Genomic DNA, 54,481 nt, shown 5'->3' with positions numbered 1-54,481 from the left:
AATGCCTCGGCGGGGTCAGCGTTGCTCAGGAACAGCAGCGCGCGATCCTCGAAGCACTTGATTTCTCGGTCAGCGACGACTGGACGGTTACCTGCCCGCCGCGCCGCCATGACATTGAAGGCCCTGCCGATCTGGTCGAGGAAGTGGTCCGCATCCACGGGCTGGACAAGGTGGCAAGCGTCGCCCTGCCGCGTGCGCGCGGCGTCGCCAGGCCGACCGCAACCCCGCAGCAGCAGCGCGAACGCAGATTGCGCCGCGCCGCTGCGGCGCGCGGGCTGAACGAAGCCATCACCTGGTCCTTCCTCCCCGCTGACGCCGCCGGGCATTTCGCCGACGGCGCCGATCTGTGGGCGCTCGACAACCCGATCAGCGAAGACATGAAGGTCATGCGGCCATCGCTGCTCCCCGGCCTGATCACCGCCGCCAAACGCAATGCCGATCGCGGTGCGGCGGGATCGCGGCTGTTCGAAATCGGCCGCCGCTATTTTCGCGGAGCGCAGGGGGGGAGCGACGAAAAACCGACGCTGGGCGTGATCCTGGCTGGCGAGAAGACCCCGCGCGGCTGGGCCAGTGGCAAGGCCGAACAATTCGGCGCCTTCGATGCCAAAGCGGAGGCACTGGCGCTGCTTGAGTCGGCTGGTGCACCTGCCGCCAATCTGATGGTGATGGGTGAGGCGGGAAGTCAGTTCCATCCCGGCCAGTCGGCCACATTGCGGCTTGGCCCGAAGAATGTGCTGGCCCGGTTCGGCGCGCTGCATCCGGCCACCTTGAAGGCCTTCGATGTCGATGGCCCGGTCATGGCGGTGGAGATATTCCTCGACGCCATTCCCGCCCGCAAGGGCGCGGTCGGCTTTGCCCGCCCCCCCTACGCGCCGCCCGCGCTGCAAGCCATCACCCGCGATTTCGCCTTTCTGGTGCCGTCCGAACTGGCCGCTGGCGATCTGGTGAAAGCCGTGCGCGGCGCGGACAAACAGGCCATCGTCGATGCCCGCGTGTTTGACGTTTTTGCCGGACAGGGCGTGCCTGAGGGCAAGCAATCGATGGCTGTCGAAGTGGTTCTGCAGCCGGGCGATAAAAGCTTCACCGATGACGAGATCAAGACCATTTCCGACAATGTGATCGCCGCCGCCGCCAAACACGGCGCGGAGCTGCGCGGATGAGCCGCACTGCCCTGATCACCGGAGCGACCGCCGGAATTGGCGAGGCCTGCGTGCGCAATATGGTTGCTCATGGCTGGCGCTGTATTGCCACCGGACGCCGCGCGGAACGGCTGACAGCGCTGGTCGCGGAGCTGGGTGCTGACAAGGTCCATGCGGCCTGTTTCGACGTGACCGACGAAGCCGCGCGCGATGCGGCGCTGGCCGATTTGCCCGCCAGCTTTGCCGGGATTGATCTGCTGGTGAACAATGCCGGGCTGGCGCTGGGCACTGCGCCTGCGCAGGGTAGCGATCTGGACCAGTGGAAGACCATGATCGACACCAATGTCACCGCTCTGGTGTCGTTGACGCACAAGCTTCTGCCGGCACTGATCGAACGCAATGGTGCGGTGATCAATCTGTCCTCGGTCGCGGCGAATTACCCCTATCCCGGTGGCAATGTTTACGGCGGGACCAAGGCGTTTGTGCGCCAGTTCACGCTCGGCCTGCGCAGCGATCTGCACGGCACCGGCGTGCGTGTCACCTCGATCGAGCCGGGCATGGTGGAAACGGAATTCACAATGGTGCGCACCGGCGGCAATGCCGAAGCGCATCAGAAGCTGTATGGCGGGGCTGATCCCATGACCGCCGACGATATCGCGGAAACCGTCCGCTGGGTGGCGCAGCTGCCCCCGCACCTCAATATCAACACGCTCGAACTGATGCCGGTGAGCCAGAGCTATGCCGGTTTCCAGATCGCGCGCGAAAGCTGATTGCCCCTTATCCGATGACCTCCAATCGCCGCACCTTCGCGATCATCTCGCATCCCGACGCGGGTAAGACCACGCTGACTGAAAAGCTGTTGCTGCAGGGCGGCGCGATCCATCTTGCTGGCGAGGTTAAGGCGCGCGGGGCCGCGCGGCGGGCGCGTTCGGACTGGATGAAGATCGAACAGCAGCGCGGGATTTCGGTTACCAGCTCGGTCATGACGTTCGAGCGCGAAGGCATTACCTTCAACCTGCTCGACACGCCGGGGCATGAAGACTTTTCCGAAGACACCTATCGCACGCTGACGGCGGTCGATTCGGCAATCATGGTGATCGATGCGGCCAAAGGTATCGAGCCGCAGACGCGCAAATTGTTCGAGGTCTGCCGCCTGCGCAATGTCCCGATTATCACCTTCGTCAACAAGGTCGACCGCGAAGGCCGCCCGATTTTCGAGCTGCTGGACGAGATCGCGGATATGCTGGCGCTGGATGTCAGTCCGCAGATGTTCCCGGTGGGCATGGGCGGACAGTTCGAAGGCATCCTCGATTACGCAACCGGCGCCATCGCGCGCCCGGAAGGCCCCTCAAAGGAATTCCTGGGCACGCGCGACGCCGATGCGGTGCTGCCCGAACAATTCGCCGAAGAGGCCGAGCTGGCGCAGATCGGCTATCCCGAATTCGATCTGGAAGCTTACCGGAATGGCGATTTGACGCCGGTGTATTTCGGATCAGCGCTGAAGAATTTCGGTGTTACCGAGCTGATCGAAGCGATTGCCAAATACGCCCCCCCGCCGCGCCCTCAGCCCGCTGGCGAGGAGGTGATCAGCCCTGACCGTGACGAGGTCACCGGCTTCATCTTCAAGGTGCAGGCCAATATGGACCCCAACCACCGCGACCGGATTGCCTTTATGCGGCAGGTTTCGGGCACCTTCAAACGCGGCATGAAACTGACGCCCAGCGGTCTGGGCAAGCCGATCGCGATCCACTCTCCAATCCTGTTCTTCGCGCAGGACCGCGAGCTGGCAGACACTGCCGAGGCGGGCGATATCATCGGCATTCCCAACCACGGCACGCTGCGGGTGGGCGATACGCTGAGCGAGAAAAACCAGATCCGTTTCACCGGCCTGCCCAATTTCGCGCCGGAAATCCTGCGCCGCGTGGTGCTGGCCGATCCGACCAAGACCAAGCAATTGCGCAAGGCGCTCGACGATCTGAGCGAAGAGGGCGTGATCCAGGTGTTCTATCCCGAGATCGGCGGACAGTGGATCATCGGCGTGGTCGGCCAGTTGCAGCTTGAAGTGCTCGTGTCGCGGCTGGAGGCAGAATATAAGGTTGCCGCGCATCTCGAAGCCTCGCCTTACGCGACCGCCCGCTGGCTCAAGGGCGAGGAAAAGGCGCTCGACGAATTCGAGAAGTTCAACCGCGCCACACTGGCACGCGACCGCGATGGCGATCTGGTGTTTCTGGCCAAGAGCCCGTGGGATGTGACCTACCAGCAGGAAAAGAACCCCGAGCTGGCCTTCTCCGCCACCAAGGAGCGGTAGGCTTGCGGGCGGGCGCGGATTTGCGCATGGGGGCGCCATGATGCGCGCCGGACCGACTTCGCAGACCTTTATCTCGCAGCGGCTGAGGCTGCATTATCTCGATTGGGGCCAATTCGATGCAGAGGGGCGCGAGAAACCGCCGCTGGTTCTGGTCCACGGCGGGCGCGATCATGCGCGCAGCTGGGATTGGGTGGCAGAGCAGCTGCGCGAAGACTGGCATGTGGTGGCGATGGATCACCGCGGGCACGGTGACAGCGACTGGGTTAGCGATGGCAATTATCAGTCGAACGACATGGTCTATGATCTGGCGCAGCTGGTGCATCAGCTGGGCGTGGGGCCGGTCACGATTGTCAGCCATTCGATGGGCGGCAATGTGTCGCTGCGCTATGCCGGGACGTTTCCCGAGACGGTGCGCAAGATCGTGGCGATCGAAGGGCTTGGCCCCAGCCCGTCGCGGCAGGCGGAAGAACGCGCAGTACCCTATCCCCAGCGGCTGAACGAATGGATCGGCAAGAAACGCGCCGCATCGGGCCGCACTCCGCGCAAATATGCCAGCATCGAGGATGCCTTTGCGCGGATGATCGAGGAGAACAGTTACCTCACGCAGGCGCAGGCGCGGCATCTGACCATTCACGGCGTCAACCGCAATGAAGACGGCACCTTCAGCTGGAAATTTGACCCGCATCTCAACGTCTGGCCGGTCGAGGATATTGCGGATGAATTCCTTCATCAGACCTGGGGTGCGATTACGGCGCCGACGCTGCTGCTGTATGGCGCGGACAGCTGGGCATCGAACCCCGAGGGTGACGGGCGGCTGGATCATTTCGCCAACGCCCGCGTGGTGGAATTCGCCAGGGCCGGTCACTGGCTGCATCACGACCAGTTTGACCTGTTTATGAAAACGATTGGGGAATTTCTCTGATGGCCGACTTTTCCGATCAGCTCGATGCCAGGCACGTAGAGATGATCGGGAAGCAGCCGGTGTTTTTCGTGGCCACGGCGGCGGCGGATGCGCGGATCAACCTCAGCCCCAAGGGCTATGACGCTTTCCGCGTGCTTGCACCGGACAGGGTGGCGTATCTCGACCTTGGCGGATCGGGGAATGAAACCCATGCGCATCTGGCTGCCGATGGGCGGATCACGCTGATGTTCTGCAATTTTGACCGCCCGGCGCTGATTCTACGCATTTATGGCAAGGGGCGCGCGGTGTTGCCGCAGGATGCCGAATGGGCCGGCCTTGCAGAGCATTTCACGCTGCTACCGGGCACCAGGCAGATTTTCGATATCGCGGTTGAAAGCGTCCAGACCAGCTGCGGCTGGGGTGTGCCGTTCATGGAATATCGTGACGAGCGCGCGACTCTCAAGAAAGCCCATGCGCAATCCGATCCCGATGAGTGGGTCACAAAGATGGAAACGCGCGTCACCAGCATTGACGGTTTGCCAACCCGGCCCACCGACCGCTTCATTGGCGGCGATTGACACGGGTGCAACTCACATTCGCCAGTTACAATATTCACAAGGCCGTGGGCATGGACCGCCGCCGCGATCCCGAACGGATCATGGCAGTGCTGCACGAAATCGATGCCGATGTGATTGCTCTACAGGAAGCTGACCGGCGGATTGGCGAGCGGGCCAGCGTGCTTCCGCGCTCCGAGATTGATGATTCGCCCTGGCGTGTGGCGCAGCTGGCGAAGCGCCCGCGCAGTATCGGCTGGCATGGCAATGCGATTCTGGTGCGGCGGGAGTTTTTGGTGGGGGACTGCCATGCGGTCGATTTGCCCACGCTGGAGCCGCGCGGTGCCGCCTGCGCCGACATTGTCTGTCATGGCCAGCCGATCCGGGTGCTGGGCACGCATCTTGATCTGTCGGGACTGCGCCGGCGCGAGCAGATCCGCTCGCTGCTGGGGTTTGTCGATGGCTGCGACGGGGATTGCCCGACAATCATTATGGGCGATTTCAACCAATGGGGCCGCACCACCGGCGCGATGCGTGAATTTGCCGATGGCTGGCAATTGATCACACCGGGCAAAAGCTATCCCAGCCGCCAACCTGTGGCGCATCTCGACCGCATTGTCGCCTCGCCGCACTGGCATTGCCACGGCGCGCATGTGCACCACACGCGGCTGTCCGCGACCGCATCGGATCATCTTCCGGTCGTTGCTGAACTGGAAATGCGCACAAAATAAGCACGCGCCCAATTTTTGGGCAATATTCTTGCCTGACAGTGCGCTTGCACCGCTGACACCCCTCCTCTCGCACTTGGCACGGAAATTGCTGCAGGTGCGAAGGTCAGCATTCGGGACTGGCGCAGGAATAGGGGGCGTGCGTGAAATTCATCATCGCAGTCATCAAACCGTTCAAGCTCGACGAAGTGCGCGAAGCGCTCGGCGTCATTGGCGTGGCGGGCATGACCGTGTCCGAAGTCAAAGGCTTCGGCCGACAAAAAGGCCAGACAGAAATTTATCGCGGGGCTGAATATTCGACCAACATGCTGCCCAAGGTGAAGCTGGAAGTGGCGGTGCCTGATGATCTGGCGGCGCAGGCGGTCGAAACGATCCAGCAAGCCGCCAGCACGTCGGCCATCGGCGACGGCAAGATATTCGTGCTCGAACTGGCCGAAGTGACGCGCATCCGCACCGGTGAAACCGGCGACACCGCGCTGTGAGGCGCGCTTCGATGGACAAGAGGGATTCCACAATGTTTCGAACTTTCACACGCGTCGGCACCCGCGCAGGCGCCGCCAGCCTTGCGCTTTTCGCGCCCGCCGTAGCCTTGGCTCAGGATGCCGTCCCGGCTGCTGCCGATGCGGTGGTAGCCACTGTCGACAAGGGCGACACTGCATGGATGATGGTGGCAACCGTCTTGGTCATGGCCATGATCGTGCCCGGACTTGCGCTGTTTTACGGCGGTCTGGTCCGCACCAAGAATATGCTCTCGGTGCTCACCCAGATCATCGCGGTGGCCAGCCTGGCCATGATCATCTGGGTCACTTACGGCTACACGATGGCCTTTGGTGATGGCGGCAATGCTTTCATCTCCGGCTTCGGCAAAGCCTTCCTCAGCGGTGTGACCGCTGACAGCACCGTGGCAACCTTCACCGATGGGGTGGAGATCCCGGAATATGTCTTCATCGCTTTTCAGATGACCTTTGCCGCGATCACCGTGAGCCTGGTGGTCGGCGGACTGGTCGAGCGGCTGAAATTCAGCGCGCTGATGATCTTTGCAGCCGTGTGGCTGACCATCGTCTATTTCCCGGTCGCGCATATGGTGTGGGCGGGCAATGGCCTGTTGTTCAATTGGGAACCTGCCGCGCTGGACTTTGCGGGCGGCACGGTGGTCCACATCAATGCGGGTGTGTCCGCGCTGGTCGGGGCCATGCTGCTGGGGCCGCGTCTTGGTTATAAAAAGGACGTGATGGCCCCGCATTCGCTGGTCATGACGCTAATCGGCACCGGGCTGCTGTGGGTGGGCTGGTTCGGCTTTAATGCAGGCAGCGCGCTGGAGGCCAATGGTTCGGCCGGACTGGCGCTGATCAACACCTTTGTCGCCACCGCATCAGGCGTGCTGTTCTGGATGCTGACCGAGCGGGCACTGGGCCATAAGGGATCGCTGCTGGGGGCCTGTTCGGGTGCCATCGCCGGTCTGGTCGCAGTCACTCCGGCGGCGGGCAATGCGGGTCCGTTCGGCGCGATTGTGCTGGGCGCGGCTGCGGCGGTCATCTGCGCGCTGTTCGTGGTGTCGGTGAAGCCGAGACTGAAGCTGGACGATTCGCTGGATGCCTTTGGCATTCACGGGATCGGCGGTATCGTCGGCTCGATCGGCACGGCCTTCACTTATGCCCAGATTGCCGGTGATGATTACGATCTTGGCGCGCAGTTGCTGACGCAGGTGATCGCGGTCGCGATTGTAATTGTCTGGGCCGCCGCCGGTTCGTTCATCGCCTTCACCATCGCCCGGCTGGCCACTGGCCTGCGGGTTTCCGAAGAAGTTGAGCGCGAAGGTCTCGATCTGGGAGAGCATGGCGAGCGCGCTTACAATTATTGACCCAACCAGTTTGGCGGGGCCGCCAATTTTACTCTCTCCTCGGCGGCCCCGCCTCCCCATGTTCCACCTGCGAACACACCTTTTAAGGGCCGGATTCCATAGCGGGTCCGGCCCCTTTTTTGGCAAAGTGCGGTGTGGCAGGCAGGTGACACACTATATGAAATGACACAGTTCTTTCTGGTTCATGGATTGCCAGCCGCGTGATGAGGATTCACAATCGCGTTCCCTTGGCCGCACGGTCAGGGTGATCGAGGAGGAAACTATGACAAACGCTCCGACACTTTGCCGCTTTACCATCCGCGCCGCCCTGTTGGGTGCCAGCGCGATGGCGGTGACTGCAACCCCTGTCTTGGCACAGGAGGCCGATGCCGAAAGAGTCGACGAAAATGTCATTATCGTGACCGCGACCAAGCGCGATTCGACGATCCAGGACGTGCCTTTCTCGATCAATGCGCAGACTCAGGAAGACATTCAGAAATCGGGTGCCGGAACGCTAGAAGATCTGTCGCGCAATGTGGCGGGCCTGTCGGTACAGAACCTCGGCCCCGGCCAGAGCCAGGTGTCGGTACGCGGTGTGTCGGCGGGCCAGGTTGTGCGTGACCAGCCGGGCGTGAAGGAACAGGTTGGCGTCTATCTCGACGAATCTGTGATCTCGCTGTCGCTATTCACACCCGATCTTGACCTGTTCGATCTCAACCGGGTTGAGACGCTGCGCGGTCCGCAGGGCACGCTGTTCGGTTCAGGCTCTGTCGGCGGCACGATCCGTTACATCACCAATCAGCCGATCATGGGTGTGACCGAGGGTCTGGTCGAGGCCAATGTCAATCTCGTGGATGGCGATGATTTTGGCTATCACCTCAAAGGGGCAGTCAATGTCCCGCTCACCGGAAACGCGGCGATCCGCGCGGTTGGGTATTACACACAATATGGCGGCTTCATCAACGCGATCGGCCCGGCTGGCGGTGAAGATGTCAATGATGGCGAGCGTTATGGCGGCCGTATCGCGGTGCGGTTCGAGGCCAGCCCCGATGTCAGCATCACGCCGCGAATCATTTATCAGAAGGTCCGCAGCAACGGCTTCAATCGGCAGGACATCTACAATCTTTACGCCAACGATTTCACCACTACTCGCCCGCAGGTGAACTTCGACGAGCGCGAGCAATATCTGTTGTTGCGCGAAGGGTTCGAGGACGAAACCTGGATCGCCGATCTGGTGGTTGAGGCGGCGCTCGACAATATCGTCATTACCTCAGTAACATCCTATACCGACCGCGAAATCCTGGTGAGCCGCGATGCCAGCGCACTGACCGGTTCAGTCTCGGTCGATCTAGGCTATCCGAATGCGGGCGTGCTGTTGCCTTCCAATTTGCGCGATACCACCGATGTTCAATCATTGACGCAGGAACTGCGGTTCTCTTCGGACTATGACGGTCCGTTCCAATGGGTTCTCGGCGGATTTTATTCGGCCACCGACCGTTTCTATCGCCAGCGCCTGCCCACGCCGGGCTATGCGGCGGTGACAGATGCGACGTTGGGGGCCGGAACCTCGGCAGCGGTCGCTAATGGCTTTGACAACCTCAATTCGCCATACAACGCCGACTTGCCCTACAACATCAAGCAGATCGCAATTTTTGGCGAGGGCACTTACGCGCTCACCGATGCCTTCGATGTGACCGTGGGCCTGCGCTATTACGACTTCGTCGAAGAGCGCCGGTTTATTTCGGGCGGGTTGTTTGCCAATGGCGATAACCGCCGGGACAAGACGACATCAGACGGGTTCAGCCCGCGCGTTCTGCTCAGTTATGATATCAACGATTCTGTCACCCTCAATGCGCAGGCGTCGAAGGGCTTCCGGCTTGGCGGCGTGAACGATCCGCTTAACATTCGTCTCTGCGATGGCGGTGTTCCAGGTGGCCCCGATGCGGCGCTGTTTGGCTCGTTCCAGTCATATGATGACGAAACGCTGTGGAATTACGAAGTCGGCGCCAAGGCTAGTGGTCGCGGTTTCTACGCCAACGTCGCAGGCTTCTATAACGACATCAGCAATCTGCAGGTCACCTTGGATGCGGGCAGCTGTTCCTCGCGGATCGTCTTTAACGTGCCCGATGCGCATACGATGGGTTTGGAGGCCGAGTTTGGTTTCACTCCTGTTACCGGGCTTGATCTCAGCGTATCGGGAAGCCTGATTGAGGCCGAGTTTGACACCACGCTGCCCGGCGCGCTGACTACCGCCACGGGTATTCGTGAAGGCAATCGCCTGCCGTCGGTACCCAAGTTCCAGGTCTCGGCTTCGGGCAGCTATGAATTCCCCGTCGGCGATAGTGCGGATGCCTATATCTCGGCGACGTATAGCCATATCGGCACGCGCTATACGCAGCCTGCGGATCAGGAAAACAACCCGCGTACTTTCGTGCATGGCCTGCCGTTTGGCGGGGCTCCGGCCACGGCGGCGACTACGGTCGATCTGCTGCTGCCGTCCTATGATCTGGTCAATATGAGCGTGGGCGTAGACTTTGACAGCGGGCTGTCGCTGGTCGGCTATGTTAACAATCTGTTCGACGAGAACGCTCTGCTTAGTTTTGACCGTGAACGCGGCGGACGGGCGCGGCTGGCCTATAGCGTCAACACGCCGCGCACTTACGGGATCACTGTGCGCCAGAGCTTCTGACACGCCCTGGACGGGTCTGGAGGGGGGCGGGGCACGAGCTTCGGCCCCCTTCCTTTATCGCAGGAACACCAGCCCTAAAATCGCGGCAGACAGCAGCCACAACGCAATTACGAACACCGCGCCTGCGGTCGAGGTCGGGCGGTCGGCAAAGCGTGCTGCCTGCTCGCGGTAGGAGGCCATAAGTTCGGCAGGGATCAGTTTGATCACCAGCCAGATACCCAGCGGCACAATGATCAGATCGTCGAGCAAGCCCAGCACGGGAATGAAATCGGGGATCAGGTCGATCGGGCTGAGCGCATAGGCCGCCGTGGCCGCCGCCAGCAGCCGCGCCGCCATTGGCGTGCGCCGGTCGCGCGCAGCGATATACAGCGCGATCGCGTCGCGTTTGAGGGCTAGTGCCCACAGTTTCAGCTTATCCAGCAAGCGCCTCGGTCACAAAGCCCGCACAGCGTTCGCCGATCATGATGCTGGGGGCGTTGGTATTGCCCGAAACCAGCCGCGGCATGATGCTGGCATCAGCTACCCACAAACCGTCCACGCCGCGCACCTTGAGCCGGGGATCGACCACGCTGGCATCGTCGCTGCCCATGCGGCAGGTGCCGACCGGGTGGTAAATCGTGTCCGAAACCTCGCGAATGCGGGCCTCCAGCGCGGCATCGTCATCATAGTCGACAGGCGTCCGGTCGCGCGCGCCAAGATCGGACAGCGGCGGGGTCTGCGCAATCCGGTTCATCAGCCGCGCGCCTTCCTTCAGCAAGTCCATATCGCGCTGGTCGGACAGGAAATTGGGATTGATGGCAGGCGCAGCGGCGGGGTCCGCGCTGGCCAGTTTGACCCAGCCGCGACTTTCAGGCCGCAGCACGCATGCATGGAGCGAGAACCCACGTTCCGCCACCTTGTCGCGGCCGTGGTTCTGGATGATCGCGCGGATGAAGTGATATTGGATATCGGGCGCGGGGGCATTCTTGCCCAGTGTCACAAAGCCGCCGCTTTCGGCATAATTGGTGGTCAGCATCCCGGTGCGGTGACGGCGATGCTCGACAAAGGCTTGCGCAACACGGAGCACGGTTTTCAGCGAGCCGCCAAACAGCGATGGATCATCCAGATCATAGCCGACGATATAATCGCAATGGTCCTGCAGGTCGTCGCCCACGGCAGGCTTATCGATCAGGCATTCGATGCCGTGTTCCTGCAATTGCCCGCGGGGGCCGATGCCCGACAGCATCAGGATTTGCGGCGATCCGAAGGCTCCCGCTGACAGCACCACGCCGCCGCGCGCGCGCAGCGTCTCCACCTTTTTGCCGCGCCGTACCTGCACACCCACCGCGCGCCCGGCCTCGATGATGATCTTTTCCACCAGCGCATCGGTCCGCAGGTGCAAATTCTCGCGCCCTTCATTGGGATGCACGAAAGCGCGCGCGGAAGACCAGCGCTCGCCATTGTTCTGGGTTACCTGATACAGGCCGAAGCCCTCTTGGCGCGGGCCGTTGAAGTCATCGTTCAGCGGCAGCTGGAGCCGTCCTGCCGCCTCGACAAAAGCTTCGCCCACTGCGCTTGGCGACACTTGCTCGCGCACATGCAGCGGCCCGCCGACACCATGAAAGGCATCGGCCCCGCGCTGGTTATCTTCTGCCCGTTTGAACACCGGCAGCACATCGTCCCAAGCCCAGCCCGTGCAGCCCAGCGCAGCCCAATTGTCATAATCCCAGGAATTGCCGCGAATATAGACCATGCCATTGGTTGCGCTCGATCCGCCCAATCCGCGCCCCCGCGGCTGGAAGCCGACACGCCCGCCAAGTCCCTCCATCGGTTCGGTATCGAATTCATAGAGGCTTTTCTTCGGCATCATCGCCAGCAGGCCCGGTGTGCGGGTGAACATATGTTCGTTGCGCCCGCCAGCCTCCAGCAAACACACGCTCTTGCCCGCTTCCGCCAGCCGTCCTGCAGCCGCGCTGCCCGCGCTGCCGCTGCCGACCACGATTACGTCGAACTCATCCATTGCAATTCCTCTCCGCGCGAGAGGTTTAGGCAGACCTGCGGGATGCTGCAATCGCGTTCTTGTTTGCAACTGGATCTGGGGAGGGCGACTCCCCGCCTTGCCGGGCCAGCCATTTGGCGCGGATCTGGTCGCTGGTTTCACGGCTGCCATCGTGGGTCCAGCCCGGCGCGCGCAGCAGATAGGACAGCTTGTGCCGCCACGGCGCGCGCCGCATGTCCTGTGCAATACCGACCCATTCGTGGAACACCGCCCACACCAGATTGAAGCTGCCCAGCTGCTTGACGATGCCATAACGGATCGTCTCGTCATCTCTCTCAGGCTCGAACGTGCCGAACACTCTGTCCCAGACGATGAAAACCCCGGCGTAATTGCGGTCGAGATAGCGCGGGTTGGTCGCGTGGTGCACGCGGTGGTGGCTGGGGGTGTTCATCACCGCTTCGAACCAGCGGGGCATCCGTCCGATAGCCTCGGTATGGATCCAGAACTGATACACCAGATTGAAGCCCGCGCAGATCGCGATCATCACGGGGTGAAACCCCAACAACACCAGCGGCAGCTTGAAGACAAAACCCAATGTCAGGAAACCCGTCCAGCTTTGGCGCAGCGCGGTCGACAGATTGTAATGCTGGCTGGAGTGATGATTGACGTGGCTCGCCCAGAACCAGCGCACGCGGTGGCCAAAGCGGTGCACCCAGTAATAGGCCAGATCGTCGAGCACGAAGCACAGGCCCCACGCCCACCACACCCACGGCACGTCGAACATCCGGAACTGCCACAGCCACAGAAACAGCGCCAGAAACGCGCCGCCCGAAATCAGGCCCGCAACCGTGCTGCCCAGGCCGAAGCCCAGACTGGTCAGCGTGTCCCTGGATTCGTAAGCCGACGGGCGCTTCTTCCACGCCCACGCCATCTCGATCAGCACGAGGGCGACAAAACCGGGCACGGCCAGTTCGGTGGGAGAAAAATCGGGCATGACTGTCAGCCTTCTATCGCCGCAATCGCCTGCATCCAAGCTGAAGCATCTGTCAGCGCCAGCCGGTGGCTGCCAAACCGCCGTTCGCCGCTGTCGACGATCAGCGCCTCACCATCCAGTTGCGCACTGGCGGCGGGGCCGAGCAGCCGCCCGGCGAAATGCGTGCCATGCGGGCGAAGCAGCAGGATCTGGCCGCTGGCATCACGCAGCAAGGCGCCGCGCCCGTCCTTGTCCAACGACACTGCCACCGGATCAAACCCGTCCACGGCTTCATTGGCGGCAATGCGCGCCTCGGCATCGCTGGTCAGCGTGCGTTCGGGGCCAAGCTTCAGCCACCAGACAATGCCGCCCACCACCAGAACGGCGGCCAGCGAGGCAAGGAACTGCAGCAGGGCGGGCGGAACTGTCATCGCGGCTGCGGGGATTGGCACGGCGACACTAATCCGGCAAGCAGGTGCGACCAGGGAGGGAACCCATGATCCGTATTACCAGCATCCGTGCCGCCAATATCGCCGCGCTCCTCGCGCTCGCGCCCACCACTCTTGCCGCCCAGACTGCCGATCCCGCCAGCGATCTTCTGGCCGAAGCTGCGGCGCAGGATGACCGGACCGAGCGGGTGGCCAAACAGATCTGGGACTATGCCGAGCTGGGCTATCTTGAAACGCAGTCGAGCGGGCTGCTGCAGGACGAACTGACCAAGGAAGGCTTTCGCCTGACCCCCGGCGTTGCCAACATCCCGACTGCGTTTGTTGCCGAATGGGGCAGCGGCGGTCCGGTGATCGCGATCCTGGCTGAATTCGATGCCTTGCCGGGGATTTCGCAATCGACCTCTGCCACCCGCAACCAGCTGGCGGACAAACACGCCGGCCATGCCTGCGGGCACAACCTGTTTGGCGCAGGGTCGCTGTCGGCGGCCATTGCCGTGCGGCGCTGGCTGGAGAAGAGCGGCACGCCGGGACGCATCCGGCTGTACGGTACACCTGCGGAAGAAGGCGGCTCGGGCAAGGTCTATATGGCGCGCGCGGGTCTGTTCGACGATGTCGATGTCGCGCTGCACTGGCACGCCGATGACGAAAACAGCGCGGCGGCGCGCACCAGTCTGGCCAATCGGTCTGCCAAGTTCCGGTTTCGCGGGATTTCCGCCCACGCCGCCGGGGCCCCCGAACGCGGCCGCTCGGCACTGGACGGGGTGGAGGCCATGAACATGATGGTCAATATGATGCGCGAGCACACCAGCATGGACTCGCGCATCCATTATGTGATCACAGAAGGCGGTGCTGCGCCCAATGTGGTGCCCGATTTCGCCGAGGTGTTCTATTACGTCCGCCATTCCGAGGCCGACGAAGTGCGTGCCCTGTGGACCCGTCTGGAGGCCACCGCCAAGGGTGCGGCGCTGGGCACCGGGACCGAAGTGGAATGGGAGATTATCCACGGCAACAATCCGCTGCTGGTAAACGAAACGCTGGCGCGGGTGATGGAGGAGAAGCTGCGCCGGGTTGGCGGGGTGGAATATACCGCCGAAGAACGCGCCTGGGCAGCGACGATTTCCGAAAGCTTTGGCGACAATGCCAAGCCGCTGGACAGCGCCGCGCAGATCCAGCCGTATGAGAAGTCGCTTGGCTATGGCTCCACCGATGTCGGCGATGTGTCGTGGGCCACGCCGACAGTCGGGCTGCGCACCGCAACCTGGGTGCCGGGCACCAGCGCGCACAGCTGGCAGGCGGTGGCGGCCAGCGGGTCGTCGATCGGCTTCAAGGGAGCGCAAGCAGCGTCCCGGACGCTGACGCTGATGGCAGCAGAGCTGTTCACCAATCCAGAATTGCGCGCTGCGGCCCGGGCCGAATTTGATGCTGCCCGGGGTGCGGACTATAAATATGTCTCGCTGCTGGGTGACCGCGATCCGCCGCTGGATTTCCGCAAATGAGTTAGCTGCCGGTCTGGGAGGCCAGCATATCCATGGTCGCCCTGACGGAACCGACATCATAACCCGCCTGCTGCGCCGCGGCGGTGATTTCCTGCGGGCTGCGGCCTGCCTTTGCCTCGGCCAGTGCCCACAGGAATGTCGAGCGTGTGCCTGAGCGGCAGAATGCCAGCGTCTTGCCGGCAGTCTCGGCCATCGCCTGTGCCATCTGTTCGACCTGCGGCACGCTGAAGCCGGCCTGCGTGACCGGGATAGCGCAGTAATCCATGCCCAGATCGCGCGCCGCCTGCGCGATGCCCTCACCCGCGGGCTGGTCGGGTGCTTCGCCATCGGGGCGGTTGTTGATGACCAGCGTCACCCCCTGCTGCTGCGCAGTGGCAACATCCTGAGCCGTGATCTGCGGGCTGACCATCATGGTTTCGGAAAGTATCTTGAAGCCTGTCATGCTGCTTTCGCCTTCGCCTTGGCCATGCGCCGGTTGCGCTGGATGATGTTGAGCAATTCGACGCCGACCGAAAAGCCCATCGCTGCGTAGATATAGCCCTTGGGGACATGGAAGCCCAAACCGTCGGCAATCAGCACCAGTCCGATCATCACCAGGAACGCCAGCGCCAGCATCACCAACGTCGGGTTTTTCTCGATAAATTTGGCCAGCGGATCAGCCGCTACCATCATGATGCCGACAGTGATCACCACCGCTGCCACCATGATTGGAATGACATCGGTCATCCCCACAGCGGTCAGGATCGAATCGACCGAAAACACCAGGTCGATCGCCACGATCTGCGCGATGACGGTGCCGAATGTGGCCGTGGCAGCGGCAGCCACGCCGGGGGTTTTGTCAAGCAATTCGCCCGAATCGTCATCGGGCTCCATCGAATGGTGGATTTCCTTGGTGGCCTTCCACAGCAGGAACAGCCCGCCGACCAGCAGGATCAGATCGCGGCCCGAAAACGCGGTTTCAAAGCTTGGCTCGCCATAGGCATTGGGCGCACCCACGATTCCCATATCGAACAGCGGCGTCTGCAGGGTGACCAGCCACCCGATCAGCAGCAGCAAACCGATACGCATCACCAGCGCCAGCGCCAGGCCAATCTTACGGGCGCGCTGTTGCTGGTGTTCGGGCAGTTTGTTCGACAGGATCGCGATGAAAATCAGGTTGTCGATCCCCAGCACCACCTCCAGCGCGATCAGGGTGAGCAGGGCCAGCCAGGTGGCCGGGTCGGAGAGCAGAGCGATAAAATCCATGCGGTGCGAATGCCCATGAAGCGCCGCCGAATCAAGGGTTCGTACGCTGTCCCGCCGTTTGCCAAAATGTCACAATGTGATGCTCGCAGCCGGGCGAATACTAAATTATTCGCAAGCGGGGCAATTTCGCGCTATGACGGCTCGGATCAGGGGTGGGTCGTGGCTTCTGCCAAGCTCCGCTCGCGTGTGGCACGCAATGCAGCCCTCGTGCCGGCGCAATCGTGGTGTAGGGCCGCACGACAAGGTATTCGGCAGGTTATGGGTTACGACAGAGGTCGCCGTCGCGGCAAGGACAAGCGCGATGGCTTTGGCGAGGAAAGCTTCGATCCGTTCGGTGGCCCCTCCAGCGGTGGCTTTGCCCCGCGCGATGATTTTGGCGGCGGCGGCGGTGATCGCTACAGCGGTGGCGGCGGAGGCGGCGATCGCTTCGGCGGCGGCAACCGTGGCGGCGGCGGCGGCGGCAATCGCGGCGGCGGAGGCGGTGGCTTCAGCGGCGGCGGTGCTGGCGGCGGCGGTGGCGGCGCACGTATGCCTGCCCAGGTCGTTGGAACCGGCAAGGGAACTGTAAAGTTCTTCAACGCGCAAAAGGGCTTCGGCTTTATCCAGCAGGAAACCGGCGGCGAAGACGTCTTCGTCCATATCAGCGCGGTCGAACGTGCGGGTCTGGAAAGCGTTGCCGAAGGTCAGGAACTGGAGTTCAATCTGGTTGACCGCGGCGGCAAGGTTTCCGCGCAGGATCTGCAGATCGTCGGTGACGTGATCGCAGCCCCGGCCCGTGAAGAACGCGCTCCGAGTCGCGAATTGACTGGAGACAAGGCGACCGGGACGGTCAAGTTCTTCAACGCGATGAAGGGCTTCGGCTTCCTTACACGCGAAGATGGGCAACCCGATGCGTTTGTCCACATCAGCGCGGTCGAACGGTCGAATCTGACCACGCTCAACGAAGGGGAACGTTACACCTTCGATGTGCAGGTCGATCAGCGCGGCAAATATTCGGCGGTCAACCTCGTTCCCGTACAGGAATGAGGAAGCGCCGCCGCTGAAGGTTTGACCCGCAGCGGCGGGTGCAATAGATCGCTGACGAACACGCAAATGGCGGTTCCTCCAAGGGGCCGCCATTTGTCTTTTTAAATTCTGCTTTGTTGCTGTTGGAGGCCCCATGTCGATTAGCCCGCTGATGCCCGTTTATCCCCGTTGCGGCGTACGCCCGGTGCGCGGTGAGCACTGCCATCTGATTGACGAGGACGGCACGCGCTATCTCGATTTCGCCAGCGGTATCGCGGTCAATCTGCTCGGCCACAGCCATGCGGGCCTGATCGGCGCGATCCAGCGGCAGGCCGAAACACTGATGCACGTGTCAAACCTTTACGGCAGTCCGCAGGGTGAGGAACTGGCTGCGAAGCTGGTCGAAAAGACCTTTGCCGATACGGTGTTTTTCACCAATTCGGGTGCCGAAGCAGTCGAATGCGCGATCAAGGCGGCGCGCGCCTATCACCAGCATGAAGACGGCAATCCCGAGCGGACCGAGCTGATCACCTTCACCAACGCCTTCCACGGCCGCACGATGGCCACGATCAGCGCGTCGAATCAGGAAAAGATGCACAAGGGCTTCAAGCCGCTGCTGGCGGGCTTCCAATATGCCGAGTTCGACAATCTTGAAGCGGCCAAGGCGCTGGTCGGGCCCAAAACTGCGGGCTTCCTGGTCGAACCGATCCAGGGCGAAGGCGGCATCCGACCGGCCTCACAAGCTTTCATCAGCGGCCTGCGCGCGCTGTGCGACGAGCATGATTTGATGCTGGCATTTGACGAAGTGCAGTGCGGCGTGGCGCGCACTGGCAAGCTGTATGCCTATGAACATTACGGTGTCGCCCCCGACATCATGGCCACCGCCAAGGGGATCGGCGGGGGCTTCCCGTTCGGTGCCTGCCTCGCCACGGAAAAGGCGGCGCGCGGAATGGGTTTCGGCACGCATGGCTCGACTTATGGCGGCAACCCGCTGGCAATGGCCGCCGGGATGGCGGTCATGGATGCGGTCGCTAATGACGAATTTCTCGCCGAAGTCACCGCGAAGGGTGAACGGCTGCGCGCGCGGCTTGAACAGTTTATCGGCAATTATCCCGAGCTGTTCGAACTGGTGCGCGGCAAGGGGCTGATGCTGGGCCTGAAGATGAAAGTCGAAAGCCGTCCGTTCTTCGTCCATCTGCGCGACAACCACCAGCTGCTGACCGTGGCTGCGGGCGACAACACGCTGCGTGTACTGCCGCCGCTGGTTGCTGACGATGCGGAATTCGACGAATTTTTCGACAAGCTGTCGGCGGGTGCGGCAAGTTATACGGTGCCTCAGGCCGCGTAATGGCAGAGGGCGATGCGCGCGATCTGGCGCCGGGGGTGAGGAGCTTCCTCGATCTGGGCGATGCGGGCGGCGATGCGATTGCCGCCATGCTGGCCGATGCGCTTGATCGCAAGGCTGCGCGCGCCGGCTGGCCTAAGGGCCGCGCCGATTCCGATACGCCGCTGGCGCACCATGTGCTGGGCATGGTGTTTGAAAAAAGCTCGACCCGTACGCGGGTCAGCTTCGACATTGCGATGCGCCAATTGGGCGGCAGCGCGTTGGTGCTGGACGCCTCGAACACACAGCTCGGTCGCGGCGAAAGCATCGCCGATACCGCGCGCGTGCTCAGCCGGATGGTCGATGCCATCATGATCCGCACCGATGACCACGCCAAGGCTGAAGAGCTGGCGCATTACGCGCATGTTCCGGTGATAAACGGGCTGACCGATCGTTCGCACCCGTGCCAGATCGTGGCGGATTTGCTGACCGTGATCGAACACGGCAAACCGCTTCCGGGTCTTGAGCTGGCGTGGCTGGGTGATGGCAACAACGTCCTGAACTCGATCCTCGAAGCGGCGGGGCTGATGAAGTTCAACGTCCGCGTCGCGACCCCGCAAGGGTTTCCCCCTGACGATGAATTTGTGGCGATGGCGCGCGCTGGCGGGGCCGAGGTGACGCTGACGGACAAGCCCGCAGAGGCTGCACGCGGTGCCGATATCCTTGTCACCGACACCTGGATTTCGATGGGTCAGGATCATGCGGCCGACAAAATCGCCGCGCTCGAACCGTTTCGTGTCGATGCCGCGCTGATGGCGCTTGCGAAGCCGGATGCGCGGTTTCTGCACTGTCTCCCCGCGCATGTCGGTGACGAGGTTACCGAGGAAGTGTTCGAAGGCCCGCAGTCGATCGTGTTCGACGAGGCAGAGAACCGCATCCACGCCCAGAAATCGGTGCTTTTGTGGTGTTTCGGCAAGATCTGATCCGCGCTGCGCACCTCTAACAATTGCGCGGCTGCATCCCATATTGCCGGAATGGACGACACGAATAACGCAGAAACATTTGCCGGGCAGGTGCTTGGCTTCACCATCCCGTCACGGCACGCGCGCGGGCGGGTGATCCGGCTCGACGATACGCTCGACACCATTCTCGCTGCGCATGACTATCCGCCGCCGATCACCCATCTGCTGGCCGAAGCATTGCTGGTGATCTCGCTGGTGGGCAGCCTTCTCAAGGATGATGGCTCGCAGGTCACGATGCAGGCGCAAACCGAAGCGGGCGCGGTCAAATTGCTGGTCTGCGATTATCGCGGCGGCGAATTGCGCGGCTATGTCGATTTCGACGCTGGTCAGCTTGCCGACCTTGGCGCCAACCCTTCGCTGTTCGCGCTGTTCGGCAAGGGTTATCTTGCGCTGACTTTCGATCTGGCGGGCGACAAGGGGCGTTATCAGGGGATTGTCCCGCTGGAAGGCGAAAGCATCGCGCAGGCCTGCGAAACCTATTTCGCGCAATCAGAACAATTGCCGACGCTGATTCGCTGCGCTGTGCGCTCTGGCCCCGATGGTTGCCATGCAGGCGGGCTGCTGGTCCAGCATCTTGCCGAGGGCGAAGAGGGGCGAGAGCGGCTGCACACCAGGCTCGACCATCCCGAATGGGAACATGTGGCGGTCATGGCGGGATCGACCCGGCACGAGGAACTGCTCGACCGCAACCTTTCGCTGGAAGCAATTGTCTGGCGGCTGTTCCATGAGGAACAGGAGGTCCGCGTGCAGCCAGGCACGCGAATCGCGCGCGGATGCCGCTGTAGTGTCGCGCATTACGAAACCGTGCTAAAACGGTTTCCAGAGGCAGACCGCATGGACATGCGCAATGAAGATGGAATTATTCCCGTCGATTGCGCCTTTTGTTCCAAGCAGTTCGCGATCACGCTGTAACCTCATGGCGATTCCATACAACAAAACCTTTTCGGTTTGCGCTAGACCTGCTGCGAATCGGTGAGGCGGACCATGTCACTAACCACGGTTACGGAGGGACATATGCGCGGTAAACGAGCTGCAAAAATGGGCCTTGCTGGCCTGGTCGGCCTGCCCATAGCAATGTCAGCCGCGCCGCTGCTGGCGCAGGCGTCACTGGCGATGCTGGACACGCTCAACCCCGGTGGCTGGGAAGTTCGCTACCGCGATAGCGCAGGGGCCGGGAAGGTCTGCCTGCGCAACGGCCGCGATCTCCTCCAGCTGCGTCATCGCGGCAACAACTGCAACCGGTTCGTTGTCGAAGACGGAGCTGCCGAGGTAACGGTGCAATATACTTGCCGCGGCAACGGCTATGGCCGCACCAGCATCCGCAAGGAAACGCCGTCACTGGTGCAGATCGACAGCCAGGGAATTGCCGATGGCAAACCGTTCCAGTTCTCTGCCGAAGCGCGCCGCACCGGGGCCTGCAGCTGAGCGTTGCGAGCACGCCCGATCCGTCCTAGCGGGTCGGCTTATGACAAACGAAAATTCTGACACCGCACATCCTGCCGCAGTAGTCCTGCTGTCCGGTGGGCTGGACTCCATGGTGAGCGCGGCACTGGCGCGCGAGCAGGGGTTCGCCGTTCATGCGCTGACAATCAATTACGGTCAGCGCCACGTCCGTGAATTGCAATCCGCTCAGGCGATTGCAGACAAGCTGGGAATTACGCGACATATCGTTTTACCGCTGGACCTGCGTGCATTTGGCGGCTCTGCGCTGACGGATGAAATTGCAGTGCCCAAGGGCGGGGTCAGCAATGATATACCGGTCACCTACGTTCCGGCGCGCAATCTGGTGTTCCTGGCATTGACCACCGCCTTTGCCGAAAGCTCCGGTGCCAGCGATATCTACATCGGCGTGAATGCGCTCGATTATTCAGGCTATCCCGATTGCCGCCCGGAATTCATCGCCAGCTTCGCCGAAACTGCGCGGCTTGGCACCAAGCAGGGCGTGGAGGGACAGCCCTTCACGATCCATGCCCCGCTCCAGCATATGAGCAAGGCTGACATCGCGCGCGAGTGTCACCGGCTCGGGCTCGACCCGGCATGGAGCTGGTCCTGCTACGACCCGACCGCGTCGGGGCTGGCCTGCGGGGCCTGCGACTCCTGCCGCTTGCGCCGAAAAGGCTTTGCCGATGCGGGGCTTGCCGATACCACGGCATATGCGGAGGATGCCCCCGCGCTGATGGAGTAGAGATTTGGTCGACCACACCGATGCCGAACCAGCTGTTTCACGCTCGCGCGAAAACGATCCGGTTCCGGCATACAGCTGGTATGCGCTTGGCGTCCTGGTCCTCATCTATGTCCTGAACTTTGTCGATCGCCAGATCCTGTCGATCCTGGCGAATGACATCAAGGCCGACCTTGGCGTCGAGGATGACTTCCTCGGCTTTCTTTATGGCACTGCATTCGCGGTATTTTACGCGCTGTTCGGTATTCCGCTGGGCAGGCTGGCTGACAGCTGGAAGCGTGTCCGCCTGATGGCAATCGGGCTGGCGCTGTGGTCAACCATGACGGCCCTGTCGGGCTTTGCGCGCAATGCAGGAATGCTGACCGTCGCACGGATCGGCGTGGGTGTGGGCGAGGCGACTGCCAGCCCCTCAGCCTATTCGTTGATTTCGGACTGGTTTCCGGCGCGGCTGCGCGCCACCGCACTCGCGATCTATTCCTCCGGGCTTTATATTGGCGGCGGCATTTCGCTGCTGATTGGCGGCTTGATCGTCGAGAATTGGAACGGCGCATATCCTGACGGTCTGTATGGCATCGTCGGCTGGCAGGCGGCTTTCTTATCCGTCGGCATTCCCGGACTGGTGCTGGCACTGTGGGTGCTAACCCTGCGTGAGCCAATCCGCGGCGCTATTGATGGCATCCCGACACCTGAGGATCCTGCACCGTTCAGCGGATTTGTCCGCGAACTTTTTCAGGTCATCCCGCCGTTCACGATATTGGGTGCTGCACAGCGAGGTGCAGGCGCGCTGTTGGTCAATCTGGCGGGTGTGGCTGGGTTTACGGCGCTTGCCATGCTGATGACGCGGCTTGCCCCGGCCAGCGACGCGATCCTGCCCGGTGTGGTGTCAGACCAATGGCTGTTCCTCGCGGTCGGTTATTACGCGGTGTTCAGCTGGGCGATGGGCTTGAAGGAGCGGGATCTGCCCACCTTCCGCCTGACCTGGGGGTCACCGGCATTCTTGTGCGTGATCCTTGGTTACGGGACCGTCGCATTCATGGCCTATGCCAGCTCATATTGGGGCGCGCCTTATGCCGAGCGGGCGCTGGGCGTGTCAAAATCGGATTTGGGCTGGTTCCTCGGGGCACCCAGTGCGGTGGCAGGCTTCATCGGCGTGATCCTTGGAGGCCGCATGGCAGATTATCTGCTGCTCAAGCGACCGGCAGGCCGGGTCTGGGTGATTCTGTTCGGCCTGCTCGCCCCGGTGCCAGCGATCCTTGTGGCCTATACCACCAGCGACACGGTCACCTTCTACATCGCCAGCTTCATCGCGCAGATGGCAAGTGCTTCGGCGCTGGGCGCAGCGGCGGCATCGAGCCAGGCGCTGGTCCTGCCGCGGATGCGCGGGCTGGCCACGGCGACGTTCTTTCTGGCGACAACCCTGATCGGGCTGGGCCTTGGGCCGTTCCTTGCAGGCTATGTATCTGCGCGGAATGGTGATGATCTGTCGACCGGCGTGTTGTCCACGCTGGTCGCGGTGCCGGTCGGCTTTGTCCTGCTGCTGTTCGCGCTGAAGCTGGTGCCTGCTGCGGCCACCAGCGTCGTGTCGCGCGCCAAGGCGGCGGGCGAAATTATCGATTAAAGCTTACGATGCGCGGCTGAGCACGCCGCAGGCGATCCGGCCACCAGCATTGCCGGAGGGATCGGTGCGATAATCATCTGCGCCCGCGTGGATGACCACGGCAGTACCGTCCGCGTCGAGAATCTTGTCGAGCAGGTTTGCGGCATTGCCCGCCAAGTCCACCTCTGTGCTGGCTGTTTGGCTGGCCCCGACCTGTAGATTGGGCAAATCGCCAAGATGCGCGCCATTTGCAGACAATGAACCGTGCGATTTGGTGAAGGGGTTGAGATGACCGCCCGCGCTCTTGAAGTCTGGCGTGACGCAGCTGCCGACGCTGTGAAGATGAAAGCCGTGCGGGCCGGGAGCCACTGCAGTCACGGAGATCGCCAGAGAGAGCTGGTCGCCTTTGGCCAAGAGCTGCGCTGTACCGGCTGGCGTGCCGTCAGCGAAGCTGAGCACTGCCGTGCCGACAGTCTGGCTCTGCAAATCATAGATCGTGGTGCAAGCGGGCACAGCCGCAAGAGCCATCAGCGGGGCCAGAATTCTTATGCCAGTTCTCATCATTCCATTCCCCAGTTTGTGATCTCGTCCTGACAACGAAAAAGGGGCCGGATTGCTCCGGCCCCTCGTTCTTTATCGCGAATGTCGCGAAGCTTACATGCCCGAACCCGGACCGTAGGTGATTTCCACCCGGCGGTTCTGAAGTTCGCGAACACCGTCAGCTGTCGGAACGCGCGGCTGTGATTCGCCGAACGCCTGGCTGTTCATACGCCCATCGGGAATGCCGCGACCGCTGAGGTAGCTGCGTACCGAAGAGTTACGACGCTCTGCGAGACCCATGTTGTAGGCCGTCGAACCCGAACGGTCGGTGTGACCTGCCAGCATGACCGAAGCCATACCGCAGTTGGCGTAAGCCGATACCGCGTTGTCCAGGATCGTCGCTGCTTCCGGAGTGATGTCCGATTTGTCCCAGTTGAAGAAGACAATGTACGGGCCCGAAGCACACGCCATTGGTGGCGGGGGCGGCGGAGGAGGCGGCGGCGGCGGCGGCGGTGGCGGCGGCGGTGCAATCGGAACGACCACAGCAGGAGCGCCGAAGTTGTATGTCAGCGTACCCATGATGGAGTGTGTGCTGATCGTGTCCGAAGCATCACGACCGCCAAGCGTTACCAGATCAACATCTTCAGCGTTGAAGTAACGATAGCGCAGACCAACATCGAGGTTGTCACTGATCGGAGCATTGACGCCTGCGAGCAACTGCCAGGCGAGGCCGCTGTCCGAATCGTCAACCGAGGGAGCCGAACCAAACCGTGCTTCCAAAGAAGTGCGGGCAACACCGATACCGCCACCGACATAGCCCTGAAGGCCATCGTCGGGACCGAAGTCGAACAGGCCGTTGAGCATGAACGAAAGGATGCTGAGATCGCTGTCACGGGTACCGTAGATACCGGCCGGTGCCAGACGGACGCCATTAGCGAGACCGGTCGTACCAACAGTAATCTCGTTGAGATCGGCAGTGCGATAGCTGGCTTCGGCTTCGAGGCGGAATGCGCCGAAATCGTAACCGACAAAACCGCCGCCATCTACGCCTGCGTGGGTGGAGACGCCGAGATTGTCAGCAACACCATCGGGATCGAGATCGAAGTCGATATCCTCGACCAGCATCGGACCGAATTCGCCACCGACATACCATGAGTTGTCGCGAGCGAGAGCGGGCGAAGCTAGGGCCGTAGAGGCCATCGCCATACCTATGACTAGTTTCCGCATTAGTTAATTCCCCTTTTTACGAATTAGTACCACCGAATACAGCATATCTAACTTTTCCGCCAATCGGTGGCAAGCAGGCAATGTACGGGAACTGTTGCAATTATGCCGCTTTTCCCGTGCGATTGTCGATATCCATGAAATTCGGACACCGTCCTGAACACCGCGAACGGACCACCTCGAACCTTGTTCCAACTATGGGGCGGAAAAAACCCCGAACTCAGTCAATAGGTCAATTAGCGTGACAATTGCGCCACGCGCCTCGTTGTCTACCGTACTCCCACCGGAGGGATTTACAGGGCGCGCAATGCGTTGCCACGCGCCATTGTAACGGATCAGTGTTCCACTACTAACCTCGCGTACGGTCATCGCGGTTGTTGGCGAGGCGAAGGTCCATTGGGTGCCATCCCAGCTCGCCAGACAATGTTCCTGCCCCGCCCAGTCGCCAGTTGCGGTTTCGCCGACCAGCCAGCATTCGCCCGCACTGGGAGATGCGGGCGGGGCTGCGCTTTCACCAGCGACCGCCGGGTGAAGCAGCATATCGATCCGCGCGAGGCTCTCGTTGACGAAAAATTCCTTCTGCGCCTGTCCGGCAAGCGTGACTGTGCTGCGGACCGCGCAGGCTATCGGGTTCGCCCGCCGAATACAGCCAGGCAGCAGCACCGTTTTCCCATGTCAGCTTGCGCAGCGACGGTTCAAATTGCGGGGCCAGTGCGCCCGGTGCAGCGGCCAGCACGCCGCTGTCGCCCTCCACCATGACATTGCGCACTTCGGACAGGCTGGCGCCGACCAGCGCAATCCGCGCTTTGCCGTCGCTGCGCGCCACATCGCGCACCCATTCGGCGCCCGCGCGGGTCTTGCCGAAACCGCGCCCGGCGCAGATCAGCCAGGTGCGCCATGCCTCGCGCGGAGGCAATTGTGCATCACGCGCCCAGCCTTCCCAGTAATAGCTGCCCAGCGCGGCCAGTTCATGCGGTGCAAGTTGCCGCGCCAGCTCCTCGCGATCGGCATCCGCCGGGGTGCCTGCCCGCCGCAACCAGCTGCCGCGCGATGGCATACGCCGGTTATGCGTCACCGTGCGTGTCCCGCTGTGGTTTCCCCGCCGCCGCGGATTTGCGCGCCTTGCGGATGGCGGCCTCGCTTTCCCTGGCGCGGGCGCGCATCGCGTCGATCTTGGTGTTGATCGCGGCGATGGTCGTAACCTCCTCTGCCAAGGTGCGCCGGCCTTTTTCGCGTGCCACGGTGTCGCGGTGCGCGGTCAGACAGCGCAGCGCATTGGGAATATCGAACTTGCCCCGGTCGGCGCTGCTGCCTGCGGATTTGGCGGCGGCATCGCCGGTGCTTTCCCCGCGGCGCAGATGCTGGAGCAATTCCATTTCCAGATTGTCATACCCCTCGGCCAGCGCCGCGTACCAACGGCGCGCGAAATCGGGATCGTCGCGCCGCAGCCGATAGACCGTGGCGGTTGCAATATCTGCCGTGTCCGCTGCGGCCGCGACATTGGAGGTGGCCGCCAGCTCTTCCAGAAAGCGGTCGATCTTCGCTGCGCCGCGCTGCGCCGGGGGGCCGGATTTGCGTTTGCGGCGATCGTCGACCGGCTTGATTGCATCCCAGGCCTTGCGGAAATCCGCATTGGCGGTGCGCCGGTGATAGGGGGTCGAACTGGTCACCCCTGCGGCGCGGGCGGCGGCGCGGACACCGCTTCCGGCACGCAGCGCGGCCAGAAAGCGCGCGGCCCATTCCGGCGCGGCCTGTTCCGCGTCCTTGGTCATTGCAGCATCTCCTTGTGAATTGCGGGATCGCCAACGCAAAAGGGCGGCCCGTGGACCTGGTGAGGTCGGGGCCGCCCTTGATGGCGAATCACACTATCGCGATGTTTCATTTGTCTAACCAAACAGCGTCACGATGTCAATAGAAAATAACCATATAGGATAATTGATGGTGGCTTGCCTGTGCTGCCGTGCTGCCCTAAGCGCGGCAAAACCCCGGTGTGGATGAAAGGGGCGAAGGGACGCTCATGCTGCGCAAGCTATACGACTGGACGCTGGAAAAGGCCGCGCATCCGCACGCTGCGTGGTGGCTGGCGGTGTTTGCGTTTGTCGAAGCGAGCTTTTTCCCCGTCCCGCCGCATCCGCTGCTGGGGCTGATGTGTCTGGCCGAGCCCAAGAAGGCGATCCGCTTTGCCGCGATTGCCACGGTGGCATCGGTGGCGGGCGGATTGCTGGGCTATGCGATCGGCTGGGGTCTGTATGACACCGTCGGGCAGGATCTGCTGCGCTGGCTGGGGCTGTCCGAAAGCTTTCCGCAGGCCGCCTGCTATCTGCGCGAATATGGCGTGGAAATCCTGATCGTGAAGGGCGCGACGCCGATCCCGTTCAAGCTGCTGACGATCACCGCGGGATTCATCGGCATGGCGCTGGTGCCGTTCATCCTCGCCAGCCTGCTCAGCCGCGCGATCAGCTTCATGATCGTGGGTGTGCTGTTCCGCGTGTTCGGGGCGCCGATCAAGCGCTTCATCGACAAATATCTCGGGCTGGTCACTATCGGCTTTGTCGCCATCGTGGTCGCCGGTTTTCTGGCGCTGACCTTCCTGGGCGGCGGTGACGGCGAGGCGAGCGAAAAATGCGCCGCCGCCACCCAGATTGAGGCTAGCTGACTCAGCTGTCGAAGCTGGCGTCGAGCGCGATTTCGGCGTTGAGCAATTTGGAAATCGGGCAGTTTGCCTTGGCTTCGTTCGCCAGTTCGTTGAACTCCGCCTTGTCGATGCCCGCGACTTTGCCCGTTAGCGTCAGGTCCGACCGGGTCACTGTGAACCCGTCGCCATCTTTTTCCAGACTGACCTTGGCAGTGGTTTTCAGCGTGCCATCTTCGTGCCCCGCCTTCGCCAGCGCGAAGCTGAGCGCCATGGTGAAGCAGCTGGCATGCGCTGCGGCGATCAGCTCTTCGGGATTGGTGCCGGGCTTGTCTTCGAACCGCGTCTGGAAACCGTAAGGCTGGTTGTCCAGCGCGCCCGATCCAGTGCTGACGTGGCCTTTGCCCTCTTTGCCCAAACCTTTGTACGATGCGCTGCCTTGCTTGACGATTGTCATGGGGAATCTCCTTGTTGCCAATCAGACGAGCGGGGAGGGGCAACAGTTCCGCTTGGCGCAAACCGTGGCCAGCCCGGAACCGGGCGGTGCAGCCCATTGTTTCTGATGGCAGGCTCGGCGATAAGAGCCGTAGCTGCGGCAGGGGAGCGCGAATGACCGAAGACGAAGCGCGCCAGGTCGAACTGGTCCGCGCCATCGAAGTCGAAGACCGGCAGGGCGGATTGCTGACGCGCGAGGACCGCGAGCAGGCTGACGCGTATGCCCGTTCCGCCGGCGCAGCGGGTTCGGGGCGCAAGGCGCAGGACCGCTTCATTGCGCTGCGTGGCAGCTTTGCCGCCACCCGGCTCGCCACCCGCCATCCCGGTATCGCTGCCATGCTGGCACGCAGCCGCTGGCCGCGCTGGCTGTCGCTCGCGCTACCCTTGCTGGCGCTGGTGGCGGGGTTTCTCGCCAATGAATTTGGCACCGGCAAGCGGCTGGACCTGCTGGCCGTGCCGCTGCTGGGCACAATTGCGTGGAATGTGCTGGTCTATCTGTGGCTGCTGGTCACTGCGCTGACGGGAAGCGGCGATCGCGGCGCGGCGCGGCTGTCGCGCACGGCGGCGCGGGCTGCCGGGCTGGGCAGCAATCGCGATTTGGAGCGCGGCACGCCGCTGCACCGGGCCATCGGCGCTTTTCAAGAACGCTGGGCGCAGCTGTCTGCTCCGCTGGCCTCGGCCCGCGCGGCGCGCACGCTGCACCTTGGCGCGGCGCTGTTTGCGCTGGGGCTGATCGGCGGGATTTACCTGCGCGCGCTGGTGATCGAATACCGCGCGGGGTGGGAAAGCACATTTCTTGGACCAGAGGCGGTGAACACCGTGCTGACTGCCGTGCTCGGCCCGGCCAGCATGGCGACCGGCGTGGCGATCCCCGATGTGGCCGGAGTGGCGGCGATGCGCTGGACCGGGCCGCAGACCGGCGGCGTGAATGCCGGGCCGTGGATTTATCTGTACACCGCTACAGTGGTCGCGCTGGTGGTAATCCCGCGCATGGTGCTGGCCGCATGGCAGGGTGCCAAGGCGTTTCGCCTCGCCCGGCATTTCCCGGTGGCGGGTCGCGAGGATTTCTACATCCGACGTCTGCTGCGTGGGGCCGGCGGACCGCCCGCCAATGCGCGCATTACCCCCTATGCCTATCATCCGGGCGAAGAGACCCGGCGGCGGCTGGCCGCAGTTTTGCGCGATGCGCTGGGTGACGGCGCGCAGATCCGCTTTGACGAGGCGGTGGATTATGGGGCAGAGGAGGGCTGGATCACTGCGCATCCGCCCAGTCCCGAAGATGATTATCATGTGCTGCTGTTCACCCTGTCGGCCACGCCCGAGGCGGAGAATCACGGCGCGCTGGCGGATGAGCTGGCGGCACGGATCGCGCAGGACGCGCCCGGCTGTGTGACTGCTGCATTGCTCGACGAAACGCCGTTCCGCGCGCATTTTGCCGGGCAGGCGGGACTGGATGAACGGATGGCGACCCGGCTGGAGGCATGGCGCAGCGTGCTGTCCAGCGCGGGCATCGTCCCGCTGGGGGTCGACCTGTCGCATGAGGCGGACGAGGCGCTGGCCCAGCGGATCGAAAGCGGCCTGCTACCCGATGGAGCTTTGCGCGGATGACCGAGCTTGAAACCCCTGTGCAAGCCGCCACTGGCACCACGGTCAATCTTAGCCTGATCAGCCACACCAATGCGGGCAAGACCACGCTGGCGCGCACATTGCTGGGCCGCGATGTGGGTGAGGTGCGCGATGCCGCCCACGTCACCGATCTCGCAACCGGCTATGTGCTGGTGCAGAGCGGCGAGGATACGCTGATGCTGTGGGATACGCCCGGCTTTGGAGATACCGCACGGCTGCTGGGGCGGCTCAAGCTGTCGCGCAATCCGATTGGCTGGTTCCTCGAACAGGTGTGGGACCGCTGGCGCGAACGGCCATTGTGGTCAAGCCAGCAAGCGGTGAAGAACGCCCGGGAACAGGCCGATGTGATCCTCTATCTGGTCAATGCGGCGGAGGATCCCTATTCCGCCGCTTATGTGGCGCTGGAAATGGAAGTGCTCGCTTGGATCGGCAAGCCGGTGGTGGTGCTGCTCAACCAGATGGGCCCCCCGCGCGAAGATGCCTCGGCAGAGATCGAGCGGTGGAGCGGCGTCGGCGGCGGACTTCGCGAGGGCGGGCTGGTGCAGGCGATCCTGCCGCTCGACGCCTTTGCACGCTGCTGGGTGCAGGAAGGCGCGCTGCTGGATGCGGTGGCGCCGCTGCTGCCCGATGACAAACGCCCCGCGATGGCGGATTTGCGGACACGGTGGGAGCAGCTCAACACCGCGCGCTTTGACGCCGCGATGGAGGTGCTGGGGCGCTATCTTGCCCGCGCGGCGCAGGACAAGGAGCTGGTCGACGAGCCGGACTGGCAGGGCAAGCTGGCCGGAGCGCTGACCGGCAAATCGGGCGGCGACCGCGCGGCGCGCAAGGCGATGGCGGCATTGGCCACGCGGCTGGCCGAAGCGACTGCCGGTTCGACTGACGAGCTGATCCGCCTGCACGGGCTTTCAGGCAAGGCGGCGCGCAAGGTGCTTGAACGGGTCAGCGATGATTACGCGCACCGCGCCAAGACACCCGAAGGCGCAGCGGCGGCCTTGGGCGGGCTGTTTTCTGGCGCGGTTGGCGGGCTGGCGGCCGATCTGGCGGCTGGCGGGCTGACGCTGGGCGGCGGGATGATCGTGGGCGCGATCCTGGGGGCGCTGGGCGCAACCGGTGTGGCCAAGGGCATCAATCTGGCCAAGGGCGAAGACGGTTCAAGCGTCGGGTGGTCCGCCGAATTCTTCGAACGGCTGACGGTAACTGCACTGCTACGTTACCTCGCCGTCGCCCATTTTGGCCGCGGCCGCGGCGAATGGTCCGAAGGTGAGCACCCGGAATTCTGGCAGGCAGTGGTCGAAGAAGCGGTCGCCGCGAAAAAAACCGAACTGGCACGGGTGTACAAGGCAGCGGCAGGCGGCGAGGCGGAGGCCGTATCTGCGCTGACCGCGCTGCTGCGCGAAATGGGCCGGTCGGTGTTGGCGAAACTTTATCCGCAAGCCACCATACCAGCCCAGACCGCCTAGATAATCCCCACCGCTTTGCCAGCGCGTTCGAACATTCCGAGGATGGTATGCACCTCCTCTTCGGAATGTTCGGCGCATAGCGAGCAGCGCAGCAGTGTCATATTGGCAGGCGTTGCCGGTGGGCGGGCCAGATTGACGTAGAGGCCTTCGTTGATCAGCGCCTCCCACATACCCGCGCCGCGCTCCAGATCGGGCATAATCACGGCGACAATCGCGCTTTGCGCGGTGTCGGTGCCCAGCTGGAAGCCCAGATCTTTCAGCCCCTGGTGCAGCGTTTTGGAATTTTCCCACAGATGCGCCCGCTTGTTGCTGCCCTGCATCAGCTTGCGGATCGAGGTGCTGGCGGTTGCCACCACACTGGGGGGCAGGCTGGCGGTGAAGACATAGGGACGGCACACCAGCCGCAGGATTTCGAACTTTGGATGGTTCGACACGCAGAACCCGCCGACTGTGCCGACGCTTTTGGAAAAGGTGCCGATGATGAAATCGACATCATCCATCACTCCAGCCTGTTCGACCACGCCGCGGCCATTGTCGCCGATAAAGCCCATGGAATGCGCTTCGTCGACCAGCACCATCGCACCATATTTCTTCGCCACCGCGACCATTTCGGCCAGCGGTGCGATATCGCCCAGCATCGAATAGACGCCTTCGAGAATGACCAGCTTGCCCGCGCCTTCGGGAATGCGGCGCAGGCGTTTTTCCATCGCTTCGATATCATTGTGCTTGAACGGTACGATCTCGGCATCGCCCAGCTTGCAGCCGTCCCAGATGCTGGCGTGGCTATCGATATCCAGAACGATGTAATCGCCCTTGCCCGCGATGGTGGAGATGATTCCGAGATTGGCCTGATAGCCGGTCGAGAACACCATGGCGTGGTCCATGTCGTAGAATTCGCGCAGCGCGTCCTCGACATCACGGTGGCCCTGATAGGTGCCATTGAGCACGCGGCTGCCAGTGGTGCCGCTGCCGAAATCGGCCAGTGCCTGCTTGCCCGCTTCAACCACATCGGGGTCAAAGGTCATGCCCATGTAATTGTAAGTGCCCAGCAGGATGGTCTCGCGCCCGTTGCAGATGGCGCGGGTGGGCGAGAGGACCTTTTCCATTACCAAGCTAAAGGGATCTTCGACGCCGCTGGCCAGCAGCCCTTCGCGCATGGCGATCACGGGATCGAATTTGCTGAACAGATCGGGGGTGTCGCCGGTACGCACCTGCGGGCGGTCGGGCTGGATTGTGCCTTCGCTCATCAGTTGGCCTGCAGTTTGTGAACGGCGTCGACCAGCTGGCCGTAATTTTCGATTTCGGCCTGCTGGTTCATCGAGATGATGACATCAAATTCGTCCTCGATCTCGGCGACGAAATCCATCACCGTCAGGCTGTCAAACTCCAGATCGGCGGCGAAAGTCGTGGTCTCGGTAATGGCGACGCCCTTCTTGTTGAAGGGTTCGGCCAGCTTGCGGATGGTGGTGTCGACTTCGGCGCGGTCCATGGCGGCGGTTTCCAATCTTTATCTGTGCGCAGGCGTGTCTGGCCTGAGGGATGACGCGGCAAAGCGGTTTGCAGCCGTGCTTGTCAAGCGCCGGTGCGAGTGGCAAGTTCCCTGACGGTCGCAAGCAGCTGTTCCGAATGGGGGAAAAGTGATGAGCGAAGTGAAGGAAAGGCCGGGGGCCGTGAGGCGGCGCGAGGCCACCTATTCGAACCACGCCATCCACCTGATGCGGACCGCGCAAATGAGTACGCTCAAGCTGTCGCAGATGGCGGATCAGAAGGCGTCGATCCTGTTGGGCGCGACCTTCCTGGTGTTCTCGCTGTCGGTCAGCCGGGCACTGACCGGGCAGATGCCGATATCGTTGATGATCCTTGCCGCGTTTTCCTTCGCCAGCTCGCTATGCGCGGTGATGGCCGTGCTACCCAAAGTAGGACGGCCCGATGGCAAGCTGAACAATTCCAATTTGATTTTCTTTGGCCATTACACCTGGATGGACGAGGAGGAATGGACCGACCAGTTGCTCCAGCGGCTGGAAACCGACCGCGCTGTGTTCGAAACCATGGCGCATGACATGTACCAGAACGGCAAGGTGCTGCAGGGCAAGAAATACCGTTTTCTGGCGATGGCCTACAAGATGTTCATGACCGGATTGTTTGTGACACTGGTGGTGTTCGTGGCGGAAATGTTCATCGGCTAGCTAGCCGGTTTATTCGGCCAGTTTCATTCAGGCAACAGCGCGCGCACGGCGGCCATAAACGGCCCGATCGACACCGGCTTTGCCAGATAATCCTCGGCCCCGGCATCGCGGATGCGTTCTTCATCGCCCTTGCCCGCATAAGCCGTCACCGCCAGCACCGGCACTTCGGCCAGCGCTGCATCGGCTTTCAATTGCGCAATCAGTTCCAGCCCGCTGATATTGGGCAGCTGGATATCCATGATCACCAGATGCGGTGTGAATTTCTTGGCCGTGGCCAGCACATTCTGACCGTCAGCGACGGGCACGACCTCGAAACCATTGGCCTTCAGCACGTCACAGAACAGCTTGCGGTTGAGATCGTTGTCCTCGACAACGAGGATTCTCTTTGGCACGGGCGGGGCTCCTTGCGCGATGCAAGGGGACCTTATGGTGTTTGTGGAGCAGTGACAATTCCCGGATCGAAAGCAAATATCGGCAGCGAGACCCGCGCCCCCGAGGTGTTGGCGCTGGAAGCGCTCGGCTGGGCGCTGGCGGATGAGCGGCGGGCCGAGCGGCTGCTGTCGCTGACCGGGCTGACGCCGGAGCGGTTGCGCGGCGGCATTTCCGACACCGCAGTGCAGGCGGCGGTGCTGGAATTCCTCGCCGCGTACGAACCCGATCTGATCCTTGCCGCCGATGCGCTGGACACCACGCCTGAAGCATTGATTGCCGCTCAACAGGAATTGTCGCGATGAACCGCCCGCTGATCATCTCCGATTGCGACGAGGTGCTGCTGTATATGGTCGCCCCGTTCCGCGACTGGCTGGCCGAGATGCAGGGCGTGGAATTTTGCATGGAGGGCAATGATTTTGCCCAGGCGCTGCGCTGGCAGAAGACGGGCGAGGTGCTGGCCCCGGATGACATCTGGCGAATGCTCGGGCTCTTTTTTGACACCGAAATGCATCGCCAGTCGCCAATCCCCGGCGCATTGGAAGGGATCGGCGCACTGAGCGATCATGCCGATATTGTGATCCTGACCAATCTGGTGGACAAGCGTCAGCAGATGCGGACCGCCCAGCTGGCCGATCACGGTCTGGACTCGCGCGTTTTCACCAATCAGGGGCCCAAGGGTCCGGCGCTCAAGGCAATTCTTGAAGAATATCAGCCGTCGCGCGCGATCTTTATCGACGATCTGGCGCAGCATCACCGCTCGGCCCGCGAAACCCTGCCCGATATCACCACGCTGCATCTGTGCGGCGAACCGCTGCTGGCCCCGCATATCGATTGCGCGCACACATCGGGCCATGCCGATGCGCGGATCGATGATTGGGCAGCGGCGCTACCTTGGCTCAAGGCGCAACTCGAAAAGGAAATTGCATGACCATCGCCGCCCGTCTGGAAGAACTCGGCATCACCTTGCCCGAAGCCGCTGCGCCGGTGGCCAGCTATCAGCCCTTGGTGGTGAGCGGCAGGGTCGCCTACCTGTCGGGCCAGCTGCCCTTTGTTGCGGGCAAGCTGGTGACCGGCAAGCTGGGCGCGGACGTGTCGCTGGAGGATGGCCAGCAGGCAGCGCGCGCTTGCGGGCTGATGATCCTGGCACAGCTCAAGGCCGCCGGATTGCTGGAACGGGTGGAGCGGATTGTGAAGCTGGGCGGCTTTGTCGCCTCGACCCCCGATTTCACCGACCAGCCCAAGGTAGTGAACGGCGCGTCCGATCTGATGGCCGAAGTGTTCGGCGATGCTGGCCGTCATGCCCGCAGCGCGGTCGGCGTTCCGGTCCTGCCGCTGGATGCCGCGGTAGAAGTCGACGCGATCGTTGCCCTCCGCGATTGACCGCCTGTTCGTCCCGGCGCCCGATCCCGCGCGGGTTGGCTGGCTGCGGGACTGGACCTATGCCCACCGCGGGCTGCATCGCCCCGGTATCCCGGAAAATTCGCTGGCCGCGTATTCCGGCGCGATAGCGGCGGGGCTGGGGATCGAATGCGATATCCAGCGCAGCCGCGATGGCCACGCCATGCTGATCCACGATTGGGAGCTGGACCGGCTGACCGGGGTCAGCGGACAGCTGGCTGATTACACGTCTGACCAGCTGGCGCAGATCGCTTTCCTTGAGGCGGGCCACGGCATCGCCCGGCTCGAAGATCTGCTTGATTTGGCCGCTGGCAAAGTGCCCATCCTGATCGAGATAAAATCGCGTGTGGGATATGATGTCGAACACAGTTGCCGCGCGGTTCGCGATGCGCTGGCGAGCTATGCCGGGCTGAATGCGGTAATGAGCTTCGATCCGCGCGTGGCGCGCTGGTTCTGTCGGTATTCGCCGCAAACCGTGCGCGGGCTGGTGATGCGCGAAGACGATGTCGGTTTCACGCCGCATGCATGGCAGCGGCGGCTGGCGCTGTGGGCGGCGAGGCCCGAATTTATTGCCTATCACATCGCGGCAGTGCCCAATCCGATGGTGACCGGACTGCGTGCGCATGGTCTGCCGGTGTTGACCTGGACGGTGTCCTCGCAGGAAATGCTGGCCCGAGCGCAAAAGTTTGCCGATGCCCCCATCGCCGAAGATGCCGGCATAGCGTGAGCCAGAGTAGCCTCATCGCTCAGGTCTCCGGCTCGGTCGGCGCTTTTGACCGCGACCAGTGGAATGCACTGGCGGGCCGCGACAATCCATTCGTCAGTCACGAATTCCTTGCCGCGCTGGAAACATCGGGCAGCGTCGGCGCGGGCACCGGCTGGCAACCGGCCCCGATTGTGGTCAGCGAAGATGGCGGGCCATTGCTCGCCGCGATGCCGGCCTATGTAAAGGGTCACAGCCAGGGCGAATATGTCTTCGATCACGCGTGGGCGGATGCCTATGAGCGGGCCGGCGGCAGCTATTACCCGAAGCTGCAAATCGCGGTGCCATTCACGCCTGCAACCGGGCCGCGCATCCTGTCATCCGAACCTGCCTTTGCCGCGCCGCTGCTATCGGCGGCGGAGCAATTGTGCGCGCAGAACGGGTTTTCCTCCGCCCATGCGACATTTATCGAGCCCGCCCAGCAGGCGTTATTCTCCAGCGCGGGCTGGCTGCTGCGGTCCGACATCCAGTTCCACTGGCGCAATCGCGGCTATGCAACATTCGACGATTTCCTCGCCACACTGGCATCTCGCAAACGCAAGGATTTGCGCAAGGAACGGGCCGCCGCGCAGGCGCAGGTCGATATTGTCAGGCTGGCGGGGGACGATATCCGGGCCGAGCATTGGGACGCCTTCTGGCATTTCTATCAGGACACTGGCGCGCGCAAATGGGGCCAGCCCTATCTGCGGCGCGAAGCCTTTGACCTGCTGGGCGAAAGCATGGGCGACCAGTTGCTGCTGGTGCTCGCCTATCAGGACAATGTGCCGATTGCCGGGGCGCTCAATTTTATCGGGGGGAGTGCGCTGTATGGGCGCTATTGGGGCTGCACCCGCGATGTGCGCTTCCTGCATTTCGAGCTGTGTTATTATCAGGCCATCGATGCGGCGATCGAACGCGGCTTGGCGCGTGTCGAGGCCGGGGCGCAGGGCGGGCACAAGCTGGCGCGCGGGTATGAACCTGTCGAAACCGTCTCGGCACATTGGATTGCCGATCCCGGTTTCCGTGCCGCAGTGGCGGAATTTCTCGACCGTGAGCGTGAAGGTGTCGCTGCCGACCGCAATTATCTGCGGTCACGGACACCCTTCAAAAAACCGTGATCAGGCGGTTTTGCGCTGGCCTTCGGCAAGCCAGTGGCGCGCGCGGCGCTGGGCTTCTGCAATCTCGCGTGCGGTCATTTCGTCAGAGACATCGGCGCGGCAGAAAGCGGCATCCTCATGCCCCTGAGCCGCAGCGATATTGAACCATTTGTGGGCTTCGACCATGTCGATGGTGACGCCGTTGCCGCCAGCGGAAAATGCCACGCCCAGATCGAACAGCGCATCCACGCTGCCGGTTTCATACGCTCCAAGGCATTCCGCCAGCAGTGCAGCAGCAGCGCCGCCCTGAACGATCTTGCCCGCTCCGCCTTCGATTCCAGTCAGTCGCATTGTCCGTACCCCCTCTATCGCCCGGCTTTCCCTTACCCGGCTTCACTAGTGGTCGCGGTTTATGGTCAAGAAATGGTTAACGCCGCGCCGGAGAATTGATTTCACAAGCGGCAATGCGTGACCCGATTGCCGCAAGGGAAGCTGTGATGCCGGATGATCGGGGATTGCGGCTTGTGCCCACCAATGCCCTTGCTTATAGGCCGCGCCGAGCAGTTTCAGGCAGGCACCGGAAAAATCCGGGCTGATCGGGTGGCCTGTTATTTGCTGTCGCTTTGAAGAGGATGACTAGCCCAAATGCCCACGGCGTCCACGGAACTGGAAAAGCTGGCTCAGGCCAAGGCGGCGGTTGAGCCGGATTACGTCCCGAGCGCCGACGAAGAGTATATGAGCGCGCAGCAGCTCGATTATTTTCGGATGCTGCTGCTCGAATGGAAGCGCACCATCCACAACGCCTCCGACCACACGCTGCAATTGTTGCAGGACGGCCCGATCCGCGAACCCGATCTGAACGACCGGGCGTCGAGTGAGACCGATTGGGGGATCGAACTGCGCACCCGCGACCGCCAGCGCAAGCTGATTTCCAAGATTGATTCGGCACTGCGCCGGATTGACGAAGGGGAATATGGCTATTGCGAAGTGACCGGAGAACAGATCGGCCTGATGCGGCTGATCGCCCGTCCCGTCGCCACCATGACGGTCGAAGCGCAGGAAGCGCATGAACGGCGCGAAAAGATTTCGCGCGACGATTGATTTATCACGCTCTTTTCCGGGCCACCCGGGAAAATCAGCGCGCGCGATTACCTTTTCTTCAACCCTTTCGCCTAACTCCGCAGAACCAAATTCATCGGGCGCCATTCATTTTGCGTCCGAATTGCGAAGGTGAAGCCAATGGACATGTCGTCTGTCGACACCAGAAATGTAGCGCGTGACAGCCTTTTCCTGTTCGCGGAACTGATGTTTGACGGCCAGGTCGAGATCGTGCGGGTCAAGGTCCGCAATCTTTCGGCTGGCGGAATGATGGCCGAAGCTGGACTGGCAGTAACGCGCGGTGACAAGGTCAAGGTGACGCTGCGCAATGTCGGCGATGTGCTGGGCCATGTCGCGTGGGTGCAGGGCAACCGTTTCGGCGTCGCCTTTGAAAACCAGATCGACCCGATTCTGGCGCGCGCTCCGGCAAGCACCAGCGATGTTGAAGCGCCCCGCTATGCCCGGGCCAGCCTGACCCCCAACAAATTTGGTAGCGAACCCGGCCGCATCCGCAGCCTGTAATACTGCACCTGGCATATAAATGCGCGGCTGACGCGCACAGCGCGCCCTGCTAGGCGTTTTGTGCCATGCGAACCGCCCTTGCCTGCCTGCTGATCCTTGCCACCACCGCTTGCGGCGGGCGCGCCGATGATGGTGTGGTGGATGTTGCTTTTATCACTGGCGCCGACGCGCTGTTCGCCCAAGGCGTGCGGCTGGAAAGCGCCGGACAGCATTTGCGCGCTGGACAGTCGCAGGGTTTGGTCCGGCTGGATGCAGCGGGACAGGTCGTGCCTGCGCTCGCCGAACGCTGGATCGTTACCGATGACGGCGCGAGCTATATCTTCCGTATCCGCGAGTTCGACCTGCCCGGCGGCACCCGCCTGACCGCGCAGACCGTGCGTGACGAATTGCAGCGCAACGTCACCAGTCTGGGCGGGACCAGCATGGGGCTCGATCTGGCGAAAATTGCCGACATTCGCGCAATGACTGGCCGGGTGATCGAAATCCGCCTGAAAAGCCCCATGCCCGGCCTGCTGCAATTGCTGGCGCAGCCAGAGCTTGGCGTGGTGCTGGGCAAATCGCCAACCGGGATAATGCGGCTGGTCCGTGACGGCGATGTTGCCGTGCTCAATGCGCTGGCACCAGAGGAACGCGGCCTGCCGATACAACCCGAATGGGACGCCGATCTGCATCAGGTCCGCGTCTATGCCGCAGATGCGGCGGCCGCGACTGCGGGGTTTGCCGGGGGCAAATATGACATGGTGCTGGGCGGGCAAATTGCCACCATGCCGCTCGCCGACACAGGTGCCTTGTCGCGGGGCACCGTGCGGCTCGATTCGGCAATTGGTCTGTTCGGTCTCGATATCATCCAGCGGGAGGGGTTTCTGGCGCAGCGGGAAAACCGTGAAGCGCTGGCGATGGCGATCGACCGGGATAAATTGCTGACGCCGTTCAATATCGGTGGCTGGATCCCGACCACCAGAATTGTCGCGCCCGGAATGCCGGGCGATAGCGAGACCGTAGCGGAACGCTGGGAAGATATGTCGCTCGACCAGCGCCGCGCCCGGGCCGCATCGCGGGTGCGGCAATGGGCGGCAGGCAATGGCGGCGCGCCGACACTGCGCATCAGCCTGCCCGCGGGTCCGGGGTCCGACCTGCTGTTCCAGTCGCTGGAACGCGATTTTGCCGCCATCGGGATCACCGCATCGCAGGTGGCACCAGGGGCCAAAGCCGATCTGTTGCTGCGCGACCGGGTGGCGCGGTATGGCGCGGCGCGCTGGTTCCTCAACCAGTTCAACTGCCGCGTGGCCAGCACGGTTTGCGTTGTCGAGGCTGACGCGCTGGTGGCCCGCACGCTGACCACGCAGGACATGGCCGAGGAGGCCGCTCTGCTCGATGAGGCCGAGGTGCTGCTGACCGCTGCCAATTTCTACATCCCGCTGGGCGCGCCGATCCGCTGGTCGCTGGTGCGCGCCGGGACAGTGGGCTTCACCGAAAACCCGTGGAGCTTCCATCCCTTGTTCCCGCTTTCCCGCGCACCCATGTAGAGAAGGTTCGCACTGGAGAGCTGATGACCGATCCCGACTTTACCCGCCCGCTTGGTATCGAGCTGCCGACTGGCAATGATCCGATCTCGATCCGCCGCCGGGTCGAAGCGCTGGAGAAAGTGCTGGAACGCAGTTTCCACATTCCCGGTACGAATTATCCGGTCGGCCTGGATTCGATCGTCGGGTTGGTCCCGGTGGTGGGCGATCTGTTCACTGCGGCCATGGGCGCCTATATGGTGTGGGAGGCGCGCAACCTTGGCCTGCCCAAGTGGAAGCTGTGGCGGATGGCGGGCAATATCGCTTTCGATACCGCCGTGGGCGCTGTGCCGCTGGTGGGCGATGCCTTTGATCTGGCGTTCCGTTCGAACACCCGCAATCTCAGGATCATCAGGCGCCATCTCGACAAACATCATCCCCAGACGCGGATTATCGAAGGGTAGTTTCAACGCCGGTCCGCACGCGCTAGGGCTGCGGACATGGCAGATGACGTAACCTATTCATCCTATCTCGACCTCGACAGCATCCTGAGTGCGCAGCACCCCGGATCGGACGCGCATGACGAGATGCTGTTTATCATCGTTCACCAGGCCAGCGAGCTGTGGCTGAAGCTGTGCCTGCATGAACTGACCGCCGCGCGCGATTGCATCGCGGCAGACACGTTGCGCCCGGCGTTCAAGATGCTGGCGCGGGTGGCGCGCACGCAGGGGCAATTGATCCAGAGCTGGGACGTGCTGAGTACGATGACCCCGCATGATTACTCCACCATCCGCCCGCATCTGGGCGGGTCGAGCGGGTTCCAGTCGGCGCAATACCGGATGATGGAATTCCTGCTGGGCGGACGCAATCCCGATATGGTGACGATGCATGAGGCCACTCCGCAAGTGGCCACTGGCTTGCGCGAAGAACTGACCCGGCGCAGCATCTATGGTGAAACAATTGCACTTCTGGCCCAGCGCGGGTTCGCGATCCCGGAGGGTGTGCTGAACCGGGATCTTGGCGCGGCGTGGAAGCATTCCGCAGCGGTCGAGGCTGCATGGGCGCAAATTTACCGCGACCCGCAGACGCATTGGGACCTGTACGAACTGGCTGAAAAGCTGGTCGATCTGGAATACCATTTCCAGCGCTGGCGCTTTGGCCATCTCAAGACGGTGGAGCGGATCATCGGCTTCAAACGCGGCACCGGCGGGACACCCGGCGTGCCCTATCTGGCGGGCGTGCTGAAACAGGCTTTCTTTCCCGAACTGCTCAGCGTCAGGACCGCGCTGTGAGCATGACCGAACGCGCGCGGCATCTGGATGCGGCGGACCCGCTGGGCCATTTTCGCGAGCGGTTCGCGGTGCCCGAGGGGGTGATTTACCTCGACGGCAACTCGCTCGGCTGCCTGCCCAAGGCCACGCCCGCCCGGCTGGAACAGGTCGTGCGCGAAGAATGGGGCAAGGATCTGATCCGTAGCTGGAACAGCGCCAGCTGGATCGATCTGCCGCAGCGTGTGGGCGCCAAGATCGCGCCGCTGGTGGGCGCGCAACCGCATGAAGTGATCGCCTGCGACAGCGTGTCGGTCAATCTGTTCAAGCTGATCTCCGCCGCGCTGGCGATGCGTCCGGGGCGCACAGTGGTGCTGAGCGAGCCGGGCAATTTCCCGACCGATCTGTATATGATCGAAGGGCTGGAGCAGCAGGGTCTGGCCAAGCGGCGTCTGGCCCCGCGCGATGAGCTGGCGGGGGCGCTGGACGATGACGTTGCGCTGCTGCTGCTGACCCATGCGCATTACAAAACCGGCGAATTGTTCGACATGATCGCGCTGACCCGCGCAGCGCATGACGCGGGCGCGCTGGTGCTGTGGGATTTGTCGCATTCGGGCGGCGCGCTGCCGGTCGATCTGGCCGCGTGCGAGGCCGATTTGGCGGTCGGTTGCGGGTACAAATATCTCAATGGCGGACCCGGTGCGCCCGCCTATGCTTTCGTGGCCGAGCGGCATCAGGCGGCGCTGCGGCAACCGCTGAGCGGGTGGATGGGGCACGCCAAGCCCTTTGCCTTCAGCGACGATTACAGCCCCGCTCCTGGTGTGGACCGGATGCTGTGCGGTACGCCGCCGATCCTCGGGCTGGCGGCGCTGGAGGTCGGAGTGGATCTGATCGCCGAAATCGGCATCGCGCCGCTGCATGCAAAATCACAGCATCTGTCCGAATTTTTCCGCCAGTGCCTCGCCGAAAGCGGTGTGGAGCTGGAGCTGGTCAGCCCCGCCGATCCCGCCCGGCGCGGCAGCCAGCTATCCTTCCGCCACCCGCAAGCTTTCGCGATTTGCCAGGCGCTGATTGCGCGCGGCGTCATCGGCGACTTCCGCGATCCCGATATCCTGCGCTTCGGCTTCGCACCTGCCTATCTTCGTTTTGCGGACATGGCAGAAGCGGTGCGGAATCTGGCCGAGGTTATGCAGACGGGGGAATGGCAGCGGGCAGAATTTGGCGAGCGGGGTGCGGTGACGTGATCGCGTATTCGATCCCGGCCAAAACCTCTTTGCGCAAACCGCTTTCCTACAGGGCCGGCTTGGTGCCAGTCTCATCTGCATGGCGATATCTGCATCCTCCCACCCCGTTTTCCGAAGGTCACGGTTGCCGGGTGTAAAATCGCGGCAAAGCACTGAAAGAATTAAGCAATCTTTCCACCGAAAGTTTTTTAAAACCCCCACTTCGGTGGTCCACCGGTTGCGCTCAGGCCTCCAGCTCGATGTCCCAATAAAGCCAGTCACGCCATGTCTCGTGCAGGTAGTTCGGCGGGAATTGCTTGCCGTGCTGTTGCAACTGCCAATGCGTCGGGCGGATCGGTTCGGCGTAAAGATGCATCCCCGCCTGCCGGGGAGTGCGCCCGCCTTTTTTCATGTTGCAGGGCGCACACGCGGTGGCGATGTTTTCCCAGGTGGTCTTGCCGCCCAGCCGCCGCGGGATCACGTGATCGAAGGTCAGATGCTGCATATTGCCGCAGAACTGGCAGGAAAACCGGTCGCGCAGGAACAGGTTGAAGCGGGTGAAGGCGGGAAATTCGGATGGCCGGACATATTGCCGCAGCGCGATCACGCTGGGGATTTTCATATCCAGATTGGGCGAGTGAACCTCGCGGTCATAGGTTTCGATTACATCCACCCGGTCGAGAAAAATCGCCTTGATCGCGGTCTGCCACGGCCACAGGCTGAGCGGATAATAGGACAGCGGCGTGTAATCCGCATTGAGCACCAGAGACGGGCACGATTGCAGGCTGCGCGCCGGATCGCCATCGGTGCTGCGGAACCGGCTGGCCCCGTCGATCAGATCGGCCTTATACACTCGCCCACAACACGGATCGCGTTCCTCCCGATGGATGCAATCCTGCACTTACAGCTTTGGGCGTCAACCCTGTTACACCGCCGGGAAAGAGGATTATCCCCGAGTCGCCTATGATCGTCACCCGCTTCGCCCCCAGTCCGAACGGCTCGCTGCATCTTGGCCACGCCTGTTCCGCGATCACCGCGCATGATCTGGCGCGGGCAGCGGACGGGCGGTTTCTGCTGCGGATCGAGGATATCGACGGGGCACGCTCCCGGGCCGAACTGGCGCAGGAATTTCGCGATGATCTGCGCTGGTTGGGCCTGACCTGGGACGAGGTGCCGCAGCAAAGTTCCCGGCTGGCGCGCTATGGCGAGGCGGCGGAGTTTTTGCGCGGGGAAGGGTTGCTGTACCCCTGTTCGTGCACCCGCGCGCAAATTGCGGAAGAAGCGCAGAGCATTGGGCCGGAAGGGCCGGTCTATGGCGGCCGCTGCCGCGTACATGGTCCGCAAGCGGGGCAGCCACTGGCCTGGCGGCTCGATGTCGCCAAAGCCCTGGAGCGGACCGGGGCGCTGGCATGGCACGACGCGCTGGCCGGAGAACAGCAGGCCCGGCCCGATCTGCTGGGCGATGTGGTGCTGGTGCGCAAGGAAGAACCGGCCAGCTATCACCTCGCCGCCACGCTTGATGACGCTGCCGACGGTGTGACTGTGGTGACGCGCGGCACGGATCTGTTCACCGCGACGCATATCCACCGGGTGCTGCAGGCGCTGCTCGGTCTGCCCGTGCCGCGCTGGCATCATCATGCGCTGCTGGTGGATGACGACGGCAAAAAGCTGGCCAAGCGGCGCGGTTCGCCATCGCTGGCCGACCGCAGGCGGGTGGGCGAGGATGGGGCGTTGCTTGCCGCGCAACTGCGGTTGCACAGATTTCCGGCTGGTATTTCGCTGTCCAGCGCTTAAGTCTGGGGCATGCAAACTTTCCTGATCATTCTTCTCGTCGCGGCCATGGTTATGGTAGTCTTCTCGCTCGTACGCGGAGTGGTCGCGTTCCTGAAAAGCACCAAGATCGATTTGGAAACGGGCGAGCAACAGGACGCCACCGACATGCAGTTGCTGCAGAACAAGATGATGTTCAACCGCATCAAATATCAGGCGCTGGCAGTGCTGGTGGTTGCGGTAATTCTGGCCATGGCCAGCTGATGGTCAAGCTCAACAGGATTTACACCCGCACTGGCGATGATGGCACCACCGGGTTGGTCGACGGCTCGCGGCTGGCCAAGCACGCCCCGCGGATGGAAGCCATCGGCGCGGTCGATGAAGCCAACAGCGCGCTGGGCCTTGCGGCGGTGGCGCTGGTCGGCAGCGCGCACGCCGATACGCTGTACCGGATCCAGAACGATATGTTCGACCTCGGCGCCGATCTGGCGACACCGGCTGAGGAGGGCGAAGATTTCGCCCCGTCCGAAATGGTGCTGCGCATTTTGGCCGCTCAGGTGACATGGCTGGAGGAAGCAATCGACGCGGCCAATGAACGGCTCGAACCGCTGACCAGCTTTGTGCTGCCCGGCGGGACCGAGGCGGCGGCGCGTCTGCATGTTGCGCGGGCCAGTGCGCGGCGGGCCGAACGGTCCATCACCGCGCTGGCCGGGTGCGCGCCGATCAATCCGCAGGCGACCGCCTATATCAACCGCCTGTCCGATTATCTGTTTGTACTGGCGCGCGTTGCCAATGCTGATGGCGCGCAGGACGTGCCGTGGATTCCCGGCCAGAACCGTTGAACGCCCGCTAGCCAGCGCCGCAGCGCTTCGCTAGGGCGGCGTTTTGCTGCACTTGCGAAGGTATTTTCCATGAGTTCGACAATCGCCATTATCGGTGCGGGCCAGATGGGCTCGGGCATCGCGCAGACCATTGCGCAGCACGGTATGACCGTGTTGCTCGCCGATATCGATCTGGCGGTGGCCGAAGCTTCGGTTGCCGGGATCGACAAGGCGCTGGGCAAGCTGGTCGGCCGCGGCAAAATCGCGGTCGCCGATGCCGAGGCGGCGCTGTCGCGTATCACCCCGGTGGGCGATTATGCCCGCATGGGCGAAGCCGATTTCATCATCGAAGCCGCGACCGAGCGTGAGGAAATCAAGCGCGCGATCTTCGAAGCGGCGGGCAAGGAATTGCGCGATGATGCGATCATGGCGTCCAACACCAGTTCCATCCCGATCACCCGGATGGCCAATTTCTCGCCCGATCCGGGGCGGTTCATCGGCCTGCATTTCTTCAACCCCGTGCCGGTCATGGGCCTGATCGAAGTGATCCCCGGCCTCGCCACCAGCGAAGCCACCACTGCCAGCACGGTCGCCTTTGCCGAAGGGCTGGGCAAGGAAGTGGTGCTGAGCCAGGACGAGCCGGGCTTTGTGGTCAACCGCATCCTGCTGCCGATGATCAACGAGGCGGTGTTCGTGCTGGGCCAGTCGACCGCCGGGATCGAGGATATCGACAAGGGGTGCCGCCTGGGTCTCAACCATCCGATGGGACCGTTGCAGCTGGCCGATTTTGTCGGACTTGATACCTGCCTCGACATCATGGGCGTGCTTTACAAGACCACCCGCGATACCAAATACCGGCCTGCGCCGCTGCTGGTGAAATATGTCGAAGCCGGATGGCTGGGCCGCAAGGTTGGTCGCGGATTTTACGATTATTCGGGCGAGGCGCCAGTTCCGACGCGGTAACCGGGAACACGACTCCGGCGCGGGCCGTTCATCGGGAAAGGAGAATTTTCCCATGACCACCCCCAAGGACATTGCCCCCGAAACGCACAATTCCGAACAGGACGATGCGCAGTCTCAGGCGCAGACGGTTTCCGCCGATGCGCAGGCCAAACAGAACGCCAGCCCGACCGAAAGCATCAAGGTCGGCGACAGTGGCGTGATGGGCGATTCGACGCAGGATCTGGTCGATCATATGCGCGATATGGAATCGTCAGGCCGCATCGACATGGGGGCGTTCAAGGGTGAGCCCAATATGGACGATAACGCGGGCAAGTTCGGCAAGGGTCACGATGCCGAATTCGAAGGCGACGACAGCTAACTCAGCCTTTCAGATCACCGTCGTTGAGCACCCATAGTCCCGCGATAAGGACTATGGTGCTCGCGGCGATCAGCCACCCAATCCAGCGGATCTTGGGCGTGCCGAGCGCGACCACCTTATGCGATGATAGCTTGGCAAACGCCTTGCGGGTGCGCCGCTCGGCGCCGATGGCCAGTGCGCCGCCCAGAGCGATGAACATGGTGGCAATGGCCTTGGCGAGCCACGGCGGTTCGAATGCACCAAACAACACGCGAAATGCCAGACCGATGCCGATCGCGGCAAAGGCGGTGCGCATCCACCCGGCAAAGGTCCGCTCGACAGCAAGGATCGTGCGATCCTCGGCCCAATCGGTGCGATTTTCAGCCCATTTGGTGCTTTTGTCAGTGTCGCCCGTATCAGGATCATCCTGCGCCATATCCGCCTGCTATCGCAAATTGGCCAAATCTTCCACGAATTTCGGGATTTAAGGTTCTTGGCCGAGCGGGGCAGTATCGACAAGCGGAGCCGTGTCGTTAATCAGATGGCTGTCGTCGACCGGCGCTGTGGTGGCACCTTGCGGAGCAGGAGGGGTGGGGTCTTTTGGTGCGGGATCGACCGACCCAATTGCTGATTCCGCGTACCATGCGGACAGATCCTGTTGCCGTGCTGCGGGCGCTGTTTTGATCTTTGCGTGGACGGCTGGGGGCATCGCTGCAGTCGGCGCTGTGGTGCTGGTCAGACCGGCCTGAAAATCGTCTTCGGCATTACGCATTTCGCCACCGCGACCCAGCGCCGAAAAAACAATAGCTGCCACGGCCATCAGCACAATGGCACCGAGTGCAACATATACGATAGAACGCGGACCTGACATGGCCACACGTTACCGCGAACTGGTTAATTTCTGGTTTCCGCCGCCTGCGCCTTGAGCCGGTACAGCGTTTCCAGCGCCTCTCGCGGGGTCAGCGCATCCAGATCGAGTGTCTCGACCGCTTCGCGCAGCGGATCAGGTGCCGTCTCCGCCTCTTCCTGCGCGGTGGCGGCAAACAGCGGCAAATCGCCCAGACCCGCCGCCAGCCCGCCGGTTTGCGCGCGGCCTTTTTCCAACTTGTCGAGCACAGCCTTGGCGCGCTTGATAACCGGCTTCGGCACCCCTGCCAGCCGTGCGACGGCCAGCCCGTAACTTCTATCCGCGCCGCCGCGCGCCAATTCGTGCAGCAGCACCAGTTCGCCCTTCCACTCACGCGCGCGGACATGATGCAGGCTCAGCGCGTCACAGGTTTCGGCCAGCCGTGACAGCTCGTGATAATGCGTGGCGAACAGGCAGCGACACTGCAATTGCTCATGCACCGCCTCCACCACGGCCCAGGCCAGCGCCATTCCGTCATAGGTCGATGTCCCGCGCCCGACCTCGTCCAGAATGACGAAACTGCGCGGTGTCGCCTGGCTGAGGATGGCGGCGGTTTCCACCATCTCGACCATGAAGGTAGAGCGTCCGCGCGCCAGATTGTCGGCGGCACCCACACGGCTGAACAATCGGTCGGCCAGACCGATCCGCGCGCTGGTGGCGGGAACATAGCTGCCCGCCTGCGCCATCAGCAGGATCAGCGCATTCTGGCGCAGAAAGGTCGATTTGCCGCCCATATTGGGCCCGCCGATCAGCCACAGCCGGTCATCCGGCCCCAGCGTGCAATCATTGGCAACAAAGCGTTCGGCAGACCGGGCCAGCGCCGCCTCGACCACCGGATGGCGGCCGCCGGTGACATCAAGGCAAGGCTCGTCCAGAACTTCGGGGCGACACCAGTCGCTCTCGGCAGCCCGTTCAGCCAGAGCGGCGGCAACATCGATCCGAGCCAGCGCCGCGGCAGTGGCGGCAATCGCCTCGCGCCGCGCGGTCACTTCGCCCACCAGATCCTCGAAATGTGCCTCTTCGGCGGCCAGCGCATGGGCACCAGCCTCGGCAATGCGCGAGGCTTCCTCGTGCAAGCCCACGCTGTTGAAACGGACCGCGCCCGCCATCGTCTGGCGGTGGGTAAAGCCGCTGTCCGCCGCCATCAGCTTGTCGCCATGCTTGGCGGGCACTTCGATGAAATAGCCCAGCACCTTGTTGTGCTTGATCTTCAGCGCCGGCGTATCGGTTTCGCCGCGATATTTCGCCTCCAGCGCAGCGATGGCGCGGCGGGCATTGCCGCTGGTTTCGCGTAAGGCGTCCAGTGCATGATCATATTCGGGCGCGATATAGCCGCCCTGCTGCCGCTCAGTCGGGGGCGCCGCAACCAAGGCGCGGGCCAGATGATCGACCAGTGCCGCATGACCGCCCAGCGCGCCGCTCATCCGCTGGAGCAGATCGGGTAGATCGGCGCTGGCCGCCAGCATATCGCGCACCCGCCGCGCCTCGGCCAGACCATCGCGGACCTGTCCCAGATCGCGTGGACTACCGCGTCCGGCTACCAGTCGCCCCAGCGCCCTGCCGATATCTGGCGCCTGCCGCAGCAGCGCGCGCAGATCGGCGCGCAGCAGCGGATCGCCGTGGACATGATGCACTGCCGCCAAGCGCGCTTCGATGGCGCGGCGGTCGGCCAGCGGGGCGGACAGATCCTCGGCCAATTGCCGCGCGCCTGCGCCGGTCACACAGCGGTCGAGCGCGGCGATCAGGCTGCCATCGCGTCCGCCGCCCTGCGCCTGCAAAATTTCTAGGCTGGCGCGCGTTGCCGCATCCATCGCCAGATGTGCGCCGGTGCCGCGCGCAACCGGGGGCAGCAGGAACGGCAATTTGCCGCGTCCCGCATGATCAAGATAGGCCACCAGTCCCGCCGCCGCCGCCAGCATGGGGCGAGAAAAATCGCCCAGCCCGTCAAGCGTGGCTATACCGTGGATGTCCTTGAGCCGCGTCTCGCCATCCTCGCTGCGGAAGCTGGCACGGGGCCGTTCGATTGTCTCGTCCGGTGTATCTGGCCAGTCCTTTGGCCAGTCATCTGGCACCACCAGCTCGCTTGCCCCCAACCGCGCCAGCACCGCATCCAGCGCATCGGCAGCGCAGTCTTCCAGCTCCATCCGTCCGGTCGAAATGTCACAAGAGGCGATCCCGACCCGGTCGCGCAGCGGGGCGACTGCCACCAGCAGATTCGCGCGGCGCGGTTCGAGCAGCGCCTCTTCGGTCAGCGTGCCTGCGGTGACGAAGCGCACGATGTCGCGCGCCACCAATGCTTTCGACCCGCCGCGCTGTTTCGCCTGTTCGGGGGTCTCGATCTGCTCCGCAATCGCGACCCGGCAGCCCGCCTTGATCAGCCGCGCCAGATAGCCTTCTGCCGCATGCACCGGCACGCCGCACATTGCCACCGGCTCGCCATCATGTTCGCCACGGCTGGTCAGCGCGATATCGAGCACGCCCGCAGCGATCCGCGCATCTTCAAAGAACAGCTCGAAAAAATCGCCCATCCGGTAAAACAGCAGCGCACCCTCGGCCTGAGCCTTGAGCGCGAAATACTGTTCCATCATCGGGGTGGGTTTACCGGCCATCACCCTGCCGTAGCGGCGCGGTGTCCGATTCGGGAAGCGCCGGCTGTCGCCTTTCCCCCTATGACTTGGCGCGAACTGGCGTTAGGGCCATGGCAATTGGGGGAGGACACCAGATGCCTAAAGATAAGACGACAGCCTTCACCGCGCGCGAAGCGCTGTTTTACCACGAGACCATCCGTCCCGGTAAGATCGAGATTATCGCCTCCAAGCCGATGGCGACGCAGCGCGATCTCAGCCTGGCCTATTCCCCCGGCGTCGCAGTTCCGGTCGAAGCCATTGCGGCAGACCCTGCCAATGCCGCGCGCTATACCGCTCGCGCCAATCTGGTGGCGGTAATCTCGAACGGCACAGCCATCCTCGGGCTCGGCAATCTGGGTGCATTGGCGTCCAAGCCGGTGATGGAAGGCAAGGCGGTGCTGTTCAAACGGTTCGCCGATGTCGATTCGATCGATATCGAGCTGGACACCGAAGACCCCGAGAAGTTCATCGAAGCGGTTGCGCTGATGGAGCCGACCTTTGGCGGCATCAATCTGGAAGACATCGCTGCACCGGAATGCTTCATCATCGAAGCCGCCCTGCGCGAGCGGATGAATATCCCGATCATGCATGATGACCAGCACGGCACCGCGATCATTACTGCGGCCGGCCTGCTCAATGCCTGCCATTTGACGGGGCGCGATTTCGCCGATGTGAAGGTGGTGGTGAACGGCGCGGGCGCAGCGGCAATTGCCTGTACTGCGCTGATGAAGGCGATGGGCGTGCGGCACGAAAACGTGATCATGTGCGACCGTACCGGTCCGATCACTCCGGGACGCGATAATGTCGATCAGTGGAAGAGCGCTCATGCGGTCGACACTGCGGCTACCTCGCTTGAAGAAGCGCTTGATGGCGCGGACATTTTCCTCGGCCTGTCGGCAGCGGGCGCGTTGAAGCCCGAATGGGTGCGCAAGATGGCGCCGCAGCCGATCATCTTTGCAATGGCCAATCCCGTACCCGAAATCATGCCCGATGATGCCAAGGCGGTCCGCCCCGATGCGATTATCGCCACCGGACGCTCTGACTTCCCCAACCAGGTCAACAATGTGCTGGGCTTCCCCTTCATCTTCCGCGGCGCGCTCGATGTGCAGGCAACCGCGATCAACGAAGAAATGAAGATCGCCGCAGCGCAGGCCATCGCCCGGCTGGCGCGGGAACGCGTGCCCGAGGAAGTCGCCGCCGCTTACGGCGTGAACCACCAGTTCGGCACGGATTACATCATCCCTGCACCGTTCGATCCGCGGCTGATGGAGGTGGTTTCCTCCGCCGTTGCCAAGGCGGCGATGGATTCGGGTGTCGCCAAAGCGCCGATTGCCGATTTCGACGAATATCGCCACTCCCTGAAGGCGCGGCTCAACCCGACCACGGCGGCGCTCACCAATATTTATGAGTTGGCCAAGAGCAATCCCAAGCGCATGGTTTTCGCCGAGGCGGAAGAAGAGGTCATGCTGCGCGCGGCGATCCAGTTCCGCGATTTCGGCTATGGCGAACCGATTCTGGTGGGCCGTACCGAGAAGGTGCGCGAAAAGCTTGTCGAGCTGGCGGTGGAGGATCCCGACAGCTTCATCATCGAGAATTCCAAGGTGTCGGAGAAAGTCCCCGCGATGGTGGATTATCTCTACAAGCGCCTGCAACGGCGCGGTTATACCGAGCGCGATGTGGGCCGCATGGTCAATCAGGAACGCAACGTCTTTGCCGCGTTGCTGGTGGCGCTGGGGCATGGCGACGGGATGATTTCGGGCCTGACGCGCACCTTTGCGCAAACCGCGCGCGAAGTGGGCCGGGTGCTGGACGAAAAACCGGGCGCAATCCCCTTTGGCATTCACATGATGATCGGCAAGAACCACACCACCTTCCTGGCCGACACCACGATCAACGAACGCCCCACCGCCGAACAGCTGGCGCATATCGCGCGCGAATCGGCGGCAGTGGCGCGGCGCATGGGCCATGAACCGCGCGTCGCCTTCCTGTCCTATTCGACCTTCGGCAATCCGTCGGGCCAGTGGCTGGGCAATATCCGCGATGCGGTGGCGATTCTCGACGCCGAGGACACCGGCTTTGAGTATGAGGGCGAGATGGCTCCCGATGCCGCGCTCAACCCCAAGGTGATGGCGCTGTACCCGTTCAGCCGCCTGTCCGGCCCTGCCAATGTGCTGATCATGCCCGGTCTGCAATCGGCCAATCTGTCAGCCAAGCTGCTGCGCGAACTGGCGGGCGATGCCACTATCGGCCCGATGATGATCGGCATGGAAAAACCCGTCCAGATCGCCCCGATGACCGCGATTGCCCCCGATGTGCTGACGCTGGCCGTGCTCGCCAGCGCGGGAGTGGTGGGTTAAGCTGGCCTAGAAAGCGAGTTCCTTGCCGGTGTAGTCGAGATAACGATAGCCCGCGCCGCCGGACTGCTCGATCACGTCGGCCATGCCCTTGCAGCTTTCTTGGACTGTGATCTTGGCATTGGGTCCGCCCATATCGGTTTGCACCCAGCCAGGATGCAGCGAAAGTACCGCGATGTCTCGGGCTGCGGCGTCCTGCTCGGCAATGCCCTTGGCGAGCATGTTCTGCGCGGCCTTGCTGGTGCGATAGAGGTCGTACCCGCCAGAGCTATCGTCAATCGAGCCCATAAGCGAAGACATGAAGCCCAGCGATCCGCCATGTTTGAGCTTGGGCAGCAGAGCCTTGGCCGCATGGGCCGGGCCGAACGCATTGGTCATCATCACTGTCGCAACTTCGTCAGCAGTCGCCTTTTCAGCGGACTGATGCTGCGCCCCGGTGATCCCGGCGTTCAGTACAATCGCGTCCAGCGACCCGTCTGCCAGGTCAAGACCTGTAAAGCTGGCGGGATCGGACATATCGACAGTTATGACCGTGACATCTTTGCCTTCGCTCAGCGCATGCAGATCAGCGCTGCGGCTCCGCTCGCTGGCAATAACCCGCCAGCCGCGGCCTCCAAATTCACGCGTCAGGCCAAGGCCAATCCCGCGCGATGCACCGATGATAAGTATTGTCTTGTCTGCCATGCCGATGCTCCTGATAGGTTTCATACCCTAAGCGCAGGGGGCGGCTGGGCGTTCCGGGCTACCGCCGCCGGAAACGGAAATACCACATTTTAGCGCGTAAAATCAATATCGTATTGTTTTCTCTATCATATTCTCGAAATTTTCATGCCAGGATTTTAGTCTAGCAATCACCAGGCAATCACCGTTCTAAATTTGACTTTTCAACCTGCGTTTTCTCGAGATTGAAGTGATTGGCGCTCCGTGTATGCTTCGTCGCACGCACACATTGTTACCGCGCCGCAATCTGGACAACGAAATTTGCGGATCATCTCGTTCCGATTAAGGCAGACGCGCTCTAGGTAATGGCATTGCGACACAGTTCGCTTCAGCCATCTTCTCTAGCGAGCCGGAAGCAGGTTGCGAAGCGGCCCTGATCAGCAGGGCTCAACCCTGCCTCCTTGAACAGCGGCTGCCAGCGCGCTGCAACAATCTTGCGCAATTCTTCGGCCATGGCCGAAGCCTCATCGGGTCCGAGATCGAACACTGCCGCGCCAGCCAGCGCGTTTTCGAGCGTTGCATTGCGGCCTTCCGGGCCAACTCCCAGTACGAGGCGTCGCTCCAGCCCAACCTGCGGCTTGGGCACGACATCGTAGAGCGGAGACAGGCGCCAGCCAATTCCGTCGAACAGAAAGCCGTGATTGCGCAGGTGATCGTCATCATTGGTGACGAGTATGTTGAATACCATTCGGCGGAACAGCTCATGAAGGTCCTCACGCACCTGCGTTCCGTATTGGCGTATAGCGCCTGCGAGATCAGCATAGCTGTAGCTGCTAACCTCGCTTTCATGGGCGCCTAACATCGTCTGGACTTGTAACGGTTTTGTGCCGGTCACTTGAGAGTTTAACACTCTATCAAGGAGGCCGACGAGATGATGAAGCATACAGAAGAGTTCAAGCGGGAAGCGGTGCGGATTGCGCTGGCCAGCGGGCTGTCGCGTCGGCGTGTTGCGTCAGATTTAGGGGTGGGATTGTCGACGCTGGGCAAGTGGGTCGCGCAATATCGGCCCACTGATCTGGTAGCCGCGCCGCAGGCGGATCTGGCCCGTGAGAATGAACGTCTGCGCCTGGAGAACCGGATCCTCAAGGAGGAGAGGGAGATTTT

The 54,481-nt window shown here is 62.6% G+C and carries 61 protein-coding genes (1 of these 61 cut by a window edge); 39 read left to right on the top strand and 22 right to left on the bottom strand.

The window, feature by feature from the left end:
• From pheT to FEV51_RS07175, 9 genes are all read left to right on the top strand, one after another.
• Positions 1–1,160, top strand: partial view of a phenylalanine--tRNA ligase subunit beta gene (gene pheT / locus FEV51_RS07215; RefSeq protein WP_138617417.1) — the 3' portion only. The gene continues 1,231 nt to the left of window position 1, outside the view; the window shows 1,160 of its 2,391 coding nt (coding positions 1,232–2,391); the start codon falls outside the window, past its left edge; the stop codon is at positions 1,158–1,160.
• On the top strand, positions 1,157–1,909 hold the full coding sequence (locus FEV51_RS07210; protein WP_138617415.1) for an SDR family NAD(P)-dependent oxidoreductase: 753 nt from the start codon (positions 1,157–1,159) through the stop codon (positions 1,907–1,909). The genes pheT and FEV51_RS07210 overlap by 4 nt, the downstream gene beginning before the upstream one ends.
• A gap of 14 nt (positions 1,910–1,923) precedes the next feature.
• The gene (locus tag FEV51_RS07205; protein ID WP_138617413.1) at positions 1,924–3,447 is read left to right on the top strand and encodes a peptide chain release factor 3; all 1,524 of its coding nucleotides are present in this window, start codon (positions 1,924–1,926) and stop codon (positions 3,445–3,447) included.
• A gap of 37 nt (positions 3,448–3,484) precedes the next feature.
• A complete protein-coding gene (locus FEV51_RS07200; RefSeq protein ID WP_138617411.1) occupies positions 3,485–4,369 on the top strand; it encodes an alpha/beta fold hydrolase in 885 nt (294 codons plus the stop codon).
• On the top strand, positions 4,369–4,926 hold the full coding sequence (locus FEV51_RS07195) for a pyridoxamine 5'-phosphate oxidase family protein (RefSeq protein ID WP_138617409.1): 558 nt from the start codon (positions 4,369–4,371) through the stop codon (positions 4,924–4,926). Before FEV51_RS07200 ends, FEV51_RS07195 begins: the two co-directional genes overlap by 1 nt.
• Positions 4,927–4,931: 5 nt before the next feature.
• Positions 4,932–5,633, top strand: a complete 702-nt coding sequence (locus FEV51_RS07190; RefSeq protein WP_138617407.1) for an endonuclease/exonuclease/phosphatase family protein — start codon at positions 4,932–4,934, stop codon at positions 5,631–5,633.
• Positions 5,634–5,773: 140 nt separating this feature from the next.
• Positions 5,774–6,112, top strand: a complete 339-nt coding sequence (locus tag FEV51_RS07185) for a P-II family nitrogen regulator (RefSeq protein ID WP_138617405.1) — start codon at positions 5,774–5,776, stop codon at positions 6,110–6,112.
• Between the two features lie 32 nt (positions 6,113–6,144).
• On the top strand, positions 6,145–7,491 hold the full coding sequence (locus tag FEV51_RS07180; protein WP_138617403.1) for an ammonium transporter: 1,347 nt from the start codon (positions 6,145–6,147) through the stop codon (positions 7,489–7,491).
• Positions 7,492–7,753: 262 nt separating this feature from the next.
• Positions 7,754–10,159: a TonB-dependent receptor gene (locus FEV51_RS07175; RefSeq protein ID WP_138617401.1), complete on the top strand. Its 2,406-nt coding sequence runs from the start codon at positions 7,754–7,756 to the stop codon at positions 10,157–10,159.
• Positions 10,160–10,213: 54 nt separating this feature from the next.
• On the opposite strand, the gene FEV51_RS07170 is transcribed toward FEV51_RS07175, so the two are convergent.
• Genes FEV51_RS07170 through FEV51_RS07155 form a run of 4 tightly spaced genes read right to left on the bottom strand, consistent with a single transcriptional unit; the run spans position 10,214 to position 13,541 of the window.
• Positions 10,214–10,582: a YkvA family protein gene (locus FEV51_RS07170; RefSeq protein ID WP_222927443.1), complete on the bottom strand. Its 369-nt coding sequence runs from the start codon at positions 10,580–10,582 to the stop codon at positions 10,214–10,216.
• Complete coding sequence (locus FEV51_RS07165; protein WP_138617399.1) at positions 10,572–12,158, bottom strand: GMC family oxidoreductase; 1,587 nt, start codon at positions 12,156–12,158, stop codon at positions 10,572–10,574. The genes FEV51_RS07170 and FEV51_RS07165 overlap by 11 nt, the downstream gene beginning before the upstream one ends.
• 25 nt (positions 12,159–12,183) lie before the next feature.
• On the bottom strand, positions 12,184–13,131 hold the full coding sequence (locus FEV51_RS07160; RefSeq protein ID WP_138617397.1) for a sterol desaturase family protein: 948 nt from the start codon (positions 13,129–13,131) through the stop codon (positions 12,184–12,186).
• 5 nt (positions 13,132–13,136) lie between these two features.
• Positions 13,137–13,541 carry a hypothetical protein gene (locus tag FEV51_RS07155; RefSeq protein WP_138617395.1) on the bottom strand — a complete coding sequence of 135 codons (405 nt, stop codon included), beginning with the start codon at positions 13,539–13,541 and terminating at the stop codon, positions 13,137–13,139.
• Positions 13,542–13,606: 65 nt separating this feature from the next.
• On the opposite strand from FEV51_RS07155, the gene FEV51_RS07150 reads away from it, so the two are divergent.
• On the top strand, positions 13,607–15,055 hold the full coding sequence (locus tag FEV51_RS07150) for an amidohydrolase (protein ID WP_138617393.1): 1,449 nt from the start codon (positions 13,607–13,609) through the stop codon (positions 15,053–15,055).
• Between the two features lies 1 nt (position 15,056).
• On the opposite strand, the gene FEV51_RS07145 is transcribed toward FEV51_RS07150, so the two are convergent.
• Together FEV51_RS07145 and FEV51_RS07140 are read right to left on the bottom strand one after the other, a co-directional pair.
• Positions 15,057–15,497, bottom strand: a complete 441-nt coding sequence (locus tag FEV51_RS07145) for a protein tyrosine phosphatase family protein (RefSeq protein ID WP_138617391.1) — start codon at positions 15,495–15,497, stop codon at positions 15,057–15,059.
• The gene (locus tag FEV51_RS07140) at positions 15,494–16,300 is read right to left on the bottom strand and encodes a TerC family protein (protein ID WP_138617389.1); all 807 of its coding nucleotides are present in this window, start codon (positions 16,298–16,300) and stop codon (positions 15,494–15,496) included. Before FEV51_RS07140 ends, FEV51_RS07145 begins: the two co-directional genes overlap by 4 nt.
• A 258-nt stretch (positions 16,301–16,558) precedes the next feature.
• Here FEV51_RS07140 and FEV51_RS13410 point away from each other — a divergent pair, with 258 nt between their 5' ends.
• The 7 genes from FEV51_RS13410 to FEV51_RS07105 all read left to right on the top strand — a co-directional run bounded on the left by FEV51_RS13410 (position 16,559) and on the right by FEV51_RS07105 (position 23,451).
• A complete protein-coding gene (locus FEV51_RS13410; protein WP_138617387.1) occupies positions 16,559–17,326 on the top strand; it encodes a cold-shock protein in 768 nt (255 codons plus the stop codon).
• A 133-nt stretch (positions 17,327–17,459) separates the two neighbouring features.
• Positions 17,460–18,653, top strand: a complete 1,194-nt coding sequence (locus FEV51_RS07130) for an aspartate aminotransferase family protein (protein WP_138617385.1) — start codon at positions 17,460–17,462, stop codon at positions 18,651–18,653.
• Positions 18,653–19,612, top strand: a complete 960-nt coding sequence (gene argF / locus FEV51_RS07125; RefSeq protein ID WP_138617383.1) for an ornithine carbamoyltransferase — start codon at positions 18,653–18,655, stop codon at positions 19,610–19,612. The genes FEV51_RS07130 and argF overlap by 1 nt, the downstream gene beginning before the upstream one ends.
• Positions 19,613–19,663: 51 nt before the next feature.
• Complete coding sequence (hslO, locus tag FEV51_RS07120) at positions 19,664–20,563, top strand: Hsp33 family molecular chaperone HslO (protein WP_138617381.1); 900 nt, start codon at positions 19,664–19,666, stop codon at positions 20,561–20,563.
• A 126-nt stretch (positions 20,564–20,689) separates the two neighbouring features.
• Positions 20,690–21,076, top strand: a complete 387-nt coding sequence (locus FEV51_RS07115; RefSeq protein WP_246034488.1) for a DUF3617 domain-containing protein — start codon at positions 20,690–20,692, stop codon at positions 21,074–21,076.
• A gap of 40 nt (positions 21,077–21,116) precedes the next feature.
• Positions 21,117–21,836, top strand: coding sequence for a 7-cyano-7-deazaguanine synthase QueC (gene queC / locus FEV51_RS07110; RefSeq protein WP_138617379.1), 720 nt, complete (start codon positions 21,117–21,119; stop codon positions 21,834–21,836).
• Positions 21,837–21,840: 4 nt separating this feature from the next.
• On the top strand, positions 21,841–23,451 hold the full coding sequence (locus tag FEV51_RS07105; RefSeq protein WP_138617377.1) for a spinster family MFS transporter: 1,611 nt from the start codon (positions 21,841–21,843) through the stop codon (positions 23,449–23,451).
• Between the two features lie 3 nt (positions 23,452–23,454).
• On the opposite strand, the gene FEV51_RS07100 is transcribed toward FEV51_RS07105, so the two are convergent.
• The 5 genes from FEV51_RS07100 to FEV51_RS07080 all read right to left on the bottom strand — a co-directional run bounded on the left by FEV51_RS07100 (position 23,455) and on the right by FEV51_RS07080 (position 26,966).
• Positions 23,455–23,994 carry a superoxide dismutase family protein gene (locus FEV51_RS07100; protein ID WP_246034487.1) on the bottom strand — a complete coding sequence of 180 codons (540 nt, stop codon included), beginning with the start codon at positions 23,992–23,994 and terminating at the stop codon, positions 23,455–23,457.
• Between the two features lie 90 nt (positions 23,995–24,084).
• Positions 24,085–25,197 (bottom strand): OmpA family protein, encoded by a 1,113-nt coding sequence (locus tag FEV51_RS07095; protein WP_138617375.1) that lies wholly within the window; start codon positions 25,195–25,197, stop codon positions 24,085–24,087.
• Between the two features lie 192 nt (positions 25,198–25,389).
• Positions 25,390–25,734, bottom strand: coding sequence for a DUF2793 domain-containing protein (locus tag FEV51_RS13465; RefSeq protein ID WP_138617373.1), 345 nt, complete (start codon positions 25,732–25,734; stop codon positions 25,390–25,392).
• Entirely contained in the window at positions 25,706–26,269 is a 564-nt protein-coding gene (locus FEV51_RS07085; RefSeq protein ID WP_342773735.1) for a terminase large subunit domain-containing protein, read from the bottom strand. The genes FEV51_RS13465 and FEV51_RS07085 overlap by 29 nt, the downstream gene beginning before the upstream one ends.
• The gene (locus FEV51_RS07080) at positions 26,259–26,966 is read right to left on the bottom strand and encodes a hypothetical protein (RefSeq protein WP_138617371.1); all 708 of its coding nucleotides are present in this window, start codon (positions 26,964–26,966) and stop codon (positions 26,259–26,261) included. Before FEV51_RS07080 ends, FEV51_RS07085 begins: the two co-directional genes overlap by 11 nt.
• A 245-nt stretch (positions 26,967–27,211) precedes the next feature.
• On the opposite strand from FEV51_RS07080, the gene FEV51_RS07075 reads away from it, so the two are divergent.
• Entirely contained in the window at positions 27,212–27,850 is a 639-nt protein-coding gene (locus FEV51_RS07075) for a YqaA family protein (protein ID WP_138617369.1), read from the top strand.
• A gap of 1 nt (position 27,851) precedes the next feature.
• Here the strand turns inward: FEV51_RS07075 and FEV51_RS07070 are convergent, their stop codons facing one another.
• The gene (locus tag FEV51_RS07070; RefSeq protein ID WP_138617366.1) at positions 27,852–28,283 is read right to left on the bottom strand and encodes an OsmC family protein; all 432 of its coding nucleotides are present in this window, start codon (positions 28,281–28,283) and stop codon (positions 27,852–27,854) included.
• Between the two features lie 152 nt (positions 28,284–28,435).
• Between FEV51_RS07070 and FEV51_RS07065 the strand changes: the two genes are divergently transcribed.
• Together FEV51_RS07065 and FEV51_RS07060 are read left to right on the top strand one after the other, a co-directional pair.
• Positions 28,436–29,929, top strand: a complete 1,494-nt coding sequence (locus FEV51_RS07065; RefSeq protein WP_138617364.1) for a DUF2868 domain-containing protein — start codon at positions 28,436–28,438, stop codon at positions 29,927–29,929.
• Entirely contained in the window at positions 29,926–31,410 is a 1,485-nt protein-coding gene (locus tag FEV51_RS07060) for a GTPase domain-containing protein (protein ID WP_138617362.1), read from the top strand. The genes FEV51_RS07065 and FEV51_RS07060 overlap by 4 nt, the downstream gene beginning before the upstream one ends.
• Here the strand turns inward: FEV51_RS07060 and spt are convergent.
• Both spt and FEV51_RS07050 read right to left on the bottom strand, forming a co-directional pair.
• Positions 31,407–32,657: a serine palmitoyltransferase gene (spt, locus tag FEV51_RS07055; RefSeq protein WP_138617361.1), complete on the bottom strand. Its 1,251-nt coding sequence runs from the start codon at positions 32,655–32,657 to the stop codon at positions 31,407–31,409. The two genes, FEV51_RS07060 and spt, sit on opposite strands and share 4 nt — an antisense overlap.
• The gene (locus FEV51_RS07050) at positions 32,657–32,899 is read right to left on the bottom strand and encodes an acyl carrier protein (protein ID WP_138617359.1); all 243 of its coding nucleotides are present in this window, start codon (positions 32,897–32,899) and stop codon (positions 32,657–32,659) included. Before FEV51_RS07050 ends, spt begins: the two co-directional genes overlap by 1 nt.
• Positions 32,900–33,050: 151 nt before the next feature.
• Here FEV51_RS07050 and FEV51_RS07045 point away from each other — a divergent pair, with 151 nt between their 5' ends.
• The gene (locus FEV51_RS07045; RefSeq protein ID WP_138617357.1) at positions 33,051–33,596 is read left to right on the top strand and encodes a Pycsar system effector family protein; all 546 of its coding nucleotides are present in this window, start codon (positions 33,051–33,053) and stop codon (positions 33,594–33,596) included.
• A 23-nt stretch (positions 33,597–33,619) separates the two neighbouring features.
• Here FEV51_RS07045 and FEV51_RS07040 read toward each other — a convergent pair whose 3' ends face one another.
• Positions 33,620–33,988, bottom strand: coding sequence for a response regulator (locus tag FEV51_RS07040; protein ID WP_138617355.1), 369 nt, complete (start codon positions 33,986–33,988; stop codon positions 33,620–33,622).
• Positions 33,989–34,039: 51 nt separating this feature from the next.
• On the opposite strand from FEV51_RS07040, the gene FEV51_RS07035 reads away from it, so the two are divergent.
• From FEV51_RS07035 to FEV51_RS07015, 5 genes are read left to right on the top strand one after another with little or no spacing between them, the layout of a single operon-like run.
• Positions 34,040–34,330 carry a DUF3572 family protein gene (locus tag FEV51_RS07035; RefSeq protein WP_246034486.1) on the top strand — a complete coding sequence of 97 codons (291 nt, stop codon included), beginning with the start codon at positions 34,040–34,042 and terminating at the stop codon, positions 34,328–34,330.
• Positions 34,327–34,956: an HAD family hydrolase gene (locus tag FEV51_RS07030; protein ID WP_138617353.1), complete on the top strand. Its 630-nt coding sequence runs from the start codon at positions 34,327–34,329 to the stop codon at positions 34,954–34,956. Before FEV51_RS07035 ends, FEV51_RS07030 begins: the two co-directional genes overlap by 4 nt.
• The gene (locus FEV51_RS07025) at positions 34,953–35,408 is read left to right on the top strand and encodes a RidA family protein (RefSeq protein WP_138617351.1); all 456 of its coding nucleotides are present in this window, start codon (positions 34,953–34,955) and stop codon (positions 35,406–35,408) included. Before FEV51_RS07030 ends, FEV51_RS07025 begins: the two co-directional genes overlap by 4 nt.
• The gene (locus tag FEV51_RS13310) at positions 35,392–36,153 is read left to right on the top strand and encodes a glycerophosphodiester phosphodiesterase family protein (protein ID WP_138617349.1); all 762 of its coding nucleotides are present in this window, start codon (positions 35,392–35,394) and stop codon (positions 36,151–36,153) included. The genes FEV51_RS07025 and FEV51_RS13310 overlap by 17 nt, the downstream gene beginning before the upstream one ends.
• Positions 36,150–37,286: a GNAT family N-acetyltransferase gene (locus FEV51_RS07015; protein WP_246034485.1), complete on the top strand. Its 1,137-nt coding sequence runs from the start codon at positions 36,150–36,152 to the stop codon at positions 37,284–37,286. Before FEV51_RS13310 ends, FEV51_RS07015 begins: the two co-directional genes overlap by 4 nt.
• Here FEV51_RS07015 and FEV51_RS07010 read toward each other — a convergent pair whose 3' ends face one another.
• Positions 37,287–37,616: an SEL1-like repeat protein gene (locus FEV51_RS07010; RefSeq protein WP_138617345.1), complete on the bottom strand. Its 330-nt coding sequence runs from the start codon at positions 37,614–37,616 to the stop codon at positions 37,287–37,289.
• Between the two features lie 294 nt (positions 37,617–37,910).
• Here FEV51_RS07010 and dksA point away from each other — a divergent pair, with 294 nt between their 5' ends.
• The 6 genes from dksA to kynU all read left to right on the top strand — a co-directional run bounded on the left by dksA (position 37,911) and on the right by kynU (position 42,899).
• Positions 37,911–38,366 (top strand): RNA polymerase-binding protein DksA, encoded by a 456-nt coding sequence (gene dksA / locus FEV51_RS07005; RefSeq protein ID WP_138617343.1) that lies wholly within the window; start codon positions 37,911–37,913, stop codon positions 38,364–38,366.
• A gap of 144 nt (positions 38,367–38,510) precedes the next feature.
• The gene (locus FEV51_RS07000) at positions 38,511–38,885 is read left to right on the top strand and encodes a PilZ domain-containing protein (RefSeq protein WP_138617341.1); all 375 of its coding nucleotides are present in this window, start codon (positions 38,511–38,513) and stop codon (positions 38,883–38,885) included.
• A gap of 65 nt (positions 38,886–38,950) precedes the next feature.
• Positions 38,951–40,411: an ABC transporter substrate-binding protein gene (locus tag FEV51_RS06995; RefSeq protein WP_138617339.1), complete on the top strand. Its 1,461-nt coding sequence runs from the start codon at positions 38,951–38,953 to the stop codon at positions 40,409–40,411.
• 23 nt (positions 40,412–40,434) lie between these two features.
• On the top strand, positions 40,435–40,851 hold the full coding sequence (locus FEV51_RS06990; RefSeq protein WP_138617337.1) for a DUF4112 domain-containing protein: 417 nt from the start codon (positions 40,435–40,437) through the stop codon (positions 40,849–40,851).
• Between the two features lie 36 nt (positions 40,852–40,887).
• Positions 40,888–41,679 (top strand): tryptophan 2,3-dioxygenase, encoded by a 792-nt coding sequence (locus tag FEV51_RS06985; protein WP_138617335.1) that lies wholly within the window; start codon positions 40,888–40,890, stop codon positions 41,677–41,679.
• 2 nt (positions 41,680–41,681) lie between these two features.
• Positions 41,682–42,899: a kynureninase gene (kynU, locus tag FEV51_RS06980; RefSeq protein WP_138618149.1), complete on the top strand. Its 1,218-nt coding sequence runs from the start codon at positions 41,682–41,684 to the stop codon at positions 42,897–42,899.
• 223 nt (positions 42,900–43,122) lie between these two features.
• Here kynU and FEV51_RS06975 read toward each other — a convergent pair whose 3' ends face one another.
• Positions 43,123–43,731, bottom strand: coding sequence for an HNH endonuclease (locus FEV51_RS06975; RefSeq protein ID WP_138617333.1), 609 nt, complete (start codon positions 43,729–43,731; stop codon positions 43,123–43,125).
• 110 nt (positions 43,732–43,841) lie between these two features.
• Between FEV51_RS06975 and gluQRS the strand changes: the two genes are divergently transcribed.
• From gluQRS to FEV51_RS06950, 5 genes are all read left to right on the top strand, one after another.
• Positions 43,842–44,672, top strand: a complete 831-nt coding sequence (gene gluQRS, locus FEV51_RS06970) for a tRNA glutamyl-Q(34) synthetase GluQRS (RefSeq protein WP_138617331.1) — start codon at positions 43,842–43,844, stop codon at positions 44,670–44,672.
• Between the two features lie 9 nt (positions 44,673–44,681).
• Positions 44,682–44,912 (top strand): HIG1 domain-containing protein, encoded by a 231-nt coding sequence (locus tag FEV51_RS06965; RefSeq protein ID WP_138617329.1) that lies wholly within the window; start codon positions 44,682–44,684, stop codon positions 44,910–44,912.
• Positions 44,912–45,490: a cob(I)yrinic acid a,c-diamide adenosyltransferase gene (locus tag FEV51_RS06960; RefSeq protein ID WP_138617328.1), complete on the top strand. Its 579-nt coding sequence runs from the start codon at positions 44,912–44,914 to the stop codon at positions 45,488–45,490. Before FEV51_RS06965 ends, FEV51_RS06960 begins: the two co-directional genes overlap by 1 nt.
• A 69-nt stretch (positions 45,491–45,559) precedes the next feature.
• Positions 45,560–46,432 (top strand): 3-hydroxyacyl-CoA dehydrogenase NAD-binding domain-containing protein, encoded by an 873-nt coding sequence (locus tag FEV51_RS06955; protein ID WP_138617326.1) that lies wholly within the window; start codon positions 45,560–45,562, stop codon positions 46,430–46,432.
• Positions 46,433–46,484: 52 nt separating this feature from the next.
• Entirely contained in the window at positions 46,485–46,790 is a 306-nt protein-coding gene (locus tag FEV51_RS06950; RefSeq protein WP_138617324.1) for a hypothetical protein, read from the top strand.
• Between the two features lies 1 nt (position 46,791).
• Here FEV51_RS06950 and FEV51_RS06945 read toward each other — a convergent pair whose 3' ends face one another.
• From FEV51_RS06945 to mutS, 3 genes are read right to left on the bottom strand one after another with little or no spacing between them, the layout of a single operon-like run.
• Positions 46,792–47,205: a YidH family protein gene (locus FEV51_RS06945; RefSeq protein WP_138617322.1), complete on the bottom strand. Its 414-nt coding sequence runs from the start codon at positions 47,203–47,205 to the stop codon at positions 46,792–46,794.
• A 48-nt stretch (positions 47,206–47,253) separates the two neighbouring features.
• Complete coding sequence (locus FEV51_RS06940; protein ID WP_138617320.1) at positions 47,254–47,640, bottom strand: hypothetical protein; 387 nt, start codon at positions 47,638–47,640, stop codon at positions 47,254–47,256.
• Positions 47,641–47,663: 23 nt separating this feature from the next.
• Positions 47,664–50,285 carry a DNA mismatch repair protein MutS gene (gene mutS / locus FEV51_RS06935; protein ID WP_246034484.1) on the bottom strand — a complete coding sequence of 874 codons (2,622 nt, stop codon included), beginning with the start codon at positions 50,283–50,285 and terminating at the stop codon, positions 47,664–47,666.
• Between the two features lie 113 nt (positions 50,286–50,398).
• Between mutS and FEV51_RS06930 the strand changes: the two genes are divergently transcribed.
• A complete protein-coding gene (locus FEV51_RS06930; RefSeq protein WP_138617318.1) occupies positions 50,399–52,660 on the top strand; it encodes an NADP-dependent malic enzyme in 2,262 nt (753 codons plus the stop codon).
• 6 nt (positions 52,661–52,666) lie between these two features.
• Here the strand turns inward: FEV51_RS06930 and FEV51_RS06925 are convergent, their stop codons facing one another.
• Both FEV51_RS06925 and FEV51_RS06920 read right to left on the bottom strand, forming a co-directional pair.
• Positions 52,667–53,341: an SDR family NAD(P)-dependent oxidoreductase gene (locus FEV51_RS06925; protein ID WP_138617316.1), complete on the bottom strand. Its 675-nt coding sequence runs from the start codon at positions 53,339–53,341 to the stop codon at positions 52,667–52,669.
• A 364-nt stretch (positions 53,342–53,705) separates the two neighbouring features.
• On the bottom strand, positions 53,706–54,179 hold the full coding sequence (locus tag FEV51_RS06920; RefSeq protein WP_246034483.1) for a type II toxin-antitoxin system HipA family toxin: 474 nt from the start codon (positions 54,177–54,179) through the stop codon (positions 53,706–53,708).
• A 69-nt stretch (positions 54,180–54,248) separates the two neighbouring features.
• Here FEV51_RS06920 and FEV51_RS06915 point away from each other — a divergent pair.
• On the top strand, positions 54,249–54,481 hold a 233-nt coding region (locus tag FEV51_RS06915; protein ID WP_222927442.1), incomplete at its 3' end, for a transposase.

Source organism: Qipengyuania marisflavi, assembly GCF_005884405.1.
GTDB classification, from domain to species: domain Bacteria; phylum Pseudomonadota; class Alphaproteobacteria; order Sphingomonadales; family Sphingomonadaceae; genus Qipengyuania; species Qipengyuania marisflavi.
This window is presented reverse-complemented; position numbering and strand designations above follow the sequence as displayed.

What these genes read in the sequence shown, in the direction of transcription:
- FEV51_RS06995 (WP_138617339.1), top strand. Translation starts at nt 38,951, where the DNA reads ATGCGAACCGCCCTTGCCTGCCTGCTGATCCTTGCCACCACCGCTTGC.
- FEV51_RS07100 (WP_246034487.1), bottom strand. Translation starts at nt 23,994, where the DNA reads ATGATGAGAACTGGCATAAGAATTCTGGCCCCGCTGATGGCTCTTGCG.
- FEV51_RS07210 (WP_138617415.1), top strand. Translation starts at nt 1,157, where the DNA reads ATGAGCCGCACTGCCCTGATCACCGGAGCGACCGCCGGAATTGGCGAG.
- FEV51_RS13410 (WP_138617387.1), top strand. Translation starts at nt 16,559, where the DNA reads ATGGGTTACGACAGAGGTCGCCGTCGCGGCAAGGACAAGCGCGATGGC.
- FEV51_RS07155 (WP_138617395.1), bottom strand. Translation starts at nt 13,541, where the DNA reads ATGACAGTTCCGCCCGCCCTGCTGCAGTTCCTTGCCTCGCTGGCCGCC.
- dksA (WP_138617343.1), top strand. Translation starts at nt 37,911, where the DNA reads ATGCCCACGGCGTCCACGGAACTGGAAAAGCTGGCTCAGGCCAAGGCG.
- FEV51_RS07065 (WP_138617364.1), top strand. Translation starts at nt 28,436, where the DNA reads ATGACCGAAGACGAAGCGCGCCAGGTCGAACTGGTCCGCGCCATCGAA.
- FEV51_RS07075 (WP_138617369.1), top strand. Translation starts at nt 27,212, where the DNA reads ATGCTGCGCAAGCTATACGACTGGACGCTGGAAAAGGCCGCGCATCCG.
- FEV51_RS06955 (WP_138617326.1), top strand. Translation starts at nt 45,560, where the DNA reads ATGAGTTCGACAATCGCCATTATCGGTGCGGGCCAGATGGGCTCGGGC.
- FEV51_RS07175 (WP_138617401.1), top strand. Translation starts at nt 7,754, where the DNA reads ATGACAAACGCTCCGACACTTTGCCGCTTTACCATCCGCGCCGCCCTG.
- FEV51_RS07095 (WP_138617375.1), bottom strand. Translation starts at nt 25,197, where the DNA reads ATGCGGAAACTAGTCATAGGTATGGCGATGGCCTCTACGGCCCTAGCT.
- FEV51_RS07010 (WP_138617345.1), bottom strand. Translation starts at nt 37,616, where the DNA reads ATGCGACTGACTGGAATCGAAGGCGGAGCGGGCAAGATCGTTCAGGGC.
- FEV51_RS06990 (WP_138617337.1), top strand. Translation starts at nt 40,435, where the DNA reads ATGACCGATCCCGACTTTACCCGCCCGCTTGGTATCGAGCTGCCGACT.
- FEV51_RS07030 (WP_138617353.1), top strand. Translation starts at nt 34,327, where the DNA reads ATGAACCGCCCGCTGATCATCTCCGATTGCGACGAGGTGCTGCTGTAT.
- mutS (WP_246034484.1), bottom strand. Translation starts at nt 50,285, where the DNA reads ATGGCCGGTAAACCCACCCCGATGATGGAACAGTATTTCGCGCTCAAG.
- FEV51_RS07080 (WP_138617371.1), bottom strand. Translation starts at nt 26,966, where the DNA reads ATGACCAAGGACGCGGAACAGGCCGCGCCGGAATGGGCCGCGCGCTTT.
- FEV51_RS06925 (WP_138617316.1), bottom strand. Translation starts at nt 53,341, where the DNA reads ATGGCAGACAAGACAATACTTATCATCGGTGCATCGCGCGGGATTGGC.
- FEV51_RS07050 (WP_138617359.1), bottom strand. Translation starts at nt 32,899, where the DNA reads ATGGACCGCGCCGAAGTCGACACCACCATCCGCAAGCTGGCCGAACCC.
- FEV51_RS06930 (WP_138617318.1), top strand. Translation starts at nt 50,399, where the DNA reads ATGCCTAAAGATAAGACGACAGCCTTCACCGCGCGCGAAGCGCTGTTT.
- FEV51_RS07115 (WP_246034488.1), top strand. Translation starts at nt 20,690, where the DNA reads ATGGGCCTTGCTGGCCTGGTCGGCCTGCCCATAGCAATGTCAGCCGCG.
- FEV51_RS07165 (WP_138617399.1), bottom strand. Translation starts at nt 12,158, where the DNA reads ATGGATGAGTTCGACGTAATCGTGGTCGGCAGCGGCAGCGCGGGCAGC.
- FEV51_RS07145 (WP_138617391.1), bottom strand. Translation starts at nt 15,497, where the DNA reads ATGACAGGCTTCAAGATACTTTCCGAAACCATGATGGTCAGCCCGCAG.
- FEV51_RS07140 (WP_138617389.1), bottom strand. Translation starts at nt 16,300, where the DNA reads ATGGATTTTATCGCTCTGCTCTCCGACCCGGCCACCTGGCTGGCCCTG.
- FEV51_RS06985 (WP_138617335.1), top strand. Translation starts at nt 40,888, where the DNA reads ATGGCAGATGACGTAACCTATTCATCCTATCTCGACCTCGACAGCATC.
- FEV51_RS07150 (WP_138617393.1), top strand. Translation starts at nt 13,607, where the DNA reads ATGATCCGTATTACCAGCATCCGTGCCGCCAATATCGCCGCGCTCCTC.
- argF (WP_138617383.1), top strand. Translation starts at nt 18,653, where the DNA reads ATGGCAGAGGGCGATGCGCGCGATCTGGCGCCGGGGGTGAGGAGCTTC.
- FEV51_RS07160 (WP_138617397.1), bottom strand. Translation starts at nt 13,131, where the DNA reads ATGCCCGATTTTTCTCCCACCGAACTGGCCGTGCCCGGTTTTGTCGCC.
- FEV51_RS13465 (WP_138617373.1), bottom strand. Translation starts at nt 25,734, where the DNA reads ATGCTGCTTCACCCGGCGGTCGCTGGTGAAAGCGCAGCCCCGCCCGCA.
- FEV51_RS07205 (WP_138617413.1), top strand. Translation starts at nt 1,924, where the DNA reads ATGACCTCCAATCGCCGCACCTTCGCGATCATCTCGCATCCCGACGCG.
- FEV51_RS07025 (WP_138617351.1), top strand. Translation starts at nt 34,953, where the DNA reads ATGACCATCGCCGCCCGTCTGGAAGAACTCGGCATCACCTTGCCCGAA.
- spt (WP_138617361.1), bottom strand. Translation starts at nt 32,657, where the DNA reads ATGAGCGAAGGCACAATCCAGCCCGACCGCCCGCAGGTGCGTACCGGC.
- FEV51_RS07000 (WP_138617341.1), top strand. Translation starts at nt 38,511, where the DNA reads ATGTCGTCTGTCGACACCAGAAATGTAGCGCGTGACAGCCTTTTCCTG.
- queC (WP_138617379.1), top strand. Translation starts at nt 21,117, where the DNA reads ATGACAAACGAAAATTCTGACACCGCACATCCTGCCGCAGTAGTCCTG.
- FEV51_RS07130 (WP_138617385.1), top strand. Translation starts at nt 17,460, where the DNA reads ATGTCGATTAGCCCGCTGATGCCCGTTTATCCCCGTTGCGGCGTACGC.
- FEV51_RS06940 (WP_138617320.1), bottom strand. Translation starts at nt 47,640, where the DNA reads ATGTCAGGTCCGCGTTCTATCGTATATGTTGCACTCGGTGCCATTGTG.
- FEV51_RS07200 (WP_138617411.1), top strand. Translation starts at nt 3,485, where the DNA reads ATGATGCGCGCCGGACCGACTTCGCAGACCTTTATCTCGCAGCGGCTG.
- FEV51_RS07060 (WP_138617362.1), top strand. Translation starts at nt 29,926, where the DNA reads ATGACCGAGCTTGAAACCCCTGTGCAAGCCGCCACTGGCACCACGGTC.
- FEV51_RS06920 (WP_246034483.1), bottom strand. Translation starts at nt 54,179, where the DNA reads ATGTTAGGCGCCCATGAAAGCGAGGTTAGCAGCTACAGCTATGCTGAT.
- FEV51_RS06950 (WP_138617324.1), top strand. Translation starts at nt 46,485, where the DNA reads ATGACCACCCCCAAGGACATTGCCCCCGAAACGCACAATTCCGAACAG.
- FEV51_RS07070 (WP_138617366.1), bottom strand. Translation starts at nt 28,283, where the DNA reads ATGACAATCGTCAAGCAAGGCAGCGCATCGTACAAAGGTTTGGGCAAA.
- gluQRS (WP_138617331.1), top strand. Translation starts at nt 43,842, where the DNA reads ATGATCGTCACCCGCTTCGCCCCCAGTCCGAACGGCTCGCTGCATCTT.
- FEV51_RS07195 (WP_138617409.1), top strand. Translation starts at nt 4,369, where the DNA reads ATGGCCGACTTTTCCGATCAGCTCGATGCCAGGCACGTAGAGATGATC.
- FEV51_RS07045 (WP_138617357.1), top strand. Translation starts at nt 33,051, where the DNA reads ATGAGCGAAGTGAAGGAAAGGCCGGGGGCCGTGAGGCGGCGCGAGGCC.
- FEV51_RS06965 (WP_138617329.1), top strand. Translation starts at nt 44,682, where the DNA reads ATGCAAACTTTCCTGATCATTCTTCTCGTCGCGGCCATGGTTATGGTA.
- FEV51_RS06945 (WP_138617322.1), bottom strand. Translation starts at nt 47,205, where the DNA reads ATGGCGCAGGATGATCCTGATACGGGCGACACTGACAAAAGCACCAAA.
- FEV51_RS07180 (WP_138617403.1), top strand. Translation starts at nt 6,145, where the DNA reads ATGTTTCGAACTTTCACACGCGTCGGCACCCGCGCAGGCGCCGCCAGC.
- kynU (WP_138618149.1), top strand. Translation starts at nt 41,682, where the DNA reads ATGACCGAACGCGCGCGGCATCTGGATGCGGCGGACCCGCTGGGCCAT.
- FEV51_RS06960 (WP_138617328.1), top strand. Translation starts at nt 44,912, where the DNA reads ATGGTCAAGCTCAACAGGATTTACACCCGCACTGGCGATGATGGCACC.
- hslO (WP_138617381.1), top strand. Translation starts at nt 19,664, where the DNA reads ATGGACGACACGAATAACGCAGAAACATTTGCCGGGCAGGTGCTTGGC.